A 57671-nucleotide genomic window follows, 5' to 3' on the forward strand; every position below is an offset into this window, starting at 1 on the left:
GCCGATGACCCGGACCCTGCGCATGGCGGAGATGACCCTGCGCGAACTGCTGCGCCGGCGCGGAGTGCTGGGACTGCTCCTCCTCGTGCCGCTGGTGTTCTACCTGGGCCGCCACGGCCAGCCCGGCCAGGCCATCAGGTTCGCCAGCCTGGGCGTGGGCTTCGCGGTGAGCACCGCCGCCCTCTTCTCGGCCGTCGGCGGCCGGGAGATCGAGCCCCGGCTCACCCTGTCCGGCTTCCGGCCCCGGCATCTGTACCTGGGTCGGCTGTTCGCGCTGCTCACCGCCGGGCTCATGATCTCCGCGCTGTACTCCGTGGTCGTGATCGTGGACCAGGACGTGGCGCACCCGCAGGCGGTCGCGCTGGAACTGGCGCTGACCACCCTGGTGGCGGTCCCGCTCGGGCTGCTGCTCGGCCTCGCCGTACCCCGCGACCTGGAGGGCACCCTGCTGCTGATCTCCGTCATCGGTGCCCAGATGGTGATCGACCCGGCCGAGGACGCCGCCAAGGTGCTGCCCTTCTGGTCGACCCGGGAGATCATCACGTACGCCGTCGACGGCGCCGGCAGCGGATCCCTCACCTCGGGCGCGACGCACGCCGTCGTGGTGACCGCGCTGCTGCTGCTGGCGAGCGGCGGCGTCATGGCGGTGCGATTGCGGCGGCGTACCCACATGCAATTCGTCTGAATCCGCCGCGAGTCCGCGCTGTATGTCCGGGGTAATGACTCTGTCTCGCCGATACGAACACGTGTAGGGTTGGGTATTCGTCCTGCTGCCGCGGTGTCCACGCGTGCGTCGGCACGGTGGCCCGGCTCGTCGCCTCTCCCCAGAAAGGAGAGTTCGTGAACGGTGCACAGCGATTACCATTCGGCGAATCCGCCGAACAAGCCCTGGAGAGGGCAACGGAATTCCTCCGGACCGCGCGTGACGCGGACGGCTGGTGGAACGACTACGAAGTCCGTGGCCCGGGCCAGTTCTGGGCCACCGCCTTTGTCGGGGCCTCACTCGCGGAATTGCCCGAGGGCCCCGGGCGATCGGCGGCGGTGTCCGCCTGGGAGCTGCTGAGACAGACCCGCGGCCCGTCCGACGGCTGGGGCTACTGCCCCCAGGTCCCCGGTGACGCCGACATCACCTCCTGGGTACTGCGACTGGCCGAAGCGCTGGACGCCGAGGACGATCCCCGCGCGGACGAGGGATACCGCTTCGTGGCGGCGCACCTCCATGAGGACGGCGGCATCTCCAGCTATCTCCCGCGGATCGCCGCGCCCTTCCTGGAGCGGGTGGCCCCCCGCTGGGACGCCTGGTACGCGAGCCATCCGTGCGTGACCACGGCCGCCGCCGGACTGCACGGACTGCCCGTGCGTGAGCGGCTCCTGACCCGCCTCCGCGAGCTCCAGCGCCCCGAGGGGTCATGGCCCGCCTACTGGTGGCCTGATCGCGAGTACCCCACCGCGCTGGCGGCCGAGGCCCTCACCGCCGGCCCGTCGGACGAGGTGCCGCCCGAGGTCTCGCGGGCCGCCGGCTGGGCCGCCGCCAGGATCGGCGAGGACGGCGCCGTACGCACCGAGTGGGAGCCGGAGGGCTCGGCCTTCGCCACCGCTTTCGCCCTGCGCACCGTGCTGGCCGGCCGGTCGCCGCAGGGCCGTGCCGCCGCCGCCCGGGCGGCCTCCCACCTGATCGACGCGCAGGAGAAGGACGGCAGCTGGCGGCCATCCGCATGGTGCCGGGTGCCAGGACCCATGGAGTTCGACCCCGACGCACGTGAGCACTGGGAACGCGGGCTGCGCGGGAAGGCCGCGCTCGGCTCCGTCGTCCTGGACACGAAAGCGCTCTACACCACCGCGTCCGTCGTGGCGGCACTGGCCAGGACGAGGACCCCGGAGACGTCCTCGGCGGCCGCGCCGGGCGGACCCGGCAGGACGGCGCGCAGCGCGCCACGACCGGACCACGAGGGGGATCGCTGGTGAACACGTCACCGCAGCTGGCCCAGCGCACAGAAGTCCCGGCGGCAGCACCCCTGTTGAGCCGGGGAGCGGTCCTCGCACGGCTGCAGGGGCACGAACGGGGGCCCGTCCACATCATCGACCCGTTCAAGGTGCCCCAGGCCGAGGCCGTGGAGAAGGCGAAGATCCTCGACGAGCTCGGCTGCCCCGCCCTCATCCTCGCCAGCACCGACTACGAGTCGTTCGAGGCCCGCATGAACCCGTACGTGGCGGCGATCAAGGAGGTCAGCTCGCTGCCCGTGCTGCTGCACTTCCCGCCGCGCAAGGGCTCGGGCTTCCCCCTGGCCCGCGGAGCCGACGCCGTGATACTGCCCGCGCTGCTCGGCTCGCGCGACGACTACTACGTGTGGAAGAGCTACCTGGAGACCCTGGTCAACCTGCCCGGCCGGGTCGACCGCGAGGACTGGCCGGAACTCCTGCTCACCGTCGCCCTCACCTTCGGAGAGGACCACAGGACGGGGAAGCTGCTCGGCACGGTGCCGGTGGCCACCACGACCACCGAACAGATGGACCGGTACATCGCGGTCACCCGCAGCTTCGGCTTCCACATGGTGTACCTGTACTCCCGCTACGCCCAGGTCCCCGCCGACGTGGTCCGTCACTTCCGGCGGCAGCTGCACCCCGACCAGATCCTGTTCGTCAGCGGCAACGTGCGCCGGCGGGAACACGTCACGGCCTACCTGGAGGCGGGCGCCGACTACGTGGGCTTCGCCGGGGCCCTGGAGCACGACGACTGGCGGTCCACGCTCGCCGAGATCAGCGCGGACCGGCCGTGACCGCGGCCCTGCCCGCGGCCTACACCACGTCGATGCTGGTCACCGAGGCCGCCAACCGCGACCACGTGACGGAGTTCGTCGCCCGCAACGGCGGCTCCGCCGAACTCGTGGCCCACACCGCGGCATTGCGCCTGTACCTGAGGGTGCCGCACTTCCTCACCGAGTGGGTCACCGAACCGCGGCGGCGGGCCGCGGTGGCCCGCGCGCTCGCCATGGACATCGTCGCCATGAAGCTGCTCGACGACCTCATGGACGACGACACCGGGCTCGACCGTGTCGAACTCGCCTGTCTGTGCCTGCACCTGCATCTGACGGCACTGCACGAGATGTGCGCGCTCGCCGAGGACGCCCGCGCCGTGACCGAGGTGCTGGAGCACGACTTCACCGCGGTCTGCACCGGCCAGATCCGAACCAAGAGCCACCGTGCGGGGAACCTCGACGAGTGGTGCGCCAACGCCAGCACCTACGGGGCCACCTTCCTCGGCTGCTACGGCTCGCTCTCCGCGATCTGCGGGCGTGCGGAGAAGTCCGTCGACGCGGCGCGGCGGTTCGCCGAAGCCTTCGGCACGATCATCACGATCGCCGACGACCTGACCGACTACGACCGCAACGGCGAGCGGGAGGGAAACCTCGCCCACCTGATGCGGACCGGAGCGGTGCCCCCAGGGCAGGTCGGGGAACTGCTGGAGAGGCTGCGTGCCAAGGCCCTGGCCGCGGTGCGGGAGCAGCCGGCCTCCTCGGGGCTGGTCCCCGTCGTCGGCCTCTACACCGACGACGTACTGGACCGGCTGCTGCCGCGGCACCTGGTGGGCTGAGTGCCGGCCGACGGCCTACCGGGGCTCGCCCCGGTAGGCCATCACGTCGTCGAAGACGAACAGGTCGACGTCGCTGTGCGCGAAGTCGTCCAGCACGTGCCGGCTGGTGTGGGCGATGGCCCGGCCGGGGCCGTTGAGCGAGGTGTTGATCAGTGCCGGGACGCCGGTCTGCGCCTCGAAGGAGCCGAGCAGCCCGTGCAGCCGCGGCTGGTCGGCGCCCAGGGTCTGGATCCGGCAGGTGCCGTTGACGTGCCGGGCCTCCGGCGCGGTGCCCTCCGGCAGCAGGTACTCGAAGAGCATGTACGGGGACGGGCGGCCGCCCGGGTAGAGCTCGGCGAAGCGCTCGTCGCGCATCACGGCGCCCAACGGGCGGTACCACTCGCGCTGTTTGAGCTCCTCGCTCATCCGCTTGCGCATCCCGGACGCGGCCGGGCTGCCCAGCAGTGAGCGGTGCCCCAGTGCCCGGGGCCCGAGCTCGGCCGCCCCCTCCGTCAGGGCCACGACACCGCCGTCCGCGAGCAGCCGGGCGACCGCCGGGGCGTCGTACGGCACGGCCCGCAGCCCCGCCGCCTCCAGGTTGGCCAGGACGTCGGCGCGTGGCTCGCCTGCGCCGTTGGCGTACACGCTCAGCGGTTCGGGCCGCTCGCCCAGCAGGTAGGTGAGGGCGTAGATCCCCGCGCCCGCCAGGTGCCCCGCGTCACCGCAGGCCGGCGGGACGGCGATGTCCCGGCCGAAGGTCTCGCGCAGCACCGAGTTGGCGACGATGTTCAGGGCGCAGCCGCCTCCGAGGGCGATCGGTCCCACACCCGCGGCCGTGCGGGTGACGTGCCGGTCGAGCACGGCGTGCACGGCTTCGGTGAACAGTTCCTGGAAGGTGGCGACGACATGGGCCGCCGTCTCGAACTCCGCGCTGAACTCGGGACGTTCGGCGAGTTCGCCGCGGACCCGTTCGGCCAGTGCCAGATCGTGCATGACCCGGGGATCCACCGCCCGCAGCTGTTCGCGTATGCGGGTGTCCGGCTGCCCGTACCCACCGAGGGCCATCACCTTGCCGGCGACGCTGGGACTCGTGCCGAAGCCCAGGAGGTGGCCGATCGCGGTCCAGCCGAAGCCGTTGCCGTACCAGGGCAGCGGGTCCTTCTCGATCCACTCCAGGCGCTCGCCCTCGACCCGGAACAGGGAACTGCGGGTGAGCTGCCCGCGGCCCTCGTTGACCAGCACGAGGGTGCCGTCCTCGTGGCCCGCGTAGTGGGCGGCGAGGGCCGCGTGCGAGACCTCGTGCGTGACGACCACGCAGTCCACCCGACGGCCCAGCAGGTCGCAGGTGGTCCGGTGGTGCGGCGCTCCGGCGTTGATCCGCTCCATGGCGTGGTCGAGGTCCGGGATCCGCAGCAGGGCGCTGCGTACCGGGGTGCTGACCGCCACGAGGTCGATCCCGTCGGTGTCCACGCACTCCTGGGACAGCACGTGCTCCAGCGCGAGGTCGGAGCGGTGGTCGTGCTTGACGCGGGTGAGACGTTCGGTCTCGACGGCGAAGACCAGCCGTCCGTCCTCGAAGTAGCCGACGCCGGTGTCGTGGCCGGCGGAGTGGAGGGACAGTACCTTCATCAGCGCTCCTGGTCAGCGGGTGTGAGGGGAAGGACGGCCGAGTACGGGGCCCACTCCACGGCGCGCAGCGGCCGACCGGTCAGCCCGCGCAGGTACAGCTCCGCTCCCACCCCCGCGAACCAGGCGAAGTAGAGCCACTTGATCAGTGCCTTCTGGACGCCGCGCCGCCGTCCACCGGTGCCGTCGAAGCCGGTCAGCGGCCACATGTCGGCGAAGAGGAGATGGCGGAAGTAGTGGCGGACGACGGGCAGGGGCCAGTCGGCGAGGTCGACGAGGTGGTTGAGGAGGAGCCGGCGGATCCTGCGGCGGGTCTCGACCGCGGGACCGGCGACGTAGTAGTGGCAGCGTGCGTCCGGTACGAGGCGCAGCCGGGCCAGGGGATCGGGCAGCGCGGGATCGAGGAGCCGGAAGCAGACGTAGCCGTCGTCCGAGACGTACCGGCCCGGCAGGCCGCCGGCCAGGACGTCGGTGGCCACCAGGATGCAGCAGCCGTGCGGATAGTTGGTCGCGGGTGCCGCGATCGCCTTGGCACGGGCCAGCAGGCGCGAGGTGGCGAAGTCCTTGGTGTGCGGCACCTTCGTGGCGCCCACCGCGCCCCGGCAGCCGGCCGCCCGGAAGTCCCGTACCAGCCGTGACAGACAGCCCGGGTCCAGGGTCACGTCGTCGTCGACCCAGCCGACGCCCGCGCAGCCGAGCAGTTCCGCCACCGCGATCGCGGCGTTGAGTGTGCGGGGCTTGCCCGGGCCGGGCACGGAGAGGCCGCACACGGGTAGCCGCGGCAGCCGCCCGCGGGCCCGCAGGAGCAGGGCCCGCAGCCGCCGTACGGACTCGTCCCGCTCCTCGGCCGAGGACCACTGCATGCCGACGAACAGCACGGCGGGGGCGTCGGGGTGTTCCTCGGCCAGCTCGGCGACCCGGTCCAGCAGTGCGTCGAGGCGCTCCTCCTGCTCGGCCAGGGTGCCGCGGGACACGTACGTCGGGGCGATCAGGGCGAGGGCGGGGGAGCCGGCGCGCAGGACGTCGGCGGCGGCGCGGGCCGCACGGAGCGGGGGTGTCTCGCCCTTGGGCCCGTCGGGCAGGACGTAGGCCACCGGTACCGACCAGGACGCGGGCGGGCGGAAGCCGCGGGCCATGGCCGTACGGACGTGATGGGTCAGGAGGGGTTCGCCGCGCCGCCGCCGGCCGTGGGCCGGCAGCGGCGTGTTGAGGCGGACGGGAGGGCCCGGCCGCAGGGACGCGGCCGGGCGGGCGGTCTCAGAAGTCACGGTCGGTGTTGGAGGTCGACCGGGCCAGGCTGCGCAGCCCGTCCAGCGTGTTGCGCCACTGGCCGGTGGTGGCCATGTGGGTCAGCAACGGCTTCGCCATCGAGCGGCGCAGGAAGAACGCACGGTAGGCGGCCTGGGCGCGGCGCTGGGCGTCGGGCACCAGATAGCCGATTCGCGCGTCGAACTCGCCCTGCACGAACCGGTCCCAGTAGTCGGCCGGTATCTGCCCGGCGGCCACGGACTCGGTGTGCAGCGGAGTGCCGGGCAGCGGGGTCGCGGTGTAGAAGCTCGCGTAGTCCAGCGGGATGCGGCAGGCGAGGTCGACGGTGGCGCGGAACTGCTCCCGGGTCTCGCCGAGCCAGCCGACGATGAAGTAGCCGAAGCCCTTGATGCCCGCCTCGTGCGCGGAGGTGACGGCCCCTTCGATCTTCTCGATGTCGCTCTCCTTGCGCATCCGCTTGAGGATCTCGGGGTCGCCGTGCTCGATGCCGAACCGCAGCCGGGTGCAGCCCGCCCCGGCCATCGCCTTCAGCAGCGGCTCCGGCACCAGGTCCACGCGGGTGGGTGCCTCCCAGCGCACCTTCAGACCCTGTTCGCCGATGAGTGCGCAGATCTCCCGGACGCGGCCGCGGTGCAGGGTGAACACGTCGTCGTAGAACATGATCTCCTTCACCCCGTAGCGGTCCTTGAGCTCCGTCATCTCGCCGACGACGTCCTCGGGGGAGCGGTACATCGACTTCTTGTCGACGGCCTGCTTGAAGCAGAAACTGCACTTGAAGGGGCAGCCCCGGCTGGAGATCATCGTCGCGAACGGCCGGGGGGCCATGATCGAGTAGTAGCTGTTCATCGGCAGGCCGTCGCGGGAGGGCCAGCCGACCTCCTCCAGGTTCACCATCGGCGCGGCGCCGCCGTCGTGCTCACGGGTCACCAGACCCCGGATGCCCTCCGGTTTCTCACCCTGTTCCAGTGCCTCCGCCAGCTCGGGCATGATCGTGATGCCCTCGCCGACACCGACGTAGTCGATGCAGTCGTGGAAGAGGTTCTCGTGCGCGTAGACCTCGGTGTGCGGGCCGCCGAGGATGACCTTGGCGCCGGTGCTCTTGGCCGCCTGGCACGCCTCGACGGCACCCGGCAGGCCGGGCGTGGTGGTGCTGACACCGACCAGGTCCGGTCCGAAGTCGGCGAGCAGTTTGCGCAGCCCTTCGCTGTCCAGGCCGAGGGCGGGGGTGTCGACCTGGATGACCTCGTGGAAGCCGGCCGACTTCAGCGCGGTGTGGATGTAGCCGAGGCCCAGGTGTGGCAGGACCCCGGCCCGCTTCTGGATCTGGGTGATCTGCCGGGTGTTGAGGCACAGGTCGTGGTGGCGGACCAGCGCGATGCGCAGGGCGCGTTTGCGCCAGCGTGGCAGGCCCGGACGGGCCGGTGCCGCGGCGGCGGGCGTCGAACAGCCGCCCGACGAGGTGCCGGTCGCCACACCGGTACTGATGACGGGCAGTGTCTTCCGCATGATGTCCCCTCTTCCTTTGGGGTGGTGCGGGCGGTGGTGTCGTCCGGGCTCAGGGGGTTCTCCCGGCCGCGAGGGACTCCAGCTGGAGGAGATAGAGGGCCAGCGGCTGGAGCCGGCTGACGCGCTGCGGCGCCCCGGGGCCGCGCCCCGCGGCGAGCAGCCGCTGCAGGACCCGGTCGCGGCTGCGCCACCAGTCCCGTTCGGTGTGCGTGGTGTGGGCGAACAGCTGGGTGAGGTACGCCAGCCGGTGCCCGACCAGGACCGGCCCGTGACGCTGCGGAACGGCCGAGGCGAACCCCAGGCCGGAGTGTTCCGGGAACGCCTTGTCCAGCGCCTGGTCGTGGAGGGTGCCGTCGATCAGGAAGCGCTGCGGCACCGAGGAGAGGTGGTCGACGAGCGCGTGATCGAGGTAGGGGGTGTGGATCACCGCGTGGTCGTCGCCCAGGGCGAAGGGGGCCAGGGCGATGGAGCGCCGGGTGCGGTTCCAGAAGAAGAACGAGCCGAGGGGCAGGGCGGCGTCGGCGTGCCGGGCCAGCTCCCGCACGAGCCGGGCCCGGGCCCGTTCCCGGCTCCACAGGGCGCGGGTCCGGACGCCGAGAAGGTGTTCCACGTGCGCTCCGGTACGGCCCGCGGCGAGCAGCCGGTCCGCGAGCTGCGGCAGGTCCGTCACCTTGTACGGGTTCTTCCTGATCAGCTCGATGCTGGGGTTCTGGGCCAGTTCGCCGCCGCCGAGCCCGTCGTACCACAGGCCGCTGTGGCGGCGCAGGAAGGCCAGCAGGGGCCGGCTCCAGGCACCGTCCAGGGTGCCCATGCCCTGGGCCGGGTTGGCGACGCGCTCCGCGTGGAACTGCGAGCGCGGCCGGGGCACGGTGCGGTGCGGCAGTCCGAGGCGCTCGGCGAGACGGGCGGCGACCCGTGCGTCGGCACCCGGGTCGGGCGGGAACTTCGCACCGCTGACGCACAGTCGCGGCAGGGCGCCCTGGCGGCAGAGTTCCAGCAGGATGTGCCGGGAGTCCCGGCCGCCGCTCAGCGGGAGGACGTACGGCTCGGTGGGCAGCCGGCGGGTCACGGCGGCGCGGAACAGTTCGACGAAGCCGTCGACGGCCTGCGCCCGGGTGAGGTCCGCGGGCCGGCGCACGGGCGGCGCGGCGGAGTCGACGTGCGGGCCGTCGCGGGTCCAGGTCAGTGTGGCGGCGGGAGGCAGCGCGCGGATCGCGGTGAACGCGGTGTCCTCGCCGAGGAAGAACCCGAGCCGGATGAAGACGGCCAGCGCGTCGTGGTCGAGTTCGGCGCTCTCGCCGGGCGGCAGCAGGGCGAGCGGGTCGGGGGAGAGCGCCAGCGAAGTGGCGTCCGTGCGGTGGTAGAGGGGGTGCATGCCGTACCGGTCGGTGCGGACGAGGAGACGCTCGCCGTCCCACTTCCAGGCGGCGAAGACCCCCTCGGGCGGCGGCCCCTGCGCCAGCGGGTCCCCGCCGAGGGCGTGTCCGAGCCTGGCCTCCTTGTCACCCTCGGCCCGGATCCCGTCGGGGGTGGCGACGAGCCGTATGCGGGGCTTCACCGGGCGTCCAGCAGGGGCCGCACGGCGGCTCCGATCCGGCGGGCCACCGCCGCCTGGTCGAGCACCGACTCGGCGAAGCCGATCGCGGCCTCCTTGTGCGCCTCGATCGCCGACGGCCGGGCCAGCCAGTCGTCGACGGTGCGGAAGAGGTCCTCGGGCGTGGCACAGGCCCGGCCGAGATCGTGGTCGTGGATCAGCCCCGGCACCCACTGCTCCATCGGCAGCCCCGACTCCAGCATGAGCACCGGGATCCCGAAGTAGGCCGCCTCCAGGGTGGTGTTGGGCCCCGCCTTCGAGACGAGCAGCCCGTACGGCGACTTGGACGCGCGGTCGATGTAGTCGAAGTACTCGGCCTGGGTGAGCCGGCTGTGGAAGCGCCAGTGCGCCAGCCGCTCGGCACCGGCGGCGGCGCGCCGGGCCAGGGCGGGGTCGTCGTAGCCGACGAACACCAGGTCCGTGTCCGGGTGCCGGACGGCGATGTGGTGCACCAGCTCCAGGTACACGTCGCCGCCGCGGTTGCAGAACACGATCAGACAGGGGCGGCCCGAGTCGGTGTCCCCGCCCCAGGGATCGCCCGCCGGAGCGGCGGACTCACTGGTCATGAAGTCCCGCAGGTCGTGCTGGGCGACCAGCGGCCCCACCACCCGCACCCGGTCGGGATCGCCGCCGGTCCGCGCGAGGAGATGGTCCTTCGCCCAGGCGAAACCCACCAGCGTCAGGTCGGGATGGGGGCTGCGGTGCAGCGGCAGCTGGAGGAGCCCCGGGTTGGTGACATGGCTGACCACCCGGGTGCCGGTCCCCGCCAGCCGTACGGCCGCCACGCACAGCCGCGCCACGAAGCCCTTGGTGCCGACCACCACGTCCGGCGACGTGGTACGCACATGGGCGGTGAGCGGGGCCAGTTCGGCGATCTGCTCGGGGGAGGGATCGATCTCGAAACCGGCGGGGAAACGTTCCTGGAGGCGGGCCATCAGCGCCATGTAGCGCCGGGTGCGCACGGTGGCGTCCGGGCTCTCCAGGGAGATCGTGCGGATCTCGGCACCGGCCTCGCCCAGCCAGGGCAGGATCGGCTCCGCCTCCAGCAGGGTCACCTCCGCGTCGACGGCGTCGCGCAGCACCCGGGAGAACCGGGTGGCGGCGAGATAGTTGCCGAACTCCCCCCAGGTCCGGGGGGAGAGCACCTGGATGTGCGGACGGTCAGGGCGCACGATGCGGCTCCTCGGTGAGGTCGAGGCAGACGGGGGACGGGGTGTGCGTGGGGAGCGCCTGGTACCAGAGCTGGTAGGTCAGCAGCGCCCACAGCTTTCGCGAGGTGTCACGCCGGCCGCTGAGGTGGTCGTCGGCCAGCAGCCGTACGGCCCGGGCGTCGAACAGCCCGCCGCGGTCCAGCGCGGGCGCGGCGAGCGTGTCCAGCAGCAGCGTGCGCAGTTCGCCGCGCAGCAGGGCGGCCAGCGGGGCGCGGAAGCCGAGCTTGGTGCGCCGCACGATGTCGGTGGGCAGCCAGTCGGCGGCGACCCGGCGCAACAGGTACTTGCCGGTGAAGCGGCGCAGTTTGAGTGAGGTCGGCAGTGCGTTGCCGTACTCGACGAGGTCCAGGTCGAGGAAGGGGGAACGCAGTTCGAGGGCGCTGCGCATGCCGCCGCGGTCGGCCTTGGTGAGGATCACGTCCCGCAGGAAGTGGGCGACGACGGCGAGTTGACTGCGCTGCACACCCGTGAGGCCCGGCTGGCCGTCCAGGAGCCGGGAGACCTCGGCGAAGGGATCGTGTCCGGCGAGGGCCGCGCGGGCGTCCGGGCGCAGCAGGCCGGGCAGTTCGGCCGGCCCGAAGGGGGCCGTGGACAGGTAGAAGCGGTGCTCGGGCGCCGCGCGCAGTCCGCGCGCCAGCAGACCGAGGGCCGTGGCGGCGGGCAGATTGCCGGACCGCGCGGGCAGCCTGCGCACGAGGGCCCGCACCAGGGCCTCCAGGCGGGGGGCCGGCATCAGCCGCAGCAGCAGTTCGATCGCCCGCTCGGCCTGGAAGTACCGGTAGCCGAGCAGCAGTTCGTCGGCGCCGTCCCCGGTGAGCACCCCGCGGACGTGCTGCCGTGCCAGCCGGCAGACGATACGGGTGGGCAGCAGGGAGGGGTCGGCGAGCGGTTCGTCGGCGCGGGCGTACTCGGACTCCACCACGTCGGCCAGGTCACGTCCGCCGATACGGACGACATGGTGCTCGGTGCCGAGATGGCGGGCGACCGCGACGGCGTGCGCGCTCTCGTCGAAGTCGTCCTGCTCGAACCCCGCGCTGAACGTCGGCACGGGCCGTTCCGGCGACAGCTGCTGGGCGACGGCGGCCACCGCGCTGGAATCGAGGCCCCCGCTCAGCAGCACCCCGAGCCGGCGCTCCGTGCTGGTGACCCGGCGGGCGACGGCGGCCCGGAACAGCTCCTCGAAGCGGGCGGCGGCCTCCCGGCCGCCCGGTGCCCGCGCGGCCGTGGCCAGCCGGGGCCGCCAGTACTCCACCTCGCGCAGCCGGCCCTCGGAGTACTCCAGGTAGCTGCCGGGACGGACCTTGTGCACGCCGGTCACGGCCGAGCCGGGCGCACAGAACGCCTGGAGCGTCAGGTAGCCCGCGAGCGCCCCGACGTCCGGCGTGCGCGGGGCGTCGGGATGGCGGAGCAGCGCGGTGAGTTCGGAGGCGAAGGCGATCCCGCCGGGCACACGCGTGTAGTAGAGCGGCTTCTTGCCCATCGGATCGCGTGCCAGCACGGTCGTCCCGGTGCGGGCGTCGTGCAGGACGAAGGCGTACATGCCGCGCACCCGCTCCAGCACCTTCATGCCGTGCCGCGCGTACAGCTCCACCAGCACCTCGGTGTCACCCGCGGTACGCAACCGGGCTCCCGTGGCGCGCAGTTCGCGGCGCAGCTCCTCGTGGTTGTAGATCTCGCCGTTGAGGACCAGCGCGGTGGTGCCGTCCGCGGAGACGACCGGCTGCCGGCCCCGGCCGGGGTCGACGAAGGTCAGGGCACAGTGGGCGAAGGTCACGCCGTGGTGGTGGCACGCGTTGCTGCCGTCGGGGCCCCGGTGCGCCACCGCGGCCAGCATCCGTTCGGCCGTGCCGCGCGCGGCGTCCCGGCCACCGCCGGGGTCGCTGAATCCCACGAAGCCGCACACAGCGGCTACGACCGGCGGGTGGGCGCCATCAGGGACGACGAGGCGGTTTCATGGGGCGGGGCCTGGGCGAGTGCCTGCCTGGCCCACTCGATCTGCGTGGCCAGCCCGGTGCGCAGGTCCGTCCGCGCGGTGAAACCGATGTGCTGCCGCGCCCGGCCGACGTCGGCCGTCGTGGACCGTACGTCGCCGATGCGTGCCGGACCGTACCGCGCGTCGGGCGTCGTGCCCGTCAGCTCGCCGGTCAGGGCGAGGACCTCGTTCATCGACACGGCCTGTCCGGTACCGATGTTCAGGACGCTGCTGCCCTGCTCCGGGGTCGTCGCGGCGAGCATCAGCGCCCGCACGACGTCCGACACGTGGACGAAGTCGCGGATCTGGGTGCCGTCGCCGTAGACGTCGATCGGCTTGTCCTCCAGGGTGGCGCGGATGACCCGGCCGATGAACATGTCCGGGCGCTGGCCGGGGCCGTAGACGGTGAAGAAGCGCAGCGCGCTCACCGACGTGGGGGCGTCGCGGCGGGCCGCGAAGGCCAGCGCGAGCCGTTCCGCCGCGAGCTTGGTGACCCCGTAGGGGGACAGCGGACGCGGGAGGTCGTCCTCGTTCATCGTGCCCTCGGCGCCGCCGTACACGCTGGAGGAGGACGCCATGACCACGCGCGGCACACCGGCACGGACACAGGCGTCCATGAGGCGCTGGGTGGCCAGTACGTTGCAGTGCAGGTATTCCGGAAATTGCGTCCAGGACGGGCGCACCCCCGGCAATGCGGCTAAGTGAAAGACCGTGGCCGCATTTTTCAGACAGGCCGACAGGTCCGCCGAGACAAGATCGGCGCGGATCGACCGGAGGGATCCCGACTCGGCGGACGGCGGGATTTCATCGGTGGGCCAACTCGGTTTCCGGTCGATTCCCACCACGTTTGTGCCGTCGCGCCGCAACGCCTCGACGAGATGGGAGCCGATGAAACCCGCGGCACCGGTGACCACCGCTTTTCCCGCGGTTCCGGCCCCGTCGTGCGCGTCACCCGACATGGCGAATCCCCCTTGGTTCCGTTGGTGTCCGGTGGTTCAAGGCGGTGCTCCGTGCTGGTGCCGTCCCCGGGCGCCGGTCCACTGCGGTACGGGAACTCGGCCGGCCCGGACGTACAGGGGCGCAAGGAGAATGTGGCCGAGAATGATGGGTCCGCAGGCGGCGGCATGCAAGGCGAATTGCCCAGAAGACCCGTGGAGTCTAACAGCGAGGTGTTTCAACAGCAACGGTGTTTCGGACGTGGTTGATCCGGCACCGAACAGCGAGCCGTATTCCGCACGTCAGGCGGACCTAATCCCGGTTCCGGCACAAGAACCTCCGTATGACGAGTTCGCCGGTGTCCGCGTCATTCCCAACGCCCCGGAACCGACTTTATGCTGTGTCCTTCCGCCGCCCGGCGCCCGGGGAGGAACGCGTTGGCAGGCAGTCCGTTACGGCAGCTCTCCGTACTGTTCCGCTATCTTCGCGGAGAACGGCCGTCCGTTCTCCTCCTCGCGGTGCTCGTCCCGCTGGGCATCGGACTCCAGCTGGTGGCGCCCCAGATGCTGCGCCGGTTCATCGACCACACGCTCTCCCGGAGCCCTTCCGACCTGCTGCTGGCGGTCGCCGCCTGGTACCTGGCGGCGGCACTCGGTCTGCTCGTGGTCACCATCGGCTGCGACGCCGTGGCCGCGCGCCTCGCCTGGCGCACCACCAACCGGCTGCGCGCCGACCTGGTGACCCACTGCCTGCGCCGGCCCTCGCGCTTCTACCAGCGGTACCCGCCCGGCGAACTCGTCGACCGCGTCGACGGTGACGTCACCAGACTCGCCGCGGTGATGTCCGCGCTGGTCCTGGAGGTCCTCGCCCAACTGCTGCTGGTCGTCGGGATCCTCGGCGCCCTCTTCCAGCTCGACTGGCGACTCGCCCTGGTCTTCGCGCCGTTCGCCGCCGGAACCCTCCTGCTGCTGCGCCGGCTCGTGGGGAAGGCCATGCCCTTCGTCGCCGCCCGGCAGAGCTCGTCCGCGGAACTCCTGGGCTTCCTGGAGGAACGCCTCGCCGGCGCCGAGGACCTGCGGACCAACGGAGCCTCCGCCCACACCCTGAGCGCCCTGGAGACCCGGCAGACCGACCTGTACCGGCGCGCGCGGCAGGCGGCGCGGGTCTCCGTGCGCTGGCCCGCCACGGTCCAGGGACTGTCCACCGTCAGCGTGGTCCTCGCCCTGGCCGTCAGCGTGTGGCTGCACGGCCGCGGACAGGTCTCCACCGGCACGGTCTTCGCCTGTCTGTCGTACGCCATGCTGCTGCGCCGGCCGCTGCTCGCCGTCACCACCCGCTTCCACGACCTGGAGGAGGCCGCGGTCAGTGTGCAGCGCCTCCAGGAACTGCTGCGCCAGGACGACGACGTCGTACGCACCGGCACCCGCCGGCTGCCCACGGGACCCCTGGGCGCCCGGCTCGACCGCGTGTCCTTCTGGTACGACCCCGGTGAACCGGTGCTGCGCGAGGTCTCCTTCCGGCTGCGCCCCGGGGAGCGGCTCGGCATCGTCGGCCGGACCGGAAGCGGCAAGTCGACCGTCGTACGGCTGCTGTTCGGACTGCACCACCCGGTGAGCGGCGGCGTCAGCGTCGGCGGCCAGGACGTGGCCGCGCTCGACACCCGGGCGTTGCGCAGCCGGGTCGCCCTGGTCACGCAGGAGGTCCAGGTCTTCCACGCGACACTCCGCGACAACCTCACCTTCTTCGACCGGTCCGTCGACGACCGCCGGGTGCACGCCGCGCTCGACGAGGCCGGCCTCACCCCGTGGTGGCGCGAACTGCCCGACGGCCTGGACACCGTGCTCGGCGAGGGAGCACGCGGGATGTCCGCCGGACAGGAGCAACTCCTCGCGCTGGCACGCGTGTTCCTGCGGGATCCGGGAGTGGTCCTGATGGACGAGCCCACGGCCCGGCTGGACCCGCACACCGAGCGGCAGCTCCTGCCCGCGATGGAACGGCTGCTGGAGGGACGGACCGCCGTCGTGGTGCAGCACCGGCCGCACGCGCTGCGCACCGTGGACCGCATCCTCGTCCTCGACGCGGGGACGGTGGTCGAACACGGCGAACAGACCGTGCTCGCGGCCGACCCGGCCTCGCGCTTCCACGAACTGCTGCGCGCCGGCTGACGGGGCGGAAGGGTGGCCGACATCGACACGGGGGGCACGTTCGGGCGGCTCGGGGCCGTGCTGCGCGGTTCGGCGCGGGCGTACTGGACACTGACCGGGCTGTGGGTGCTGCTGCGGGCCGGAACCCTTGCGGTGGGGCTGCTCTTCCAGCGGATCTTCGACGCGATCGGCTCCGGCGGCGCGGTCTGGTGGCTGATCGCCTGGGTGGCCGCCATCGAGGGGGCACGGCTGTGCCTGCAGTTCGGCGTGATGATCAACCGTCTGGAACCGCGGGTGCAGTACGGCACGACGGCCCGGTTGCGACGGGAACTGCTGGGCACCGCCCTGCGCGGACGGGGGGCCGCGGCACGCACCGCGCCGGGGGAGTCGCTGCGGGTGGTGGGCGAGGACGTCGAGGAGACGGGTTTCTTCGTGGCCTGGGCGCCCACCAACCTGGCCCACTGGCTGTTCGTCGTCGCCTCCGTCACCGTCATGATGCGGATAGACCCGGTCGTCACCGGCGCGCTCCTGGCGCTGCTCGTCCTGATCACGCTGGTCACCGCGGCCGTGCACGGCCGCTTCCTCCGCCATCGGCGCGCCACCCGTACCGCGTCGGCCGAGGTCGCCGGCGCCCTGCGGGAGGCGGTCGGTGCCGTGAAGGCGGTGCAGGCGGCGGGCGCCGAGGACCATGTGGCCGCGCACATCGCCCGCTTGAACGCCGCGCGGGCGCAGGCTGCGGTACGTGAGGAACTCTTCGCGGGCGTGCAGCGGACCGTCATCGGCAACGCGGCGCCCCTGGGCGTCGGCGTCGTCCTGCTGCTGACGGCGGGCCGGGCGCACAACGGGACGTTCAGTGTCGGGGACCTGGCGCTGTTCACCTTCTATCTGCAGATCCTCGCCGAGGCGCTGGCCTCGATCGGGATCCTCTCGGTACGGCTGCAGCGGGTGTCGGTGGCCCTCGGCCGGATCACGGACTTCCTCGGCAGACGGCCCGGAACGCGGCTCGGGAAGCCGGCGCCCGAGCCCGCACAGGCGGACACGCTGCGGGAGTTCTCGGTCCGTGGCCTGACCGCCCGGCACCCCGGTTCGCAGCACGGGATCGAGGACGTCGACCTGACCGTGGTACGCCACTCCGTCACCGTGGTCACCGGCGGCGTCGGCTCGGGCAAGTCGACGCTGATACGGGCGGTCCTGGGCCTGCTGCCGCACGAGCGGGGCACCGTGCTGTGGAACGGCGAACCGGTCGCCGATCCCGCGGACTTCCTGGTGCCCCCGCGCTGTGGCTACACGCCCCAGGACCCGCGGCTGTTCAGCGGATCACTGCGGGACAACGTGCTGCTGGGCCTGGAGGGCGACAGCGACGGCACCGGCACTGACGACGGCGAAGGCGACGGCGACGGCACGATCTTCGAGAAGGCCGCGCACACCGCGGTCCTCGGCCCCGACCTGTCGGCCATGCAGGACGGCGCCGACACCGTCGTCGGCCCGCGCGGCCTGCGGCTGTCCGGCGGCCAGTTGCAGCGGACCGCGATCGCCCGGATGCTCGCCCGGCGCCCCGAACTCCTGGTGCTGGACGACGTCTCCAGCGCTCTCGACCCCGCGACCGAACATCTCCTGTGGGACCGGCTGCTGGACGGCTCGGTCACCGTCCTCGCCGTCTCGCACCGGCCCGCGCTGCTGCGTGCGGCGGCCCGGGTGGTGGTGCTGAAGGACGGGCGCGTGGACGCGGTGGGGACGTGGGAGGAGGTACTGGCCGAGTCCGCCGAGATGCGCCGGATCCAGGCGCACCCGGAGGAGGGGCGGCGCGAGGAGGACTGACGCGCACCCGGGGGAGGGGCGGCGTGACTCAGCCGCGCGGCGCGCCGGACTCCGTCCAGATACCGTCCAGGGCCTCGACGAACCGGCGGACGTCGGCGGCCTCGTGCACGGCGGAGGGCGCCACCCGCAGGATCTCCTCGCCCATGGGCACGCTCGGCGCGTTGACGGCCTGCACATAGACCCCGTGCCGCTCCAGCAGCTGCGCCGACATCGCCTTGCAGAGGCGGTCCTCGCCGACGAGGACCGACACGATGTGGGTCTGGTCGGACAGGAACGGGATGCCCCTGTCCCGCAACAGCCCGTGCAGGAGTTCGGCGTTGGCCGTGAGCCGCTCCCGTTCCCGCTGGGAGCCGCGCAGGTGCCGTACGGCGGCGAGGGCACCGGCCGCCACCGCGGGCGGCAGTGCCGTGGTGAAGATGAAGGAGCGGGCGAAGGCCCGGACCGCGTCCATCAGCACGGTGGGCCCGGCGACATAGCCGCCGGTCATCCCGAAGCCCTTCGCCAGTGTCCCCATGACGACGGTGAACGCGGGGGCGAGGCCCTCGCGCGCCGCGATGCCGGCGCCCTCGGGCCCGTACATACCGACGGCGTGCACCTCGTCAAGGAATGTCACCGCCCCGTACCGCTTGGCGATGTCGGCGATCTCCGCGAGTGGCGCGATGTCGCCGCGCATCGAGTGCACGGACTCCGTGACGATGAGTTTGGGCCGCTGCGGATCCGCGCCGGACAGCAGTTCCTCGAGATGCGCGCAGTCGTTGTGCCGGTAGATGAACTTCTCGGCGCCGCTGTGCCGCAAACCGTCGATGATGGACGCGTGGTTCAACTGGTCGGAGAACACCGCGCAGTTGTCGATGCGTCCGGCGAGCACGGAGAGCGCCCCCTCGTTGGCGGCGTACCCGGAGGTGAACAGCACCGCGTCCGCCTTTCCGTGCAGCGCGGCGAGTTCCGCCTCCAATGCCACGTGGTAGCGGTTCGTCCCGCCTATGTTGCGTGAACCGCCGGAGCCGGCACCGCATTCGTCGACGGCGCGCTTCATCGCCGCCAGAACGTCCGGGTGCTGGCCCATACCTAAGTAATCGTTGCTGCACCAGACCGATATCTCGCCATGATGTGCCGTATCGGCAGCCGGGAAGCGGCCCGCGATACGGCCGAGCTCCAGAAACTCCCTTTTCCGCTCGGACGTCTCCTGCGCAAGGTGTGCGAAGAATTCCATGTACTCGGACATGTCTCACACTCGCTCTCTGTCGCTTTCCTTCCGGAGCGCCTCATCGTAGGATGCGCTGCGGTCCCTGCACAGTGCGCGTTCAGCACGAAAGCGGAGTATCGATGACCGAATGTGGAATCTTCCTGCCGCGCTTTCACAAGACCTTTTCCGGCCGTGCCGGAATGCGCGGACCGCGCCTATGAGTGGCCACGCCACGCTCACGCTGGCGGATGTCCTCGCGGATCCCGCGACGCGCTGCCCCGACCGCACGGCGCTGGTGGCCGGCCCCCGGCGCATCTCCTATCGAGACCTCTGGCTGGCCGCGCGCCGGTACGCGGCGGCGCTGCGCGACCGGGGCGTCGGCCCCGGCGACCGGGTGGCCCTGCTGCTGCCCAACACCCCGGCCTTCCCGACGGCGTACTTCGGTGTCCTCGCGCTGGGCGCGACCGTCGTCCCGGTGAACGCGCTCCTGAAGGCGGAGGAGATCACGTACATCCTCCGGCACTCGGGGGCGCGGGCCGTGCTGTGCGCGGGGGCACTCCTCGGGGAAGGGGAGCCGGCGGCGGAACAGGCTCGGGTGCCGCTGCTGACGGTGGACGCGGACGACGACGGACACCGGCCGGCACTGGACGCACTCGCGGCCCGCGCCACGCCGGTCGAGGGTCCGGTGCCCCGCGCGCCCGACGACATCGCGCTGATCCTCTACACCTCGGGCACCACGGGCCGCCCCAAGGGCGTCATGCTCAGCCACCTCAACGTGCTCCTGAACATCGACACGACGGTGCTCTCGCCCTTCGCCATGCGCACCGACGACGTCCTCCTGGGCTGCCTGCCCCTGTTCCACACCTTCGGCCAGATCTGCGGCATGGGGACGTGCTTCCGCGTCGGCGCGACCCTCGTCCTGATGTCCCGCTTCACACCGGACGGGGCGCTCGACCTGATGGTGCGTGAGGACTGCACGGTCCTCATGGGCGTGCCGACGATGTACGTCACCCTGCTGGAGGCCGCGGCACGGGACCCCCGCCGTCCGCCGCTCGCCCGGGCGTACTCCGGGGGCTCCGCGCTGCCGGTCCGGGTGCTCCAGGACTTCGAGACGGCCTTCGGGTGCCCCGTCCACGAGGGCTACGGCCTGACCGAGACCTCCCCCTGCGTCGCCTACAACCAGCACGCCTGGCCCCGGCGGCCGGGCACCGTGGGCAGACCGATCAGAGGAGTGCAGGCGGAGATAGCCCGGGCCGACACCGAGCACGAGATCGTGCTGCTCGCGCCGGGCGAGGTGGGCGAGATCGTGATCCGCGGCCACAACGTCATGGCCGGCTACCTCGACGATCCCGCGGCCACCGCGGCCGCGCTGGTGGACGGCTGGTTCCGCTCGGGCGACCTCGGGGTGAAGGACGCCGAGGGCTGCCTGACGATCGTCGACCGCAAGAAGGACATGATCGTGCGCGGTGGGTACAACGTGTACCCGCGCGAGGTCGAGGAGGTCCTGTCCCGCCACCCGGCCGTCGCCCAGGCCGCGGTGATCGGTGTGCCGGACGACCGCTACGGCCAGGAGGTGTACGCGGTGATCGTCCCCCGCTCCGGCGCCACGACGGACGCGTCCCTCGCGCGGGACATCATCGCCTGGAGCCGTCGGCACATCGCCTCCTACAAGTACCCGCGCCACGTGGAGTTCGCGTCGGCCCTGCCCCTGGGGCCGAGCGGGAAGGTGCTCAAACGGCAGCTCGTCGCCGTGCTCGGAGCGGGGACGGCCGACCGGGCCTGAACCGGGCAGCTTCCGTCGCGCCGCGTGCGAGGTCCGCTGCCGGTCGGGCCGCCGCAGCGGGCCGGCACGTCGTCCTCCTCCCCCGGGTGCGCTCCTCGGAGTGCATGCCCGCGCACGCGCTGGAGAAGTGCGCCCCACGTGCTCCCGGCGGGATCCGGCCGAAGTCGGCGCCGGAACGGGCGGTCGGCCGAGTGTGCGGACAGCCGGTCACCGGGCACCGCGGCGAACTTCTCGTCGCGTTCGAGCCGTCCCTGAATGAGATGTTCCGGTCTTTTTTCCGTGGATCGCGGTACGGCCGCGAACAATCTCTGCGCAGGTGAGGGGAGTTGGCACCGGTGGGTGCTCAAGAGGAATTCGAGGTTCTACGCAAGTGCCTGTTTAGCCAACTGTCCCCGGGGCACGCGTGGGGGCGGTGAAGCAAGCCAGGGTCATCGTCGATGTGTTCGATTCAGCCTGCACGAAAACAATGCGAAATGGCTTGTCGGCATACCCTCCATTCACCTTCAGGGGGTTGCCCCCCGGTTGGCCCACCATGAAGACTGTCGCCGGTTCGACCGGGCCGAAGGAACGCGTCCCGGGTACGGCCCGCCCCATCCGGCGGGTATGCGCGACCCGTCCGGCCAATTGAGATGTCCGACCCTCAAAAGTCTGACGAAAAAACGAGGGGGAAGTCACCGCGCAACGGCTGCGCGGTTCGTCCACTGGAGATGACTGATGTCAGCTTGGTGCACACGACGAGTACCACCGGTCGTCCGAGGACCGACGTGGAGCCGAAAAGGACCACGGCACACCTGGTGACGCGGACGACAGGACCCGACGGCGCACGGCCCGTGCCCGTACCGGCCGGCGCAGGTGACCGGTGGCAGGTGACCCCGACCGAGCCGCCCCGTCACCGCGCAAGCCGCCCGTCCGTCAGGAACGCACCAGGTCACGACCCGGATCCCCGTCCGGACCAGGAGCCCGACGTCAGCCATCCCGCTTGTGGTTTCGCCGTCCCCGCGAGCCGCACGAAGGAGAACAGGTGACCGGCAACCCCTCGAAACAGGACCACTTACCCTTCGACGCGCTGAGCGATCGTTGGCAGTCTCTACGCGCATTGAGACCCGTGCACCACGACGAACGGCAGGGCGCGTGGCAGGTGGTCGACCACGCGTCGGTGTCCGCGATTCTGGCGGACCCGGCGACGTACTCCTCGGACTTCTCGTCCATCGCGCCGACGCAGGAGGACTTCGAGGTCTTCGTGCAAGGCAATTTCGTCGGTATGGATCCGCCGGAGCACCGAAAACTCCGAACTCTCGTCAGTCAGGCATTCACGCCCCGCGTGGTGAACGGATTACAACCACGCATCGAAAACGTGTGCGCCCGGTTGCTGGACGGCGTCGCCGACCGCGACCGGTTCGATCTCGTCGACACGCTCGCCTACCCGCTGCCCATCATCGTCATCGCCGAACTGCTCGGCATACCGGCGAGCGACCACAGGCTATTCCAGGAGTGGGCGGCCACCCTCTTCGGTGGTGACGAACTCGGCGACGCACCCACCAGGGAAGATCTGGAACGCGCCCTGAATGCCATCGCCCCGACCGTGCGCGAGATGAACGGCTACGTCCTGGACCATATCCGGCGGTGCCGGAAGAACCCCGGAAATGATCTGACCAGCAAACTGCTGGCCGCCGAGGTGGACGGGGTCCGTCTGGAGGACCAGGAGATCGTCGGGTTCGTCGCCCTGCTGCTCGTCGCCGGCCACATCACCACCACGGCGCTGCTCGGCAACGCCGTCGTCACGTTCGACCGGCACCCCGGCGCATTCGCCACGCTGCGCGCCGACCCCGGGCTGCTGCCGGACGCGATCGAAGAGGTACTGCGCCTGCTGCCGCCCTTCGCGGAACTCGGCCGACGCACCACGCGACCCGTGGTGATCGGCGGGCAGGACATCCCGGCCGGCGCGATGATCGTGGCCCACCTGGCCGCCGCGAACCGCGATCCCGCCCGCTTCGACGACCCGGACGTCTTCGATCCGACGCGCACCCCGAATCCCCACCTGACCTTCGGTCACGGCATCCACTTCTGTTTCGGCGCCCCGCTCGCCCGGCTGGAGGCGCGCATCGCGCTCCGGATGCTGCTTGAACGTTTCTCCGGTCTGCGTGTCCCCGACTACGACGAGGTCACCTTCCAGAACCCGGCCGTCATCGTCGGCGTACGCCACCTGCCGGTCGAGGTCGCCAGGCCGTAGCCCGCAAGGACGCTTCACCCGCACCGACGCGTCGGGCCGTACCGCTCATCCCCGACCGGCCCCCCGCGTCCCGCTCACAGAACGCATATGGGAGTCCCCTTCACATGCCGTACCACACCGCCGCTTCAGTAGCCGTCCCGCGACCGTCCCTCTTACGCCGTTCGTTGCAGGACACCCTCGACACCCTGGCGCGAACCCACCGCGTGCCCGGTGCGCAGCTCGCCGTCGACACCGGGACGGAGGTCGTGAGCGTGCACACCGGCACGGCCGACGCCGTCCGGGGCACCGCGTTCACCGCCGACACGGCCGTACCGCTGGGCAGCATCACCAAGACGTACACGGCCGCCACTGTCATGATCCTGATCGACGACGAGGACCTCGACCTGGACGAGGCCGTCGCCGACGTCCTGCCGGAGTTCGCGGACCTGCCGAAGGTGACGATACGTCACCTCCTGTGCCACACGGCCGGTCTGCCCACCGGCCCGGACTCGGACACCGCGGCGGCCATGACGGCCTCCCGCTATCTGTCGGCGGTCTGCACCGCCGAGGACGCGCTGTTCGCGCCCGGGACGGACTTCTCCTACTCCAACGCCGGCTACGTGGCGGCAGGACGCCTGATCGAGGCCGTGACCGGCATGACATGGCAGGAAGCCGTCCGCGTACTCCTCCTGGATCCGCTGGGCAGCACGCCCGCCTTCCTCGGCGAGAGCCGCCCCGCCCGCCCGACCGCCACCGGACACGCCCTCAACGCGGCGACGGGGGCCATGCGGCCGGCCCACCAGAACCTGGCGCCCGTCGAGGCCCCGGCCGGCGCCCTCCTGGCCAGTGCGTCCGACCTGATCGCCCTGGGCAGGACCCTGACAGGCCGGTCCGCCGTCGTCCCGTCCGCCACCGCGGCGCTCATGCGACGCCCCGGAGAGGGAGCCGAAGCAGCGCCCCTGGCGGACGCCTGGGGACTCGGAGTCTCCCTCCACCAGCAGGACGACCGCTGGTGGTGCGGCCACGACGGCAACGCCCAGGGCACCTCCTGCCATCTGCGCGCGGAACCCCGCAGCGGAGTCGTGGTCGCCTTCACCGGAAACGCCGGCGGCGCCACCGCCCTGTGGCACGACCTGGCCGACCACCTCACCGGCCTCACCGGGATGCGGGTGCCGACCGCTCCGGCGCGTCTCGACCGGGGCGGGCCCGTCGCCTTCCCCGCGTGCGCGGGGCTCTACCGCAACGGAACGAGCGAGTACCGGATCGGCCTCGACGCCGACGGTCTGCCCGCGCTGTCCATCGACGGTGACCTTCCGCTGCCCCTGATCTGCTACCCGGACCTGACCTGTGACCTGGTCGACCCGGCCACCGGCCGCCGGGAACCGGGCGGGCGCTTCCACCGCGATCCCGTCGACGGAACCGTCGATCGCGTGCAGATCTCCGGCCGTACGGCCCGCCGCGTCGGCACCGTCTGACCCCGAGCCGCCCCGCCGCACCCTTCCCGCCGCACCGCCGCCCCGTGCGGCCCCGGTGCGCCCGGGGCGGCTCCCGCGCCCGCGCACCCGCATCGTCACCGCCTGCGAAGGACCCTCCATGACGGACCTGCACAACGAACCGGCCCCGGCATACCCGTCCCCACGGGCGAACGACGTCACCCCCGGAGGCGGTGCGGGCGCCGCGGTGCCGCACCTGCCGCTCGGCGAACTGTTCGAGGCGTGGGCGAGCCGAACGCCGGACGCGCCGGCGGTGACCGACGGCCGGCGGACGTGGTCCTACCGGGAACTGGAACAGCGAACCGGCCGCCTGGCCGCCGATCTCGTACGCCGCGGGGCCGGGCCCGAGCGGACGGTGGCGCTGGTCCTGCCGCGCTCACTGGAGCTGATCGCCGCCGAACTGGCCGTCGCGCGCGCAGGGGCCGCCTTCCTGCCGGTGGACCCCCAATACCCCGCCGAGCGGCGCGCGTTGATGCTCGCCGACGCGGCACCGGCCGTCGTCCTGGACGATCCGGCCGCCCTGCGCGCCGCCATGGAGTCCGGCGGGCCGGTCCCTGGTCCGGGCCCCCGGGTGGGCGCCGACCACGCCGCGTACGTCATCTACACCTCGGGCTCGACGGGCACGCCCAAGGGAGTGACCGTCACCCACCGCGGCATCGCCGACTTCACCGCGGGCGCCGCCGGACGGTACGCCGTGGGCCCCGGCGACCGGGTGCTGCAGTTCTCCTCGCCCAGCTTCGACGCCTCCGTGCTGGAACTGTTCATCTCCGTGCTGTCCGGCGCCACCCTCGTCGTACCGCCCGACGGTCCCTGGCTGGGCGACGAACTCGTCTCCGTGGTCAACGAGCACCACATCACCCACGCCCTGATCCCGCCGGCCGCCCTGGCCACCCTGACCGACCCGGCCCGCGTCGAACCGGACCGGCTGCGCACGCTGATCGTGGGAGCCGAGGCGTGCCCGGCGGCACTCGTCGACCGCTGGGCGCCCGGCCGCCGGATGATCAACTCCTACGGGCCCACCGAGACGACCATCGTGGCCTCCTGGACCGGACCGCTGTCCGCCGGCAGCGGCACACCGGGCATCGGCAGGCCCCTCGCCGGCACCGAGGTGCACGTGCTGGACGCGGCCCTGCGGCCGGTGCCGCCGGGATGCGACGGCGAACTGTACATCGGCGGTGAGGGAGTGGCCCGCGGATACCTCGGCCGGCCCGGCCTCACCGCCCAGCGCTTCGTCGCCAGCCCCTTCGGGCCGCCCGGTGCCCGGCTCTACCGCACCGGAGACCGGGGACGCCGGGACACCGACGGCGAACTGCACTACCTGGGCCGGGCCGACCGCCAGGTCAAGGTGCGGGGCTTCCGTATCGAGCCCGGCGAGATCGAGGCGGCACTGCGGCGCCACAGCGCCGTGCGGGACGCCGTCGTCGTGGTGCGCGAGGACGAGCCCGGCCGGCGGCGGCTCGTCGGCTACGTCACCCCCGCCGACCCGCGACACGTCCCCGAGCCGCCCGAGCTGAGGGCGGCCGTGGCCGCGGCCCTGCCGTCACACATGGTGCCGTCCGCCGTCGTCGTCCTGGAGGCCCTGCCGCTCACCCCGCAGCACAAGATCGACCGGCGTGCCCTGCCCGCGCCCGTCCGCACGGCCGCCCCGGGACACGTGGCGCCGCGCACCCCTCGGGAGCGGATGCTCGCCGACGTCTGGGCGGACGTCCTCGGGAGCGAGGCAGTGGGCGCCGAGGACGACTTCTTCGACCTCGGCGGCGACTCCATCCTCGCCGCCCGCGTACTGGCCCGGATCCGCGAGGAACTCGGCGCCCGCCTGACGATCCGGGACGTGTTCACCGCGCGTACCGTCGCCGCACTGGCCCGGCTGCTCGGTGCACCGGCCTCTGCGGCACCCCTGGACCCGATCCCGGCCGTCCCGCGTGACCGGCCGCTCCCGCTCTCCAGCGCCCAGCGACGCCTGTGGTTCCTGGACGACCTCACCGCCGGCGGCACCGAGTACAACACCGGCCTGGCACTGCGGCTGCGCGGCACACTGGACGTCGGGGCGCTGCGCCGTGCCCTGGACCGCCTGGCGGCCCGTCACGACTCCCTGCGCACGACCTTCGCCACGTACGACGGCCAGGGGACGCAACGCGTGCATCCACGGGCCGAGCTCCCGTTGCGCACCACCGACGTGACCCACCTGCCCGCCGACCAGCGGGACGAGGCCGTCGAACGACTGCTCACCGGGGAACTGGGCCGTCCCTTCGACCTGGCGGCCGGTCCGCTCACCCGGGCCCTGCTCGTCCGCCGCGGCGACGAGGACCAGGTGCTGCTGCTGGCCCAGCACCACATCGTCACCGACGGCTGGTCCGTGGGCATCCTGACCCGTGACCTGGCGGCACTGTACCGGTCCGAGGTGTCCGGCACGGCGGACGGACTGCCCGCACCCGGCGTGCAGTACCCGGACTTCGCCGTGTGGGAACGGCGACAGCGCGCCGGCGACGGCCCGCACGGCGACGCGGACGACCTCGCCTACTGGAAACGGCACCTGGCGGGCATGCCGCCACTGGAACTGCCCACCGACCGTCCCCGGCCCGCGGTGCGCACCACGGCGGGCGCCGCGCACCGGCAGCACCTTCCGGCCGAGCTGGTCACGCGGCTGCGGCACCTGGCCGCAGGACGCGGTACGACCGTCTTCACCCTGTTCGCCGGGGCGGCGGCGGTGCTCTTCTCCCGGTACTCCGGGCAGCGGGACATCGCCTTCGGCACCGTGACCACCGGGCGCGGACGCCGCGAACTGGAGGACGTGACCGGGTTCTTCGCCAACACCGTCGTGCTGCGCGGCGAGGTGGACGACGCCGTGACCGTCGACCGGTTCGTGGAGAGCATGCGGGCCACGGTGCTGGACGCCTTCGCCCACGAAGCGGTGCCCTTCGACCGGGTGGTGGAGGAACTGGCGCCGACCCGGGACCCGAGCCGCACCCCGCTGGTGCAGGTGCTCGTGGTGCAGCAGACCGCCCTGAGCGACCCGCCGCAGGCCGGCCCCGTGCGCATCGAGCCCCACCCGCTGCCCCGTCCGGCCGCCCGGTTCGACCTGGTCCTCGAGTTCGTACCGCGGGCCGACGGCGGCTGCGAACTCACGGTCGAGTACAACACCGACCTCTTCGAGGCGGAGACCGTCGCACGGATGAGCCGCCATCTGCACCGGCTGCTGGAAGGCATGGCCGACGGGCCGCACCGCACGGTGGGCGAGCTCCCGCTGCTGTCGGCGGACGAACTGCGCACCCTGCTCCAGTCATGGAACCCGCGCCCCGCGGACACCGGACACGCGGCGGTCCGCACCCTGCCCGCGCTGTTCGAGGCACAGGTGGCGCGGACGCCCGACCGGACCGCCGTGGTCTGCGGACCCGATCGCCTGGACTACGCCGAGGTCAACCGGCGCGCCAACCGGCTCGCCCGGCTGCTGGCCGCCCGCGGCGCCGGGCCCGAGACGCTGGTGGCGCTGTGCCTGCCGCGGACGGCGGACCTCTTGGCGGTGCTGTGGGCCGTGCTCAAGGCGGGCGCGGGATACCTGCCGGTGGACCCCGGCTACCCGGCCGAGCGCATCCGCTTCATGATCGCCGACGCCGCTCCCGCCCTCGTCGTCGCCACCCACGAGACCGCCGCGGCGCTGCCCGCGGACTGCGCTCCGCTGCTCCTGGAGGACTGCCTCCCGCGGAGGACCGCGGTCGGCAGCGACGCCACCGGTCCCGGTACCGATACCGGATCCGACACCGGCTTCACCGACACCGACACCGACCTGACCGACGCCGACCGGGTGCGGCCCCTCGACCCGGAGCATCCCGCGTACGTCATCTACACCTCGGGCTCGACCGGACGTCCCAAGGGCGTCATGGTCGCCCACCGCAGCGTCACGGCGCTCGCGGCGTGGGCGGGGGAGCGGTTCGGCCCCGGGCGGATGTCCCACGTGGTGGCCTCCACCTCGCTCAACTTCGACGTGTCGGTCTTCGAGATGCTCTGCCCCCTGCTCGTCGGCGGCTGCATCGAGGTCGTCGCCGACCTTCCAGCCCTCGCCGACACCACGGAACCCCGGCGGGCCGGACTGGTCAGCGGTGTGCCGTCCGTGGTCTCCCGGATGCTCGCCGACGGCGGCGCGCCCGTCGAGGCGGACACCGTCGTCCTGGCCGGTGAGGCGCTTCCCGCGCAGACCGTGCACGACCTGCGGCGAGCCATGCCGGACGCCGACGTCGCCAACATCTACGGCCCCACCGAGGCCACGGTCTACGCCACCGCGTGGTTCGCCGGCGGCGCGGCACCGGACCAGGCCCCGCCCATCGGCAGGCCCGTGGCCCGCACCCGGGCCTACGTCCTGGACCGCCTGCTGCGTCCCCAGCCGCCCGGCGTGACGGGGGAGCTGCACCTCGGCGGCGACGGACTGGCACGCGGCTACCTGGGACGCCCGGGGCTGACCGCCTCGCGGTTCGTCGCCGACCCCTTCGGCGCGCCGGGGGACCGCATGTACCGCACCGGGGACCTGGTGCGGTGGACCACCGACGGCGAACTGGAGTACCTGGGCCGCACCGACCAGCAGGTCAAGGTGCGCGGCTTCCGCATCGAACTGGGCGAGGTGGAGGAGGCGCTGCGCGGCCTCGACGGGGTGACGGAGGCGGCGGCCACCGTCCGGGAGAGCGAGGGCCACCGGCGACTGGTCGGCTACGTCGTCGCCGCCCCGGACGCGCGCGTCGAGCCCGAGGAGATACGCCGGACCCTCGGCCGTACCCTGCCCGACTACATGGTGCCGGCGGCCGTCATGGTCCTCGCCGACCTGCCCCTCAACCCGAACGGCAAGCTGGACCGGGACCGCCTCCCGGACCCGGGGCCCGCCCGCAGCACGTCGCACCACGTGGCGCCGCGTACGCCGACCGAGCGCGTCCTCGCCGGCATCTGGGCGGACATCCTGCGCGTGGACCGCATCGGCGTGGACGACAACTTCTTCATGCTGGGCGGCGACTCCATCCTCAGCATCCAGGTCGTGGCCCAGGCCCGGCAGGCGGGCCTCACCCTGACCTCCCGGGACGTCTACCGCCACCAGACGATCGCCGCCCTCGCCCGCTGCGCCGACGCGGCCGGCGACCGTACGCCCGCCGCCCCGGCCCGGGTTCCCGCCACCGGCGACGCGCCGTTGACGCCCATCCAGCGCTGGCTGTTCGACAGTGCCGCCGAACGCGCCGGCCGCTTCGCCCAGACCCTGTCGTTCCACGTCGCCGACGACCTGGACCCGACGGCGCTGGAGGACGCCCTCAACGACCTCGTCGCCCACCACGACGCGCTGCGCTCGTGCTTCCGTACCGAACGGACTCCCGAGCAGCCTCCCGGAGAGGTCCCCGCCGTCCCTGCCGCCTGGCGCATCGAGGACCGGGCACCGCGGGTACGCCTGGCCCGCCACGCGGGCCCGGACACCGACACACCGCATCACAGCCCGTTCGACCTGCGCCACGGCCCCCTGCTGCGCGCCGTGCTGCACGACCGCGGACCGGGCCGGTCCGCGGTGCTGCACCTGGCCGTGCACCACCTGGTCGTCGACGGCGTGTCCTGGCGCGTCCTCCTGGAGGACCTCGACCGTGCCTACCGCGCCCGCCGGGAAGGCCGGGACGGGCAGGCGGCGCTGCCCCCGAAGTCCTCACCGCTGAGGCACTGGGCCGGGCGGCTGTCCGCGCACGCGGCCGGCGGCGGCTTCGACGACGAGGTCGCGTACTGGACGGAGGCCGTCGCCGGCGCCCGGGCGGACCTGCCCACCGACGCCGAAGCCGAGGGCGACCGGGACCGGGACGGTGCGGGCGCCGACACCTACGCCTCCGCGCGCTCGGTGACCGTGCGCCTCACGCCCGAGGACACCTCCGCCCTGCTGCGCACCCTGCCGGACACCTACCGCACCCAGGTCAACGACGTGCTGCTGAGCGCGCTCGGCCGGGTGCTGTGCTCATGGACCGGGCACGAGCGGGTCCTGGTGGACGTGGAAGGGCACGGCCGCGAGGAACTGTTCGCGGACACGGACGCCAGCCGTACCGTCGGCTGGTTCACCACCCGTCACCCCGTCGCCCTCGCCGTCCCGCCGGAGGCCGACGCCGACTGGGACGCCGTCCTCAAGCAGGTCAAGGAGCAGCTGCGGGCGGTGCCCCGGCACGGCGTCGGACACGACGTCCTGCGCCACCTCGCCGTCCCGCGGACCCTGCCCGAGGCACCGCGGGCGCAGGTCAGCTTCAACTACCTGGGCAGGTTCGGACTCCCGGACACCACCGGCGGCCTGTACGCGGGCCAGTTCCGCCCGCTCGAACTGGACGCCGACCCCGCAGCCGTGCGCCCGCACCCGCTGGAGGTCGTGGGCCGACTGGACGGCGACGCGCTGGAGTTCACCTGGTTCTACTCCGCGGACCTGCACACGAGAAGCACCGTCGCCGACCTGGCCGCACACTTCGCCGACGCGCTGGCCGCCATCGCGCGGCACGCCGGCCGGCCCGGCAGCGCCGGGCGCACCCCCTCCGACTTCCCGCTGGCCCGGCTCGACCAGGCGGCCGTGGACCGGATCGCGGGGGACGACCCGGGCGCGGTGGAGGACATCCACCCGCTCACCCCCACCCAGGCCGGCATGCTCTTCCACGGACTCTCCCAGGACGACCGGGGCGTCTACTTCCAGCAGCTGACCTTCGACCTGGACGGCGTCCCCGACCCGGCCGCGCTGGCGGCGGCCTGGCAGCGCGTCACGGACCACACGCCCGTGCTGCGCGGCCACGTCGTCTGGCAGGACGTGCCCGAGCCGCTCCTGGTGGTACGCCGTCACGCGACCCTGCCCGTGACCCACCTGGACTGGCGCGACCTGGGCGAGGAGGAACGCGAGCACCGGCTGCGCGACCTGCTGGACCGGGACCGCGAACAGGGCATCGACCTGGACCGGGCCCCGCTGCAACGGCTGGTGCTCGCCAGGGTCTCCGACGGCGGCGTACGCGTGGTGTGGTCGTTCCACCACCTGGTCCTGGACGGCTGGAGCCTGTTCCAGGTGCTGTCCGACGTCTTCGCCGGACATGCCACGGCCGGACGGGAGCCGCTGCCCGACCGGCGGCCCTTCCGGGACTACGTGGCCTGGCTGCACGAGCGCGACCGCGACGGGGCGGAGGCCGGCCAGCACTGGCACCGCCGCCTGGCGGACCTGGCCGAGGCCACCGCGCTGCCGTACGACCGGGAGCCGCGCGAGAGCCACCGCGCGGAGTCCACGGCGGCGGTCCGCACCGCCGTGGACGCGGCCACCACCCGGGCGCTGGAGGAGCTGGCCAGGACGGCCGGGCTGACCCTCAACACGCTCGTGCAGGGTGCCTGGGCGCTGCTGCTGAGCCGGCAGGCCCGCCGGTCCGACGTCGTGTTCGGCACGACCGTGTCCGGGCGGCCGCCCGAGCTGCCGGGCGCCGACAGCATGACCGGCCTGTTCATCACCACCCTGCCCACACGGGTGACGGTGCCGCACGACGGGACCCTGCTCGACTGGCTGCGCGACCTGCAGCAGGAGCAGAGCGAGGACCGCCGCTTCGACCACATGCCGCTGACCCGGATGAAGGGGTTCACCGAACTCCCCGAGCGGGTCGCCCTGTTCGACAGCATCGTGGTCTTCGAGAACTACCCGGTCGACGACGGCCTGGCCGCCGCGCACGGACTGCGGCTGAAGGGCCTGGACGGCATCGAGACCACCAACTACCCGCTGAGTCTGGTGGCCTACCCGGGCACCGAACTGGGGCTGCGGCTCGGCTACGACCCACGGTTGTTCGACGCGGACACCGTGGAGCGCATGGTCGAGTACCTCACCGTCCTGCTGGCGGGCATGGCCGAGACTCCCCAAGATCCGCCCGCCCGACTGCCGTTGGTGACGGCCGCTCGCCGCCGTCAGGTGGTCGAGGAGTGGAACGACACGGCCACGGACGCACCCGAGTCGACCGTGGCGGAGCTGTTCGCCGCGCAGGTGCGGCGTACGCCGGACGCCGTGGCGCTGGAGACGGACACGGAGCGGCTCACCTACCGGGAACTCGACGCCAGGGCGGCCCTGATGGCGGGCCGGCTCGGCGCGCTGGGCGTGGCGCCCGAGGTCCCGGTGGGCGTCCTGATGCATCGTTCGGCCGATCTCGTGGTCGTCCAGCTCGCCCTGGTCCGCACCGGCGGCGTGTACGTCCCGCTGGACGGCAGGGCACCGCACGAGCGGCTGCGGCGGATGCTCACCGAGGCGGGCGCGCGGCTCCTGCTGACCGACGCCGAAGCCGAAGCCGACGCCGTATCCGGCGTCGACACCGAATCCGACGCCGCTGCCGGCTTCGGGGGCACGGCGGAGGAGGTGCTGCCCGACGGCACCGTCCTGCGCGTGGCCGACCTCCTGACGGCCGGCCTTCCCGGCACGGACGCGGAGGCCACCCGCACCCGGGATTCCCGGGACGGCGGGACCACCCGTTCCCAGGACGGCGATGTGGCGCGCCGTCAGGAGATCCACCCCGACAACGTCCAGTACCTGATGTTCACGTCCGGCTCCACCGGCACCCCCAAGGGGGTCGCGGTGCGCCAGCGGGACGTCGCCGCGCTCGCCCTCGACGGCTCCTTCGCCGGCCACGACCGGGTCCTCGTGCACTCCCCGCACGCCTTCGACGCCGCCACCTACGAGGTGTGGGTGCCGCTGCTGCGCGGCGGGACGGCCGTGCTGGCCCCGGCGGCCGAGGTGGACGCCGCCGTCGTCCGCCGAGCGATCACCGGGCAGGGGGTGCGGTGCCTGTGGCTGACCGCTGGCCTGTTCCGGCTGCTCGCCCAGGAGGACCCCACCTGCCTGCGCGGTGCCCGTGAGGTGTGGACCGGCGGCGAGGCCGTACCGGGCGCCGTGGTCGGCCGTGTGCTCGACGCCTGCCCCGGCCTCACCGTGGTCGACGGCTACGGACCGACCGAGACCACCACCTTCGCCACCCGGCGGGTCTTCCGCGCCGGCGACCCGCTGCCGCCGGTGCTGCCCATCGGGCGTCCCCTCGACAACACCCGCGTGTATGTGCTGGACGACGTCCTGCAGCCTCAACCGCCTGGTGTGCCTGGGGAGTTGTACGTCGCGGGTGCCGGACTGGCCCGTGGCTACGCGGGACGGCCCGGCGCGACCGCCGCCCGCTACCTGCCCGACCCGTTCGGCCCGCCCGGCGGGCGGATGTACCGCACCGGCGACATCGTGCGATGGAGCGCCGACGGCGAACTGCACTTCGTGGGACGCGCGGACGACCAGGTCAAGATCCGGGGATTCCGCGTCGAGCCCACCGAGATAGAGGCCCGGCTCACCGCCCACCCGGCCGTGGCCGAGGCGGTCGTCTCGGTCTACGAACACACCGGACGCAAGCGGCTGGCCGCCCACCTCGTGCCCGCGCCCTCCGCCGCCGTGCCCTCCGCGGGCGAACTGCGCGTGCACGTCGTCGCCGAGCTGCCCGACTACATGGTGCCCGCCGCCTTCGTCACCCTGGACGAGTTGCCCCTGACGGCCAACGGCAAGGTGGACCGGCGCCGGCTGCCCGCACCCGACTGGACGGCGGCCGGCGACGCCGCGTACCGCGCGCCGCGTACCGAGACCGAACGCGTCCTCGCCGGGATCTGGGCGGAACTGCTCGGAGTGGAACGGGTCGGCGCCGACGCCAACTTCTTCATGCTGGGCGGCGACTCGATCCTCAGCATCCAGGTCGTCTCCCGGGCCCGTGCCGCCGGGCTCGCGCTCACCCCGCGGGACCTGTTCCGGCATCCGACGGTCGCCGCGCTGGCCGCCGCCGCGGCCACCGGGACGGCCGTACCCGTCGCCGGGACCGGGCCGGTGAGCGGCGAGGTCCCGCTGACCCCGATCCAGCACTGGTTCCTCGATCCCGGGCCGCGGCGGCCGGAGTTCTTCAACCAGTCAGTCGTCGTCGAGACCCCCGAAGACGTCGACCCGGCGGCCCTGCGCCGCGCCCTGACAGCCGTGTACGCGCACCATGACGCCCTGCGCTGCCGTTTCGTCCGGTCCGCCGACGGCTCCTGGCGCCAGGAGTGCCCCGGAGCCGACGAGGGGACCCCGGACCTGCTGGAGGTCTGCGACCTGGGCGGACTGGCGCAGAGCGCGGCCGAGGAGACCGAGACCCGCATGACCGCCGAGGCGCACGCCGCCTTCCGCCTGGCGGAGGGGCCGCCGCTGACGGCCCGCCTGTTCACCGGCACCAGGAGTACCACGGGCATCACGAGCACCACGGGGATCACTGGCACCACCGGCGCCCGGCTGCTCCTGGTCGTGCACCACCTGGTCGTCGACGGCGTCTCCTGGCGCGTCCTGCTGGAGGACCTGGAGACCGCCTACGGGCAGGCCCGCGCCGGAGAACCCGTACGCCTGCCGGAGCGGACGACCTCCGTCCAGGAGTGGGCGCGGCGGCTGCACGCGCACACCGCGGCGGGCGGTTTCGCCGCGCAGCGCGAGCACTGGGAGACGGTGGCCCGGCACTGCGCCGCGCCCCTGCCGGTGGACGGCGGCGGCACCAACACCATGGCCGACGTGGCCGCGGTGACCGTACGCCTGGACCGGCGCCACACCGACGACCTGCTGCGCAAGGTGCCCGGCACCTACCGCACCCGCGTCGACGACGTCCTGCTGACCGCCCTCGGCCGGGTGCTCGCCGGCTGGACCGGACGGCGGACCGTCACGGTCGGCCTGGAGGGCCACGGCCGCGAGGACCAGCTGTTCGACGACATCGACCTGTCCCGCACGGTCGGCTGGTTCACCACGCTGTTCCCGGTCGCCCTCGACCTCCCGGACGGGGACTGGGGCACGGCCCTGAAGTCCGTGAAGGAGCAGCTGCGGTCGGTGCCGGAGCGGGGCCTCGGCCACGGCGCGCTGCGTCACCTGGCACGCGACGGGCGGCTCGCCGGCGCGCCGATGCCGGGGGTCAGTTTCAACTACCTGGGCCGCTTCGACTGGTCGGCCCACGGCGGCGCCCTGGTGCGCTCCGTACCGGGCGGTCTCGACGGCGCCGAAGCGCCCGAGCAGGTGCGCCCGCACGTGCTCGACGTGGTCGCCCGCGTCGAGGACGGCGAGCTGGAGATCAGCTGGCACTACAGCCGGCACCTGCACCGCGAGGAGACCGTCGCCGGCCTCGCGACCGGCCTGCTCCGGGCGCTGGAGGACGTCGTCGCGCACTGTGCCGATCCGCGGGCGGGAGGCCGTACGCCGTCGGACTTCCCGCTGGTCCGGATCGACCAGGCGGCCGTGGACCGGGTCGTGGGCGACGGCCGGTCGGTCGAGGACCTGTACCCGCTGACGCCCATGCAGGGGGGCATGCTGTTCCACAGCCTGATGGACCCCGACAGCCGCACCTACGTCAACCAGGTGCAGCTGGTGCTGTCGGGCGTCACCGATCCGCGGGCCCTGGCCGAGGCGTGGCAGCGGACGGTGGACGCCAACCCGATGCTGCGCACCCGCCAGGTGTGGCAGGAGACCGCCGAACCGCTCCAGGCCGTGCTGCGGCGGGCGACCGTGCCCGTCACCCACCACGACTGGTCCGGATGGTCCGACGAGCACCGCGAGACGGAACTCGCCCGGCTGGTCGACGGGGACCGGCAGGCCGGCATCGACCTGGAGACGGCCCCGCTGATGCGCCTGGCCCTGATCCGGCTCTCGCCCGAACGGGTGCGGATGCTGTGGACGTTCCACCACCTGCTGCTCGACGGGTGGAGCGCGGCCCAGGTCTTCGACGAGGTGTGCGAACGGTACGCGGCGTTCACCGCCGGGCGCCCCCCGCGGGTTCCCGACCGCGCCCCCTACGGCGACTTCCTGCACTGGCTCACCGGGCAGGACACCGAGCGGGCGGAGAACTTCTGGCGCGAGGCGCTGGCCGGATTCCCCGCCGCCACCGAACTGCCGCGCGACCGGCGCCCCGCCGAGGCGCACCGCACCTCGTCCTCCGGATCCGTGCGGGTGACACTCGACCACGAGGTGTCCGCGCGGCTGCGGCGGACCGCGCAGGAGGCGGGCCTGACCGTCAACACCGTGCTCCAGGGCGCCTGGGCGCTGCTGCTGTCCCGCTACGGCGGCGGGGACGACGTCGTGTTCGGCACCACCGTCTCCGGCCGGCCCGCCGACCTGCCCGGCGTGACCTCCATGGTCGGCCTGTTCATCAACACCCTGCCCACCCGGGCGCGGATCGACGGAGACCGCCGGCTCCTCGACTGGCTGGGCGAACTCCAGGCCGCCCAGTCGGAGTCCCGGCGGCACGACTTCGTCTCCCTCGCCCAGCTCCAGACCTGGAGCGAGGTACCGGGCGGCACCACCCTGTTCGACAGCATCGTGGTCTTCGAGAACTACCCGTTCGACGCGGACGCCCTGGCCCGGCACGGCCTGGCCATGGAACAAGAACGCGACGTGGAGCCGACGAACTACCCGCTCAGCGTGGTGGTCGCACCCGGCGACACCCTGACGGTCACCCTCGACTACGACCCCGCCGCCTTCGACGCCGCCACCGTCGACGGCATCGGCGCGAGCCTGCGCACGCTGCTGACCGAGATGGCCACCGACCCGGACCGCGACCTGGCCGACCTGCCGCTGGTGTCCGGCCAGGAGGGCCGCCGGCTCCTCGACCGCTTCGGCGGCCCGGTGACCCGGGCCCCGTACCGGACACTGCCCGAGGCGTTCGGCTCCCAGGTGGCGCGCACCCCGGACGCCCCGGCCGTGCTCGGCGGCGAGGGCCGGGAACAGCTCACCTACCGGCAACTCGACGAGCGCGCCAACCGGCTGGCCCGGCTGCTCATCGACGCGGGGGCCGGGCCCGAACGGTTCGTCGCGCTCGCCCTGCCCCGCACCCCCGACCTGGTCGTGGCACTGCTGGCGGTCCTCAAGAGCGGCGCCGCCTACCTGCCCGTCGACCCCGGGTACCCGGCCGAGCGCATCGCGTTCCTCTTCGACGACGTACGGCCCGAGGCGGTCGTCACCTGCGGGGAGACCGGCGCCCGGCTGCCGGCGGGTCCGTTCACCCGGATCGCCCTCGACGACCCCGCCTACGCCGCGCGCCTGGCCGCCTCGTCCGCCGCCGGCATCGCCGACGACGAACGCCACGGAAGGCTGCTGCCGGACCACCCCGCCTACGTCATCCACACCTCCGGCTCGACCGGCCGGCCCAAGGGGGTCGTCGTCGCCCAGTCGTCGGTCCTCGCGCTGACCGACTGGGCCGCCGCCGAGTTCGGCGGACGGGGTCTGGCGCACGTGGTGGCCTCCACCTCGCTCAACTTCGACGTGTCCGTGTTCGAGATCTTCTCTCCGCTGCTGGCGGGCGGCCGCGTCGAGATCGTCCATGACCTGCTGACCCTCGCCGAGCGCACGGAGCCGTGGCGGGCGGGACTGCTCAGCGCGGTGCCCTCCGCGCTGGGCCGGCTGCTCGCGGAGGACACCGTCCGCGTCAGCGCCGACACCGTGGTCCTCGCCGGTGAGGCACTGCCCGCGCGGACCGTGCGCCAGGTGCGCTCGGCGGTCCCCGGCTGCCGGGTGATGAACATCTACGGCCCCACCGAGGCCACCGTCTACGCCACCGCCTTCACCTGCGACCCGGCCGAACCCGACCGCCTCCCGCCCATCGGCAGGCCCGTCGGCGGAGCCCGCGCCTACGTCCTGGACACCCGGCTGCGCCCGGTGCCCGCGGGTGTGCCGGGCGAGCTGTACCTCGCCGGGACCGGTGTCGCCCGCGGCTACCTGCACCGGCCGGGTCTGACCGCGTCCCGCTTCCCCGCCGACCCGTTCGGCCCGCCCGGCGCCCGCATGTACCGCACCGGGGACCTCGTACGGTGGACCGTCGACGGCGACCTGGTGTACCTCGGCCGCTCGGACGACCAGGTGAAGGTCCGCGGCTTCCGCATCGAACTCGGCGAGGTCGAGGCCGCGCTGACCCGGCACCCCGCCGTGTCCGCGGCGGCCGCCCGCGTGGTCGAGCACGACGGCCACAAACGCCTGGTCGGATACGCCGTCCCCGACGCCGCCGAACTGCCCGAGCCCGCCGACCTGCGCGCCTTCCTCGCACGCACGCTCCCCGACCACCTGGTCCCCGCGCTCGTCGTACCGCTGGAACGGCTGCCGCTCGGGGCCACCGGCAAGCTGGACCGGCGCGCGCTGCCCGACCCCGTGTGGTCGGCGCCCCGCGGGACCGGTGACAGTCCGCCGCGCACCGAGGCCGAACGGACCCTCGCCGCGATCTGGTCCGAGGTACTGGGCGTGCCCGAAGTGGGCGCGCGCGACAACTACTTCGCGCTCGGCGGCGACTCGGTCCTCGGCATCCAGATCGTCTCCGCCGCCCGCCGGGCGGGTCTGGCCCTGACACCCCGACACCTGTTCCGCCACCAGACCGTGGCGGAACTGGCCGCCGCGGCCGAGGCGCCCACGGCCCCGCGGACCGTGGCGGAGCAGGGCCCGGTCGTCGGGGAGGTGCCGCTGACACCCGTCCAGCACTGGCTGTTCGACACCCTCACCGGCGACCCCGCGCGGCTCACCCAGGCGGTCTCCTTCCACCTGGCCGCCGACACCGACGAGACCCTGCTGCGGGCCGCCCTCGCCGCCGTCCTGGACCACCACGACGCCCTGCGCCTGCGCTTCGAGCCGCTCGGCGACGGACGGTGGCGGCAGCACGGCACGGCGCCGGGGGAGGAACCACACCTGGAGGTGCACGACGTCTCCGGCGGCACCGGCGCGGGGACGCGAGAGCCCTCCGGCGCCTCGGCTCCGACAACGGCTGAGCCGTCCGGCGCCTGTGACGCGGCGATACGCGCCCTCACCGACCGCCTGTCCGCCGTGTTCGACCTCGCCGAAGGCCCCCTCCTCCGGGCCGCCCTGTGCCGGACCGGCACAGGCCGGCGGCCGGTCCTGCTCCTCGCCGCCCACCACCTGGCCGTGGACGCGGTGTCCTGGCGCGTGATCCTGGACGACCTCGACACCGCGTACCAGGCGCTGCGCGCCGGCGGGCGGGCCGACCTCGGACCGAAGACCACCTCCTTCCGCGCGTGGGCCCAGCGGCTGGCCGACCACACCGCGTCCGGCGGTTTCGACGACGAACTCGCCCACTGGCAGGCCCTGTCCACCGACACCGCACCCCTGCCCGTCGACCTCGACGGAGCCGACACCGCCGCCTGCGAGGAGACGGTGACGGTGGGCCTGGACGCCGACGAGACCCGGCGACTGCTTCAGGACGTACCGGACGTCTACCGCACCCGCGTCAACGACGTCCTGCTGTACGCCCTGGGCCGGGTCCTGGCCCGCTGGACCGGGCAGGACCGCGTCACGGTGACGCTGGAGGGCCACGGCCGCGAGGAACTGTTCGACGACGTCGACCTGGCCCGCACCGTCGGCTGGTTCACCACCATGTTCCCCGTCGCCCTCGACGTCCCCAGGGACGCGGGCACCGCGGCGGCCCTGAAATCCGTCAAGGAGAGCCTGCGGGGCGTGCCGGGGGGCGGCCTCGGGTACGGCGCCCTGCGCCACCTGCACCCCGAAGGAGACCGGCTCGGCCTGCCGGAACTGCCCCAGGTCGGCTTCAACTACCTGGGCCGGCAGGACCGCAACACCACGGTGGGCGGCCTGCTGCACACTCCGTACGCCGCACTGGCCGGCGGCATCGACCGTGCCGCGGACCGGCCGCACCTCCTCGACGTCCTCGGCCAAGTCGTCGGCGAACGCCTGGAGTTCAGCTGGTCGTACTCGCGCGAGGTGTACCGGCGCGACACGGTGGCCGCACTGGCCGCCGAGCTCGCCGACGAACTGCGGCAGCTCGTGCGGCACTGCGCCGAACCCGGCGCCGGCGGGCGCACCCCGTCGGACTTCCCGCTCGTCCCGCTCGACCAGGCGGCCGTGGACCGGCTGGTGGGCACCGGCCGCGACGTCGTGGACCTCTACCCGCTCACCCCCACCCAGACCGGCATGGTCGTGCACGGACTCGACGAGACCGGACAGGGCCTGTACGTCGAGCAGATCACGTTCGTCGTGGACGGAGCGCGCGACCCGCGCCTGCTCGCCGCCGCCTGGCAGCACGTGGTCGACCACACGCCCGTCCTGCGCACCGCCGTGGTGCTGAGCGGCGTGCCCGTCCCGCTCCAGGCCGTCCACCGCACCGCCGTGCTGCCGGTCACCGAGCACGACTGGACCGCCCTGACCCCGGCCGAGCGCGACACGGCACTGGAGCGGACTCTCGCCGAGGACAAGGCCCGCGGCCTGGCCCTGGACCGCGCTCCGCTGCTGCGCCTCGCCCTGATCCGGCTCGGTCCGGACCAGGTGCGGGCCGTGTGGACCTTCCACCACATCCTGCTGGACGGCTGGAGCGTCTTCCACGTCCTTGCCGACGTCATGGCCGCGCACGCGGCGCTCGTCCGGGACGAGGAACCCCGGCTGCCGGACCGCCGCCCGTTCGCCGACTACGCCGCCTGGCTCGCCGACCGGGACACCGCGCCGGCCGAGGAGCACTGGCGGAGCGTCCTCGCGGACCTGCCCGCCCCGACACCGCTGCCCTACGACCGCAGGCCCGCCCAGAGTTCCACGGCCCGCTCCGACACCTGGCTGTCCCAGTGGCTGGGAACGGAGGAGACCAAACGCCTCGAGGACTTCGCCCGTCGTAACCGCCTGACCCTCAACACCGTGGCGCAGGGCGCCTGGGCACTGCTGCTGTCGCGGTGGAGCGGCGAACGGGAGGTGTGCTTCGGCACCACCGTCTCCGGGCGGCCCGCCGACCTGCCCGGCGCCGACACCATCACCGGCCTGTTCATCACCACCCTGCCCGCCCGGGTCGCCGTGGACGGCGCCGCCGCCTGCGACACCTGGCTGCGGGAGACCCAGGCCGCACGCGCCGAGGACCGCCGCTTCGACCACGTACCCCTGACCGACCTCCAGGCATGGAGCGGCCTGCCCGCCGGGACACCGCTGTTCGACAGTCTCCTGGTCTTCGAGAACTACCCGGTCGGCGACGCCACGGCAGGCGCCCACGGCGTCCAGGTGACCGACCTCGACGCCCGGGAGGCCACCAACTACCCGCTCACCGTGGTCATCTCGCCCGGCGAGCGGCTCGGCGTCGAACTCGGCTACGACCCCCACCACTTCGACGCGGCCACCGCGCGCTCCCTGGCCGACCAACTCCTGCACACGCTGGGCGAACTGGCCGCCGCCGCGGACGCCGACCGGCTGGACGCGATCGACATCGTGCCGCCGGGGGACCGGGCGCGGCTGCTGCGCGGCCCCGCCCGCCCGGAGCTCGCACCCGTCACCCCGGCCACCCTGCCCGCCCTGATCGAGGCGGCGGTGGACGGCCGTCCGACGGCCACGGCACTGAGCGCGCCCGGCCTGTCCCTGTCCTTCGCCGAGACGGAGGCACGGGCCAACCGCCTGGCGCACCGGCTCATCGCCCGCGGCGCGGGCCCCGGCACCCTCGTCGCCCTGGTCCTGCCCCGCTCGGCGGACATGGTCCTCGCCCAGCTGGCGGTCACCAAGACCGGCGCCGCCTTCCTGCCGGTGGACCCCGACTACCCGCCCGAGCGGGTCGCGTTCATGCTGCGGGACGCGGCGCCCGCCGTCACCCTCGACGCCGCCCAGACCGCCGCCCTGCTCGCGGGCGGACAGGACGGGTACGACGGACACGACGGACCGGACGGCACACCCGGGCACCGGCCCACCGACGCCGACCGCCACCGTCCGCTGGACCTGGACGACCCGGCCTACGTCATCTACACCTCCGGCTCCACCGGCACCCCCAAGGGTGTGGTGGTCACCCACCGGGGCCTGGCGGGCTTCGCAGCCGCCGAGGCCGCGCACTACCAGGTGGCGCCGGGCGACCGGGTGCTGGCGTTCGCCACACCCAGCTTCGACGCCTCGGTCCTGGAGCTGTGCATGTCCCTTCCGCGGGGCGCCTCCCTGGTCGTCCCGCGCCCCGGCCCGCTGCTCGGCGCCGAACTGGCCGACGTGCTGCGCACCGAGCGGATCACCCACACCCTGCTGCCCCCGGCCGCGCTGGCCACCCTGCCGCCGGACACCCCCGGCACCCTGCCAGACCTGAAGACCCTGACCGTGGGCGCCGACGCGTGCGGCGCCGACCTCGTCGCCCGCTGGGCCCCGCACCACCGCCTGGTCAACTCCTACGGGCCGACCGAGGCCACCGTCGTCGCCACCTGGTCGGACCCCCTGGAGCCGGACGGCACCGCCCCGCCCATCGGCCGCCCACTGCCCGCCACCGGGGCCTACGTCCTGGACGCCCGGCGGCGGCCGGTCCCCGACGGCGTGGCGGGCGAACTGTGGCTCAGCGGACCGGCACTGGCCCGCGGCTACCTGGGCCGGCCCGGTCTGACCGCGACCCGGTTCACCGCCGACCCGTTCGGGCCGCCCGGCACCCGCATGTACCGCACCGGGGACCTCGTACGGCGCGACGCCCGCGGTGAACTGCACTACCTGGGCCGCACCGACCACCAGCTCAAGCTGCGCGGCCACCGCATCGAGGCGGGCGAGGTCGAGGCGGTGCTCGTGCGCCACCCGGCCGTGCTGGACGCCGTGGTGAGCGTACGGGAGGACGAACCGGGCCTGCCGCGCCTGGTCGCCCACCTGCTCGGCGCACCCGGCGCCGAAGCACCCACCGCCGCCGACCTGCGGGCGCTGGCCGCCGCCACCCTGCCCGGCCCCATGGTGCCCACGGCGTACGTGGTGCTGGAGCGCTTCCCGCTCACCGAGAACGGCAAGACCGACCGGGCCGCCCTGCCCGCGCCGGCACCGCAAGGGCCACGGACGACGGAACACGTCGCTCCCCGCACCCCCACCGAGGAGGTCCTGGCCGCCCTCTGGGAGGAGGCCCTGGACACGCCCGTCGGCGCCGAGGACGACTACTTCGACCTCGGCGGCGACTCCCTGCGCGCCCTGCTCATCAGCTCACGGGCCAACGACGCCTTCGGCGTGGCCCTCACGCCCCGCGACGTGCTGGTCCACCGCACGGTCGCGGCCCTGGCGGAGCTGGTGGAGGAACAGGTGCTCAGCGAACTCGAACTCGAAGACGCCGCACGCGGCGACAGCGACCACGACGAACGGTGAGGACCGGCAGACCATGACGTCTTCGAAGCGAGACCGCAGCACGGCCCTGCCCCAGGACCTCCAGGAGGCGATGCGCCGCCGGCTGGCCGGCCGGGCCGGCAACACCCCGGGCGCCCGCCAGGGCATCCCGCACGCCGGCCGCGCCCGGCCGCTGCCGCTGTCCTTCGCCCAGCAGCGGCTGTGGTTCCTGGACCGGCTGCGTCCCGGCGACGCCCGCTACAACAGCGCCGTCGCCCTGCGCCTGACCGGCCCGCTGGACCGCACCGCGCTCTCCCGCGCCCTGGACACCGTCGTCGAACGGCACGAGGCGCTGCGCACCACCTTCGAGGAGAACGACGGGCGGCCCGCGCAGACGGTGCGACCGCCGGCCCCGGTGCCGCTGCCGGTGAGCGACACACCGCCGCACGCCGTGGAGGGGGCGCTGCTCGCGGAGTACGAGCGCCCCTTCGACCTCGGCACCGGCCCGCTGCTGCGCGCCCTGCTCCTGCGCGAGTCGGACACCGTCCACACCCTCCTGCTGACGGCTCATCACATCATCACCGACGGTTGGTCGATGGGGATCGTGCTGGAGGAACTGTGCACCGCCTACGACGCCCTCGCCCAGGGCCGGACGCCGGTACTCAAGCCCGTGGCGACGCAGTACCCGGACTTCGCGGCATGGCAGCGCGAGCAGCTCTCCGGTCCTCGCCTGCAGCGGCAACTCGCGTACTGGTCACAGCAGTTGTCGGGTGCCGTTCCGTCACGGCTGCCGCTGGACCACCCCCGCGACGGTGAGGAGTCCGGTGCGGGCGCCGTGCACACCTTCACCGTGCCCGCGGACACCACCGCACGGCTGCGCCGGCTGGCCGCCGAGCAGCACACCACCCTGTTCACCTCCCTGGTCGCCGGCTGCCAGGCCCTGCTGGCCCGCTGGTCGGGGCAGGACGACATCACCGTGGGCTCCCTGACACCGGGCCGCTCCCGCACCGACCTGGAGCGCACGGTCGGCTTCTTCGCGAACACCGTCGTCCTGCGCACCCCCGTGGACCCGGACGGCTCCTTCCGTGACCTGCTCGGGTTCGCCGCGACCACCGTCAACGACGCCTTCGCGCACGGCGACACGCCCTTCGAGCGGCTGGTGGAGGCCGTGGGCGTGACCCGGGAGGCGGGCCGCAACCCCCTGTTCGACGTGATGGTCCTCCTCCACCCGGCGCCCCCCGCCGCCCCCGACCTGCACGAGGTGACCGCGTCCCCGGTCGCCGTGCCCCGGCAGGCGGCCACCTTCGACCTCAGCGTCGAGTTCGTCCCCGCCGACGGCACCGACGGCACCGACGAGCAGGGTCTGACGGGCCTGATCGAGTACCGCACCGACCTGTTCGACGCGGCCACCGCCGAACGGATGGCCGACCAGCTGTTGCGCACCCTGGAGGGCGCGGCCAGCACACCGGACCGCCCGCTCGGCTCGCTGCCGCTGCTCGGCCCGGACGAGGCCCGCCGGATCACGCGCGAGTGGAACGGGACCGCGCTGCCCGTCCCCGCCGTCACCTGCCCCGAGCTCTTCGCCCGGCAGGCGGCCCGCACCCCGCGCGCCACCGCCCTGGTCGCCGGCGACGACCGCCTCGACTACGCGACGCTCGACGCCCGCGCCGACCGGCTCGCCCACCACCTCGTCGCGCGGGGCGCCGGCCCCGAACGCCTGGTCGCGCTGCGTCTGCCGCGTACCGCCGACATGATCGTGGCGATGCTCGCCGTGTGGAAGTCGGGCGCCGGTTACCTGCCCCTCGATCCCGCACTGCCCGAGGAACGCGTACGGTTCCTCCTCGACGACGCGCGCCCCGCGCTCGTACTGGACGAGGCCGCCCTGCGCGCGGTGCCCGAATCCGGGTCCGCGTCGGGGTCCGTGTCCGGGTCGGCGTCCGCGCCCGAGGGGGCGCCCCAGCCGGACACCGCTCCGGGCGGCGCTCCGGACCCGGACACGACCGCGTACGTCATCTACACCTCCGGTTCCACCGGGCGTCCCAAGGGCGTCGCGGTGACGCACCGCTCGCTCGCCCACCTGTTGGCCGGGCACCGTGCGGGCTTCGTCGCCGACGCGGGCGGCGAACCGCTGCGGGTGGCGCTGACCGCGTCGTTCTCTTTCGACACCTCGCTGGAAGGCGTGCTCCTGATGGCCGACGGCCATCCGCTGCACCTCGTCGACGAGACGACCCGGCTCGACGCCGCCGCCCTGGTCGCGTACGTCGTCGAGCACCGTATCGACTTCCTCGACCTGACCCCGTCCTACCTGCGCCAGCTGCTGCCCGCCGGGCTGCTCACCGATCCACGCCACCGCCCGCGCGTCCTGATGCTCGGCGGCGAGGCGATCGGCCCCGGCCTCTGGCGCGAGCTGGCCGGTCACGAGGACGTGACCGCGTACAACTTCTACGGCCCCACCGAGTGCACGGTCGACGCCCTGGCCTGCCGCATCGAGGGCGACGGGCGCCCCCTGGTCGGACGGCCCCTGCCCAACGTCCGCGCCTACGTCCTCGACGGCCGCCTGCGGCCGGTGCCGCCCGGCGTCGGCGGCGAGCTGTACCTGGCGGGGGCGCAGGTGGCCCGCGGGTACGCCGGCCGGCCAGGACTCACCGCCGCGCGCTTCCTCGCCGACCCGTTCGGCCCGCCCGGGACCCGCATGTACCGCACGGGCGACCTGGCCCGCTGGACCGCCGACGGACGCGTCGACTACCTCGGACGGGCCGACGACCAGGTGAAGGTACGCGGCCACCGAATCGAGCCCGGCGAGGTGGAGGCGGCTCTCCTGGACCTGCCGGACGTCACCGGCGCGGCGGTCGTCGCGGTCCCCGACGCGCACGGCCATCTGCGGCTGGCCGCCTACGTCGTCCCCGGTGCGGGCGCACAGCCGCCCACCGCCGCGGAGCTGCGGGCCGGCTGCCGGCACGCCCTGCCCGCCCCCATGGTGCCGTCGTCGTTCACCGTCCTCGACGCGCTGCCGCTGACCACCAGCGGCAAACTGGACCGCCGTGCCCTGCCCGCCCCCGACCTCGACGCGGCGCCGCGCGAACGGGAGTTCGTCGCGCCGCGCACCCCCCAGGAGGAGACGCTGGCCGGTGTCTGGGCGGAGGTGCTGGGCGTCGCGCGGGTGGGCGTCACCGACAACTTCTTCGAACTCGGCGGCGACTCCATCCTCAGCATCCAGGCCGTCTCCCGCGCCCGCGCGGCCGGCCTGCGGCTGACCTCGCGGGACGTCTTCCGCCACCAGACCGTCGCGGACCTGGCCGCCGCCGCGTCCCGGCGCACCGCCGAGGTGCCCGCGCCCCGCCGCCCGAGCGAGGACGGGCCCGCGCCGCTGACCCCGGTCCAGGAGTGGTACGTCGCCACCCACGGGGACCGGGACGGCAGCCCCCGGCCCTTCAGCATGTCGATGCTGCTCGACCTGCCGTACGACGTCGACGAACCCGCCCTGGGGCGCGCCGTCGAGGCGCTGGCCGCCCACCACCCGGCGCTGCGGACCCGCTTCGCCCGCACCGGCGACACCTGGCGCCAGCACCCCGGCGAAGGACCCGTCACCGACCTGATGGCCCGTCATGACCTGTCGGCCGCATCGGGCTTGGCGGACGCCCGCACTGCGGCCGCCGACGCCGCCCGTGCCGCCCTCGATCCGGCGACCGGCGCCCTGCTGCGCACCGCCCTGCTCCTGCTCCCGCGCGGCGGACGTCCCCAACTGTTCGTCACCGCACACCACCTGGCCGTGGACAGCGTGTCCTGGCGGATCCTGCTCGGCGACCTGGAGCAGGCGTACCGGCAGGCGTCGGCGGGCGAGCCGATCCGGCTGGAGCCCGTCGCCACGCCGTTCACCGACTGGGCCGCGCACCTCGCCCGCCGGGTGCGGGCCGGCGACCTGGACGACGACCTGCCGTACTGGACGGCCGAGGCCGCCCGGCCACGTACTCCGCTCCCCGTGGACCGCCCCGGCACCCCGCTCGCCGCGACCGTGCGCACCGTACGCACCCGCGTGGACCGCGCCACCACCGCGGCCCTGCTGCGCCGGGTGCCCGCCGTCTACCGCACGCAGGTCAACGACGTCCTGCTCAGCGCGTTGAGCAGGGTCCTCACCGACTGGACGGGCACCGACCGGGTGGCCGTCGCACTGGAGGGCCACGGGCGCGAGGAAGCAGTGGGCGGGGGCCGCGACAGCGGACTGGACCTGTCCCGCACGGTGGGCTGGTTCACCTCCCAGTACCCCGTCACCCTCACCCCGGCCGGGCCACCGGACGCACCCGACTGGGGGGCCACGCTGAAGGCCGTCAAGGAACGGCTGCGGGCCGTGCCCCGGCGCGGACTGGGCTACGAGGCCCTGGCCCGCCTGGGCTCACCCGACCCGGCCGCCCGCGCCCTGCGGGACGTGCCGCTGCCCCAGGTGTGCTTCAACTACCACGGGCAGTGGGACACGACCGCCGGAGCGGACTTCGCACCGGCCGCCGAGACACCCGGGCGGGACATGGCGGCCGACGAACCCCTCGACCACCTGCTCGACATCTCCGCCGTCGTCGCCGACGGGGAGCTCGAACTCAGCTGGCACTACAGCGACCAGGCACACGACCCGGCCACCGTACGGGAGCTGGCGCAGGACATGGTGGCGGCGCTGGCCGCGATCGCCGAGCACTGCGCACGCCCCGACGCGGGCGGCCGCACCCCTTCCGACTTCCCCCTGGCCCGCCTGGACCAGAGTGCCGTGGACCGCCTCGTCGGCGACGGCCGCGCGGTGGAGGACCTGCTCCCGCTCACCCCGCTCCAGGAGGGCATGCTCTTCCACCGCCTGGTCGGCGGTCCCGACGACGTGTACGTGGACCAGGCCACCCTGCTCCTGGACGGCGTGGCCGACCCGCACGCCTTCGGCCTGGCCTGGCAGCGGATCACCGACCGCACGCCCGCGCTGCGGACCTCGGTGGTGTGGCAGGACGTGCCCGTGCCGCTCCAGGCCGTGCACCGGGACGTACGCGTGCCCCTCACCCATCTCGACTGGCGGGACGCGGACCCGGCGGAACGGACCCGCCGCTTCGACCGGCTCCGCGCCGACGACCTCGCCCGGGGCATCGACCTCGCCTCCGCCCCGCTGATGCGCCTCACCCTCGTCCGGCTGCCCGACGCCCGCCTGCACCTGCTGTGGACCTCCCACCACCTCATACTCGACGGCTGGAGCCTGGCCCAGGTGCTGACGGAGGTGTGCGAGGAGTACGCGGCCCTGACCGCGGGCAGCGAGCCGAACCCGCCGGTGCGCCGGCCGTTCGCCGACTACGTGCGCTGGCTGGCCGACCAGGACACGGAGGCCGCGCGGGAGCACTGGCGGCAGGTCCTCGGCGGGTTCGCCACCCCCACGCCGCTGCCCGTCGACCGCCCCCCGACCGGCACGCACGAGACCCGCTCGGCGGACGTCCACACCACCGAACTGTCCGACACGGTGTCCGCGACGCTCGCCCGCACCGCCCGCGACGCCGGGCTGACCGTGAACACCGTCGTGCAGGGCGCCTGGGCGCTGCTGCTGTCCCGGTACGCCGCCGAGCCGGACGTGGTGTTCGGCACCACCGTCTCCGGCCGCCCCGACGAACTGCCGGGCGTGGAGTCGATGGTGGGCATGTTCATCAACACCGTGCCCACCCGCGTCAGGGTGGACAGCCGTCGCCCGGCCGCCGCATGGCTGCGCGAACTCCAGGACGCACAGGCCGAGTCGAGGCGCTTCGCGGCCGCCTCCCTCGCCGAGCTGACCGCCCTGAGCGACGTGCCGTCCGGCACCCCCCTCTTCCACAGCATGGTCGCCTTCGAGAACTACCCCTTCGACGCGGCCCGCACCTCCGGCTCCGGAGTGCGGCTGGTGGACGTCACCTCCCGGGACGCCACCAACTACCCGCTGGTGCTGCGCGCCTACCAGGGCGAGCGCCTCGGCTTCGACCTCGCCCACGACCCGGACCTGTTCGACGCCGGCACCGTCCGGGCCCTCGCCGGCCGGCTCCGCCTGCTCCTCACGGAGATCGCCGAGCACCCCGACCGGCCCCTGCGCGCCCTGGCCTGGACGACCGCCGAGGAACGGCGCCGCATCCTGGTCGACGTCAACGGCACCGAGCACGGCCGGCCGTCGGACACCCTGGTGGACCTGTTCGAGGCGCAGGCCGCCCGTACCCCCGGCGCCCCCGCCGTCACCTGCGGGACCGACCGCCTCGACTACGCCACGCTCGACGCGGCGGCCGGCCGCCTCGCCCACCGGCTGGCCGAGGCGGGCGCCGGACCCGAGCGGTACGTGGCCCTCGCCCTGCCCCGCTCCACCGACCTCGTCGTGGCCGTCCTGGCGGTCCTCAAGACCGGCGCCGCCTATCTGCCGATCGACCCCAACCTGCCCGCCGAACGCGTCGCCCACCTGCTGGCCGACGCCGCCCCGGTGACCCTGGTGACCACCACCGACGGCGCGCGACGCGCGCAGGACGCCGCCGTCCCGGTGGTGGCCCTGGACGACCCGGCCACCCGGACCGACCTCGCCGGCCGCCCGGCCACCGGCCCCGACCACCCCCGCCGCCCGCTGCCGGAGAGCCCCGCCTACGCCATCTACACCTCCGGCTCCACCGGCCGCCCCAAGGGCGTGGTCGTCCCGCACGCCAACGTCGTCCGCCTGTTCACCCGCACCCGCCACTGGTTCGGCTTCGACGAGAGCGACGTGTGGACGCTGTTCCACTCCTACGCCTTCGACTTCTCCGTCTGGGAACTGTGGGGCGCCCTGCTGCACGGCGGCCGGCTCGTCGTCGTCCCCGAGGACGTCGCACGCTCCCCGGAGGACTTCCTGCGCCTGCTCGCCGACGAGCGCGTCACCGTCCTCAACCAGACCCCGTCCGCCTTCTACCCGTTGATCCGCGCGGACGCCGAACACCCCGAACTCACCGCGCGACTCGCCCTGCGCACCGTGATGTTCGGCGGCGAGGCCCTGGACGTCGGCCGGCTCGCCGACTGGTACGCCCGCCACCCCGACACCGCGCCGCGCCTGGTCAACATGTACGGCATCACCGAGACCACCGTGCACGTCACCTACGAGGCACTGGACCGCACGACCGCCCGCACGGGCGCCGCGAGCCCCATCGGCACCGGCATACCCGACCTGCGGGTCCATGTCCTCGACGAGGACCTGGCTCCCGTACCGCCGGGAGCCGTGGGCGAGATGTACGTGGCGGGGGAGGGGCTGGCCCGCGGCTACCTGAGAAGGCCCGGCCTGACCGCGACGCGCTTCCTCGCCGATCCGTTCGGCGCGCCGGGGACGCGGATGTACCGCACCGGCGACCGGGCCCGCCGCCGGGCCGACGGCACACTGGAGTACCTGGGCCGCGCCGACCAGCAGGTGAAGATCCGCGGCTACCGCATCGAGCCCGGCGAGATCGAGGCCGCCCTGCACACCCACCCGGACGTCGGTGACGCGGCGGTGGGCGTGTACGAGGACACCGCGGGGACCCGCCGGCTGGTGGCCCACGTCGTCGGCCGCGCCGGCGCCGAGCCGCCGGCCGCCGCCGACCTCCGCGCCCACCTGGAGCGGCTGCTGCCCGCGCACATGGTGCCAGCCGCCTACGTGCCGCTCGCGGCCCTGCCGCTGACCGTCAACGGCAAGCTCGACCGGCGAGCGCTGCCCGCCCCGGGACCGGACGGTTTCGCCACGGGCACCGCGCGCACCGCGCCGCGTACACCCGCCGAGCGTGCGGTCGCCGCCGCCTGGGCGGACGTCCTCGACACCGACGAGGTGGCGGCCGACGACGACTTCTTCGCCCTCGGCGGCGACTCGATCCTCGCCGTCCGGGTCGTCTCCCGGCTGCGGGCCGCCTTCGGCGCGGAGGTCTCGCCCCGGCTGCTGTTCACCCACCCGACGCTGTCCGCCCTGGCCGCCGCACTCGGCGACCCGCCGGAGGACCGCACCGCGCCGGCCGACGTCATCCCGGCCGTGGCGCCCGGCACCCCCGCCCCGCTGTCGTACGCGCAACAGCGGCTGTGGTTCCTCGACCGCTTCGAGCCGGGCAGCACCGAGTACACGATCCTGTCCGTACTGCGCCTGCGCGGCCCCCTCGACGTGGACGCCCTGCGCGCGGCCCTCGACGCTCTCGTGGCCCGGCACGAGGCGCTGCGCACCACGTTCGCCGAGCAGAGCGGCCACGCACGGCAGTTCGTGCACCCGCCGTACCCGGTGGACATGCCGCTGGACGACCTCACCGGCGCCCGCGACCGACTGGACGCCCTCGTCGAACGCGAGGCGTCCCGGCCCTTCGACCTGTGCACCGGACCACTCCTGCGGGCCCGGCTGGCCCGCCTGGCCGACGACGAGCACGTCCTCGTCCTGGCCGTCCACCACATCGCCACCGACGGCTGGTCCGCCGGTGTGCTCGGCCGTGACCTGGGTGAGCTGTACACGGCGGCCCACGAGGGACGTACACCCGACCTGCCCCACCTGCCCGTCCGGTACGCGGACTTCGCCGTCTGGCAGCGCGCCCGCACCGAGGAGGCGGACGGACAACTCGCGTACTGGCGCGACAACCTGGCCGGGATCACCCCGCTGGAGCCGCCCACCGACCGGCCGCGCCCCGCCGTACGCGCCCGGACCGGCGCGCTGGTGACGTTCACCCTGCCCGCCGCGCTCACCGACCGGCTGCGCGAGACGGGCCGCGCGGCCGACGCCACCCTCTACATGACGCTGCTGACGGCCTGCACGGTCCTGCTCTCGCGCTGGGCGGACCAGAAGGACATCGCCGTCGGCACGGTCACGGCAGGCCGCGAACGACCCGAACTCCACGACGTGGTCGGTATGTTCGTCAACACCCTCGTCCTGCGCAACCGGGTGGAGCCCGGCCTGTCCTTCCACGCGCTGCTGGAACGCGTCCGCACCACGGTCCTGGACGCGTTCGCCCACCAGGACGTGCCCTTCGAGAAACTGGTGGACGCCCTCCAGCCCGAACGGGACACCAGCCGCACCCCGCTGTTCCAGGCGATGGTGGCACTGCACAACCTGGGCGCCGAGACACCCGACCTGCCGGGCCTGGACATCGAACCGCTCACGCCACCCATCCGGCACGCCGCCTTCGACCTCGCCTTCGACTTCGTCGAGCACGACGGCGGCCTCACCGGCCACCTTGAGTACGACACCGACCTGTTCGACGCCGGGACCGCCGAACGCCTCGCCGAACGGCTGCAGTTGCTCCTGACGGCGGCGGCGCAGGATCCGCACCGGGACGCCGGCGCACTGCCGATGATGACGGCCGCCGAACGACACCAGGTGCTCCACGCATGGCAGGGCGGCCACCTGCCCACCCCGGACACCGACTTCCCCGCCCTGTTCGAGGCGCAGGCGGCGCGCACACCGTACGCCACCGCCCTGGTGGCCCGGGACGGGTCGCTCACCTACGCGGCCCTGAACGAACGCGCCAACCGGCTGGCCCACCACCTGATCACCCTGGGCATCGGCCCGGAACGCGTGGTCGCCGTGCGGCTGCCGCGCACCTCCGAGCTGCTGGTCGCCGTGTTCGCCGTGCTCAAGGCGGGCGGCACCCTGCTGTGCCTCGACCCGGACCTCCCCGAGGAGCGCGTCGCGTTCCTCCTCGCGGACGCCGCCCCGCACACGGTCCTGACCCAGGACGTCCTGAACGGGGTGTCCCGCGACCACCTGCCGGCCCACGACCCCACCGACGCCGACCGGACGGCCCCGCTGCACGCGGACCACGCCGCCTACATCGTCTACACCTCCGGCTCCACCGGCCGCCCCAAAGGCGTCACGGTGGAACACCGCCACCTGGTCAATCTCTGCCACGACCACCGGGAAGGACTGGTCACCCCGCACACCACGGACGGCCGACGGCTCAAGGCCGCCCTCAGCGCGTCCTTCTCCTTCGACACCTCCTGGGAAGGGTCCCTCCTGCTCGCCCTCGGCCAGGAGGTCCACCTCGTCGACGAGGACGTACGCCTGGACCCGGAGGCGTTCTGCGCGCAGATCGACGAACGGCGACTGGACCTGGTGAACGTCACCCCGTCCTTCCTGCGGGAACTCACCGCCGCCGGGCTCCTCGCACCGGGCCGCCACCACCCGCGCCTGCTGCTGGTGGGCGGCGAGGCGGCCGGCCCCGACACCTGGGCCGAACTGTGCGCCGCGCAGGACGGCCTCGGCGTCACCGCGTACAACATGTACGGCCCCACGGAGACCACCGTCGACGCCGTCTACGGCCGCTGCGCCGACCGTCCCGAACGCCCGGTCATCGGCCGTCCCGGCCGCAACCTGCGCGCCCATGTCCTCGACGGCGCGCTGCGCCCGGTCCCGCCCGGCGTGCCCGGCGAGCTGTACCTGGCCGGGGCCCAGGTCGCGCGCGGCTACCTGAACCGGCCCGGCCTGACCGCCGCCCGCTTCCTCGCCGACCCGTTCGGGGCGCCGGGGGAGCGGATGTACCGCACCGGCGACCGCGCGCGCTGGGACACGGACGGGCTGCTGGAGTTCCTGGGCCGGGCCGACGAACAGGTCAAGATCCGCGGGTTCCGCATCGAACCCGGCGAGGTGGAGGCGGCCCTGCTCGCGCTGCCGGACGTCGGCGACGCCGCCGTGGCCGCCCGCGAACACGCCGGACGCACCCTGCTCGTGGCGTACCTGGTGCCGGCCGGCGAACACCACCCGTCCGGTGACGAACTGCGGGTGCGGCTGCGACGGACCCTGCCGGACCACATGGTGCCCACCGCGTTCGTGTCCCTGACGCGGATACCGCGCACCAGCAGCGGCAAGACCGACCGCCGCGCGCTGCCCGCCCCGACCCTCCAGCCCGACGGCGGCACACCGTACGTGGCACCCCGCCCCGGCGCCGAGCAGCGACTGGCCGCCATCTGGGCCGAGGTGCTCGGCGTGGAGCGGGTCGGCACCCGGGACAACTTCTTCGCGCTCGGCGGCGACTCCATCCTCAGCATCCAGATCGTCTCCCGCGCCCGCAGAGCGGGCCTCGCCCTGACCACCAAGGACGTCTTCCGCCACCAGACGGTCGCCGAACTCGCCCTGCGCGTCGGCGAGTCGGCGCCCCGGCCGGCCACGGGCACGGACGACGCGCCGCCCGCCGAGGCACCGCTGACACCCATCCAGCGCTGGTACCTCGACGGCCGCCACCCCGGCGACACGCTGCGCTTCACCATGACGCAGCGGCTGGAACTGGCCGTCGGCACCGACCCGTCGGCGCTGGAACAGGCGGTCCACGCCCTCGTACGCCACCATCCGGCCCTGCGCACCAGGTTCCGGCACACCGACGGCGCCTGGCACCAGGACGTTCTCCCGTCGGCACCGGACAGCGTCTTCACCCACCATGACGTGGCCCACCTCGACGGCCCCGCCCTGGAGACCGAGGTGCAGCGCGCCGCGGACACCGCACAGGCGTCGCTCGACCCCACCGAGGGCCGCGTCGTCCGCGTCCTGCTCTTCGACCGGGGCCCGCAACGCCCCGCCCACCTGCTGTTCACCGTGCACCACCTGGTCGTCGACGGCGTCTCCTGGCGCATCCTGCTCGGCGACCTGGAGACGGCCCACCGCGCCACCGCCGCCGGCCGGCCCGTCGAACTGGCCCCGGCGGGCACCTCGTACGGCCACTGGGCCCAGCGCCTGGAGCAGCACACGCGATCCGGCGCCCTGGACGCCGACCTGCCCCACTGGACCCGCACCGCCGGCGCACCCGCCGGCCTGCCGCCCGGCCGGCCCGGCCCCAACACCCACGGCACCGCGGCCACCGTCACCGTGTCGCTGGCCCCGCAGGAGACGCGGGCGCTGCTGCGCCAGGTCCCCGACGTCTACCGCACCCAGGTCAACGACGTCCTGCTCAGCGCCCTGGGCCGCACCCTGGCCCGCTGGTGCGGGCGGGACACGGTACTCGTCGGGGTGGAGGGGCACGGCCGCGAGGAACTGTTCGACGACCTGGACCTGTCCCGGACCGTCGGCTGGTTCACCGCGGAGTTCCCCCTCGCGCTGACCGCCCCGCCCGACGGGGACTGGCGCGCCACCCTGCGCTCGGTCAAGGAGCGGCTGCGCGAGGTCCCGCTGCACGGCCTGAGCCACGGGGCCCTGCGCCACCTGCTGCCCGACAGCCCGCTCGCCGACGCCCCGCCGCCACAGGTCGGCTTCAACTACCACGGCCGCTGGGACGCCGGAAGCACCGGGGAGGGCCTGGTGCGGGCCGCGCTCCCGCCCGCCGGCCGCGACACCGACCCGGAGGAGACCCGCCCCTACCTCCTGGACGTCACGGGCGTCGTCCAGGACGGCCGGCTCGAACTCGGCTGGACCTATCCGCCCGCCGTCTACGACGAGTCCACCGTGCGGCACCTGGCGGAGGAGATGCGCGCGGCGCTCCGCGACATCGTGGCGCACTGCGCCGACCCGGACGCGGGCGGCCGCACCCCCTCCGACTTCCCCCTCGCCGGCCTCACCCAGGAGCAGCTCGACCGGCTGGTGGGCGACGGACGACAGGTGGCGGACGTCCTGCCGCTCACCCCGCTGCAGTCCGGCATGCTCTTCCACGGCCTCGTCGACACGGCCGGCGCCTACTTCGACCGTACGGCCGTACGGCTGACCGGAGTCACCGACCCGCGGGCGTTCGCGGCGGCCTGGCAGCAGGTCGCCGACCGCACTCCGGTCCTGCGCACCAGCGTCCACTGGCAGGGCCTGCCGCATCCCGTACAGGTCGTCCACCACCGTGTGGAACTGCCCGTCACCCACCTGGACTGGCGAGGACTGGCGCCCGGACAGCGGGAGCGGGCGACGGAGCGGCTGCTCGCCGAGGACCGCGCGGCGGGCATGGAACTGACCACCGCGCCGCTCACCCGGATCACGCTGGCGGCCCTGCCCGACGACGAGGTCCTGCTGCTGTGGTCCTCCCACCACCTCATCCTGGACGGCTGGAGCTCCGGGCAACTGCTCACCGAGGTGTGCGAGCGGTACGCCGCGCTCACCGGCGGCCCGGACACCGCACCGCCCGTGCGGCGGCCGTTCGCGGACTTCCTGCGCTGGCTGCGCGAGCAGGACGCCGACGGGACGACGGCCGAACGCCACTGGGCGGACGCCCTCGCCGGCTTCACCGAGCGCACCCCGCTGCCGTACGACCGCACCCCCGCCGAGGCCCACCGGGCCCGCTCCGCCGAGTCCGTCCACCACGAGCTGGACGTGCGGGTGTCACAGCGGCTGCGGGAGACGGCGGCCCGCGGCGGACTGACCGTCAACACCGTGGTCCAGGCCGCCTGGGGGCTGCTGCTGGCCCGCTACAGCGGGCGCGACGACGTCGTCTTCGGCACGACCGTCTCCGGACGGCCCGCCGAACTGCCCGGCGTCGGCTCCATGATCGGCATGTTCATCAACACCGTGCCCACCCGGATACGTGTCCGGGGCGAGGGTGTCCTGCCCTGGCTGCGCGGCCTCCAGGAGCGGCAGAGCGAGGACCGGCGCTTCGACTTCCTCTCCCTCGCCCGTATCCAGGCGCTGACCGACGTCCCCACCGGTGACGCCCTGTTCGACAGCATGGTGGTGTTCGAGAACTATCCCGTCGACGAGTCGGCCGCCGCCCGGACGGGCGTGGGCGTGGCGGAGGTACGGGCCGACGACGCCACCACGTTCCCGCTGTGCCTGCGCGCCCACCTGACCGACCGGCTCGGCTTCGACCTGGCCTACGACCCCGCCTTCTTCGACCGCGGCACGGTCGAACGGGCGACGGCCCGCCTGGCCACCCTGCTCACCGCGTTCGCGGACGGTCTCGACGGCGACGTCGGCGACCTGGAACCGCTCACCGCCGAGGACCGGCACCTGCTGGAGGAGTGGAACGCCACCGCCCGCACCGCTGAGCCGCGCAGTCCGGTGGACCTGTTCGCCGAGCAGGCCCGCCGCACCCCGGACGCCCCCGCCCTGCACGACGGCGGGCGGCGGGTGACCTACCGCGAGCTCGCCGACTGGTCCGACCGGGTGGCGAACCGCCTGCTCGGCGACGGTCTGGCCGCCGAGGAGGGGGTGGCGCTGCTCATGGACCGCGGCGCCGAACTCGTCGTCGCCCAGCTCGCGGTCCTCAAGGCGGGCGGCGCCTACGTGCCGGTCGACGCCCGCGCCCCCGAGGAGCGGCGCCGGGTGATGCTCGCGCAGGCGGGCGTCAGGGCCCGGCTCACCGCCGAGGACGTCGCCGCGGCACGCCACGCTCCCGCGTCGGCCCCGGCCGTCGTACGGGCGGATCCCGACCGGCTGGCCTACGTCATGTTCACCTCCGGATCCACCGGCCTGCCG

General features: G+C 73.7%; 20 protein-coding genes (2 of these 20 cut by a window edge). 12 read left to right on the forward strand and 8 right to left on the reverse strand.

What is annotated here, in order from left to right:
- The 5 genes from ACFYXC_RS18945 to ACFYXC_RS18965 form a co-directional block, all read left to right on the forward strand.
- A protein-coding gene (locus tag ACFYXC_RS18945) for an ATP-binding cassette domain-containing protein (protein ID WP_389552955.1) crosses the window boundary here: on the forward strand, positions 1-8 show its final stretch. 667 nt of this gene lie to the left of the window's left edge; only the last 8 of its 675 coding nucleotides appear in the window; the start codon falls outside the window, past its left edge; it ends in the stop codon at positions 6-8.
- Positions 5-685, forward strand: a complete 681-nt coding sequence (locus tag ACFYXC_RS18950; RefSeq protein ID WP_389552958.1) for a hypothetical protein — start codon at positions 5-7, stop codon at positions 683-685. The genes ACFYXC_RS18945 and ACFYXC_RS18950 overlap by 4 nt, the downstream gene beginning before the upstream one ends.
- Before the next feature lie 155 nt (positions 686-840).
- Positions 841-1965, forward strand: a complete 1125-nt coding sequence (locus tag ACFYXC_RS18955) for a hypothetical protein (protein ID WP_389552961.1) — start codon at positions 841-843, stop codon at positions 1963-1965.
- Positions 1962-2777, forward strand: a complete 816-nt coding sequence (locus ACFYXC_RS18960) for a geranylgeranylglyceryl/heptaprenylglyceryl phosphate synthase (RefSeq protein WP_389552963.1) — start codon at positions 1962-1964, stop codon at positions 2775-2777. The genes ACFYXC_RS18955 and ACFYXC_RS18960 overlap by 4 nt, the downstream gene beginning before the upstream one ends.
- Entirely contained in the window at positions 2774-3592 is an 819-nt protein-coding gene (locus ACFYXC_RS18965; RefSeq protein WP_389552966.1) for a Moenomycin biosynthesis protein MoeN5, read from the forward strand. The genes ACFYXC_RS18960 and ACFYXC_RS18965 overlap by 4 nt, the downstream gene beginning before the upstream one ends.
- Before the next feature lie 15 nt (positions 3593-3607).
- Here ACFYXC_RS18965 and ACFYXC_RS18970 read toward each other — a convergent pair whose 3' ends face one another.
- Genes ACFYXC_RS18970 through ACFYXC_RS19000 form a run of 7 tightly spaced genes read right to left on the reverse strand, consistent with a single transcriptional unit; the run spans position 3608 to position 13708 of the window.
- Complete coding sequence (locus ACFYXC_RS18970; RefSeq protein ID WP_389552969.1) at positions 3608-5200, reverse strand: carbamoyltransferase C-terminal domain-containing protein; 1593 nt, start codon at positions 5198-5200, stop codon at positions 3608-3610.
- Positions 5200-6465 (reverse strand): hypothetical protein, encoded by a 1266-nt coding sequence (locus tag ACFYXC_RS18975; RefSeq protein ID WP_389552972.1) that lies wholly within the window; start codon positions 6463-6465, stop codon positions 5200-5202. The genes ACFYXC_RS18970 and ACFYXC_RS18975 overlap by 1 nt, the downstream gene beginning before the upstream one ends.
- The gene (locus ACFYXC_RS18980; RefSeq protein ID WP_388909242.1) at positions 6455-7972 is read right to left on the reverse strand and encodes a B12-binding domain-containing radical SAM protein; all 1518 of its coding nucleotides are present in this window, start codon (positions 7970-7972) and stop codon (positions 6455-6457) included. Before ACFYXC_RS18980 ends, ACFYXC_RS18975 begins: the two co-directional genes overlap by 11 nt.
- A gap of 49 nt (positions 7973-8021) precedes the next feature.
- Complete coding sequence (locus ACFYXC_RS18985) at positions 8022-9530, reverse strand: asparagine synthetase B family protein (protein WP_389552975.1); 1509 nt, start codon at positions 9528-9530, stop codon at positions 8022-8024.
- Positions 9527-10738 carry a Moenomycin biosynthesis protein MoeGT1 gene (locus tag ACFYXC_RS18990; RefSeq protein ID WP_388909246.1) on the reverse strand — a complete coding sequence of 404 codons (1212 nt, stop codon included), beginning with the start codon at positions 10736-10738 and terminating at the stop codon, positions 9527-9529. Before ACFYXC_RS18990 ends, ACFYXC_RS18985 begins: the two co-directional genes overlap by 4 nt.
- A complete protein-coding gene (asnB, locus tag ACFYXC_RS18995; protein ID WP_389552978.1) occupies positions 10728-12668 on the reverse strand; it encodes an asparagine synthase (glutamine-hydrolyzing) in 1941 nt (646 codons plus the stop codon). The genes ACFYXC_RS18990 and asnB overlap by 11 nt, the downstream gene beginning before the upstream one ends.
- 17 nt (positions 12669-12685) lie before the next feature.
- Positions 12686-13708 carry an NAD-dependent epimerase/dehydratase family protein gene (locus ACFYXC_RS19000; protein WP_389552981.1) on the reverse strand — a complete coding sequence of 341 codons (1023 nt, stop codon included), beginning with the start codon at positions 13706-13708 and terminating at the stop codon, positions 12686-12688.
- 414 nt (positions 13709-14122) lie between these two features.
- Here ACFYXC_RS19000 and ACFYXC_RS19005 point away from each other — a divergent pair, with 414 nt between their 5' ends.
- Together ACFYXC_RS19005 and ACFYXC_RS19010 are read left to right on the forward strand one after the other, a co-directional pair.
- Positions 14123-15850: an ABC transporter ATP-binding protein gene (locus ACFYXC_RS19005; protein WP_389552983.1), complete on the forward strand. Its 1728-nt coding sequence runs from the start codon at positions 14123-14125 to the stop codon at positions 15848-15850.
- Between the two features lie 12 nt (positions 15851-15862).
- A complete protein-coding gene (locus ACFYXC_RS19010) occupies positions 15863-17647 on the forward strand; it encodes an ABC transporter ATP-binding protein (RefSeq protein WP_389552986.1) in 1785 nt (594 codons plus the stop codon).
- A 28-nt stretch (positions 17648-17675) separates the two neighbouring features.
- Here ACFYXC_RS19010 and hemA read toward each other — a convergent pair whose 3' ends face one another.
- Positions 17676-18872, reverse strand: coding sequence for a 5-aminolevulinate synthase (gene hemA / locus ACFYXC_RS19015; protein ID WP_389552990.1), 1197 nt, complete (start codon positions 18870-18872; stop codon positions 17676-17678).
- A gap of 178 nt (positions 18873-19050) precedes the next feature.
- On the opposite strand from hemA, the gene ACFYXC_RS19020 reads away from it, so the two are divergent.
- The 5 genes from ACFYXC_RS19020 to ACFYXC_RS19040 form a co-directional block, all read left to right on the forward strand.
- Positions 19051-20616, forward strand: a complete 1566-nt coding sequence (locus ACFYXC_RS19020; protein WP_389552993.1) for a long-chain fatty acid--CoA ligase — start codon at positions 19051-19053, stop codon at positions 20614-20616.
- Positions 20617-21637: 1021 nt separating this feature from the next.
- A complete protein-coding gene (locus ACFYXC_RS19025) occupies positions 21638-22846 on the forward strand; it encodes a cytochrome P450 (protein WP_389552996.1) in 1209 nt (402 codons plus the stop codon).
- Between the two features lie 104 nt (positions 22847-22950).
- Positions 22951-24300 (forward strand): serine hydrolase domain-containing protein, encoded by a 1350-nt coding sequence (locus tag ACFYXC_RS19030; protein WP_389552999.1) that lies wholly within the window; start codon positions 22951-22953, stop codon positions 24298-24300.
- A gap of 118 nt (positions 24301-24418) precedes the next feature.
- Positions 24419-43405, forward strand: coding sequence for a non-ribosomal peptide synthase/polyketide synthase (locus tag ACFYXC_RS19035; RefSeq protein WP_389553002.1), 18987 nt, complete (start codon positions 24419-24421; stop codon positions 43403-43405).
- 13 nt (positions 43406-43418) lie between these two features.
- Positions 43419-57671: the 5' portion of a non-ribosomal peptide synthase/polyketide synthase gene (locus ACFYXC_RS19040; RefSeq protein ID WP_389553005.1), read on the forward strand. It continues 5994 nt past the right edge of the window; 14253 of the gene's 20247 nt are visible here — the first part of the coding sequence; its start codon is at positions 43419-43421; the stop codon falls past the right edge of the window.

The sequence above is a fragment of the Streptomyces sp. NPDC002701 genome (genome assembly GCF_042889045.1).
GTDB lineage: Bacteria > Actinomycetota > Actinomycetes > Streptomycetales > Streptomycetaceae > Streptomyces.

Bases quoted from the DNA above. Each gene is read 5' to 3' on its own strand.
- ACFYXC_RS18950 (WP_389552958.1), top strand. From the start codon at position 5: ATGACCCGGACCCTGCGCATGGCGGAGATGACCCTGCGCGAACTGCTG.
- ACFYXC_RS18970 (WP_389552969.1), bottom strand. From the start codon at position 5,200: ATGAAGGTACTGTCCCTCCACTCCGCCGGCCACGACACCGGCGTCGGC.
- ACFYXC_RS18980 (WP_388909242.1), bottom strand. From the start codon at position 7,972: ATGCGGAAGACACTGCCCGTCATCAGTACCGGTGTGGCGACCGGCACC.
- ACFYXC_RS19000 (WP_389552981.1), bottom strand. From the start codon at position 13,708: ATGTCGGGTGACGCGCACGACGGGGCCGGAACCGCGGGAAAAGCGGTG.
- hemA (WP_389552990.1), bottom strand. From the start codon at position 18,872: ATGTCCGAGTACATGGAATTCTTCGCACACCTTGCGCAGGAGACGTCC.
- ACFYXC_RS19020 (WP_389552993.1), top strand. From the start codon at position 19,051: ATGAGTGGCCACGCCACGCTCACGCTGGCGGATGTCCTCGCGGATCCC.
- ACFYXC_RS19030 (WP_389552999.1), top strand. From the start codon at position 22,951: ATGCCGTACCACACCGCCGCTTCAGTAGCCGTCCCGCGACCGTCCCTC.
- ACFYXC_RS19035 (WP_389553002.1), top strand. From the start codon at position 24,419: ATGACGGACCTGCACAACGAACCGGCCCCGGCATACCCGTCCCCACGG.